The sequence below is a fragment of the Pseudomonas sp. Marseille-Q1929 genome (genome assembly GCF_017316265.1).
GTDB lineage: Bacteria > Pseudomonadota > Gammaproteobacteria > Pseudomonadales > Pseudomonadaceae > Aquipseudomonas.
Genome location: NZ_JAFLWU010000001.1, coordinates 396,796 through 454,466, shown reverse-complemented (window position 1 = coordinate 454,466; position 57,671 = coordinate 396,796). Strand labels below are relative to the sequence as shown.

General features: G+C 60.1%; 49 protein-coding genes (2 of these 49 only partly in view). 20 read left to right on the top strand and 29 right to left on the bottom strand.

Annotated features, from left to right (window positions below):
• Together J1G37_RS02065 and J1G37_RS02060 are read right to left on the bottom strand one after the other, a co-directional pair.
• Nucleotides 1-1,193: the 5' end (the start) of a multidrug efflux RND transporter permease subunit gene (locus J1G37_RS02065; RefSeq protein ID WP_207040020.1), read on the bottom strand. 1,903 nt of this gene lie to the left of the window's left edge; only the first 1,193 of its 3,096 coding nucleotides appear in the window; the start codon lies at nucleotides 1,191-1,193; the stop codon falls past the left edge of the window.
• Nucleotides 1,190-2,359, bottom strand: a complete 1,170-nt coding sequence (locus tag J1G37_RS02060; RefSeq protein WP_207040019.1) for an efflux RND transporter periplasmic adaptor subunit — start codon at nucleotides 2,357-2,359, stop codon at nucleotides 1,190-1,192. The genes J1G37_RS02065 and J1G37_RS02060 overlap by 4 nt, the downstream gene beginning before the upstream one ends.
• Nucleotides 2,360-2,573: 214 nt before the next feature.
• On the opposite strand from J1G37_RS02060, the gene J1G37_RS02055 reads away from it, so the two are divergent.
• The 3 genes from J1G37_RS02055 (at nucleotide 2,574) to J1G37_RS02045 (ending at nucleotide 5,451) form a co-directional block, all read left to right on the top strand.
• Nucleotides 2,574-2,807: a hypothetical protein gene (locus J1G37_RS02055; protein ID WP_207040018.1), complete on the top strand. Its 234-nt coding sequence runs from the start codon at nucleotides 2,574-2,576 to the stop codon at nucleotides 2,805-2,807.
• A 169-nt stretch (nucleotides 2,808-2,976) separates the two neighbouring features.
• Nucleotides 2,977-3,768: a transporter substrate-binding domain-containing protein gene (locus J1G37_RS02050; protein WP_207040017.1), complete on the top strand. Its 792-nt coding sequence runs from the start codon at nucleotides 2,977-2,979 to the stop codon at nucleotides 3,766-3,768.
• A gap of 108 nt (nucleotides 3,769-3,876) precedes the next feature.
• A complete protein-coding gene (locus J1G37_RS02045) occupies nucleotides 3,877-5,451 on the top strand; it encodes a PAS domain-containing methyl-accepting chemotaxis protein (RefSeq protein ID WP_207040016.1) in 1,575 nt (524 codons plus the stop codon).
• 109 nt (nucleotides 5,452-5,560) lie between these two features.
• Here the strand turns inward: J1G37_RS02045 and J1G37_RS02040 are convergent, their stop codons facing one another.
• The 6 genes from J1G37_RS02040 to J1G37_RS02015 form a co-directional block, all read right to left on the bottom strand.
• Nucleotides 5,561-6,304 carry a YkgJ family cysteine cluster protein gene (locus tag J1G37_RS02040; protein WP_207040015.1) on the bottom strand — a complete coding sequence of 248 codons (744 nt, stop codon included), beginning with the start codon at nucleotides 6,302-6,304 and terminating at the stop codon, nucleotides 5,561-5,563.
• A 107-nt stretch (nucleotides 6,305-6,411) separates the two neighbouring features.
• Entirely contained in the window at nucleotides 6,412-6,894 is a 483-nt protein-coding gene (locus tag J1G37_RS02035) for a GNAT family N-acetyltransferase (RefSeq protein ID WP_207040014.1), read from the bottom strand.
• Nucleotides 6,891-7,793, bottom strand: coding sequence for a chemotaxis protein (locus J1G37_RS02030; RefSeq protein WP_207040013.1), 903 nt, complete (start codon nucleotides 7,791-7,793; stop codon nucleotides 6,891-6,893). The genes J1G37_RS02035 and J1G37_RS02030 overlap by 4 nt, the downstream gene beginning before the upstream one ends.
• Nucleotides 7,794-8,016: 223 nt before the next feature.
• Nucleotides 8,017-8,991, bottom strand: coding sequence for a D-glycerate dehydrogenase (locus tag J1G37_RS02025; RefSeq protein ID WP_207040012.1), 975 nt, complete (start codon nucleotides 8,989-8,991; stop codon nucleotides 8,017-8,019).
• Between the two features lie 99 nt (nucleotides 8,992-9,090).
• Nucleotides 9,091-9,519 (bottom strand): hypothetical protein, encoded by a 429-nt coding sequence (locus J1G37_RS02020; RefSeq protein ID WP_207040011.1) that lies wholly within the window; start codon nucleotides 9,517-9,519, stop codon nucleotides 9,091-9,093.
• A gap of 145 nt (nucleotides 9,520-9,664) precedes the next feature.
• Nucleotides 9,665-10,633, bottom strand: coding sequence for a LysR family transcriptional regulator (locus tag J1G37_RS02015; protein ID WP_207040010.1), 969 nt, complete (start codon nucleotides 10,631-10,633; stop codon nucleotides 9,665-9,667).
• 182 nt (nucleotides 10,634-10,815) lie between these two features.
• Between J1G37_RS02015 and J1G37_RS02010 the strand changes: the two genes are divergently transcribed.
• The 4 genes from J1G37_RS02010 to J1G37_RS01995 are packed head-to-tail and all read left to right on the top strand — an operon-like array spanning nucleotide 10,816 to nucleotide 15,576.
• Nucleotides 10,816-12,327, top strand: coding sequence for an efflux transporter outer membrane subunit (locus J1G37_RS02010; RefSeq protein WP_207040009.1), 1,512 nt, complete (start codon nucleotides 10,816-10,818; stop codon nucleotides 12,325-12,327).
• 10 nt (nucleotides 12,328-12,337) lie between these two features.
• Complete coding sequence (locus J1G37_RS02005) at nucleotides 12,338-14,515, top strand: FUSC family protein (protein ID WP_207040008.1); 2,178 nt, start codon at nucleotides 12,338-12,340, stop codon at nucleotides 14,513-14,515.
• Nucleotides 14,505-14,705 carry a DUF1656 domain-containing protein gene (locus J1G37_RS02000; protein ID WP_017738673.1) on the top strand — a complete coding sequence of 67 codons (201 nt, stop codon included), beginning with the start codon at nucleotides 14,505-14,507 and terminating at the stop codon, nucleotides 14,703-14,705. The genes J1G37_RS02005 and J1G37_RS02000 overlap by 11 nt, the downstream gene beginning before the upstream one ends.
• A 10-nt stretch (nucleotides 14,706-14,715) precedes the next feature.
• Entirely contained in the window at nucleotides 14,716-15,576 is an 861-nt protein-coding gene (locus tag J1G37_RS01995) for an HlyD family secretion protein (RefSeq protein ID WP_124527408.1), read from the top strand.
• A 580-nt stretch (nucleotides 15,577-16,156) separates the two neighbouring features.
• On the opposite strand, the gene J1G37_RS01990 is transcribed toward J1G37_RS01995, so the two are convergent.
• From J1G37_RS01990 to yaaA, 17 genes are all read right to left on the bottom strand, one after another.
• The gene (locus J1G37_RS01990; protein ID WP_242551374.1) at nucleotides 16,157-16,381 is read right to left on the bottom strand and encodes a hypothetical protein; all 225 of its coding nucleotides are present in this window, start codon (nucleotides 16,379-16,381) and stop codon (nucleotides 16,157-16,159) included.
• A gap of 125 nt (nucleotides 16,382-16,506) precedes the next feature.
• Nucleotides 16,507-16,908: a hypothetical protein gene (locus J1G37_RS01985; protein WP_017738669.1), complete on the bottom strand. Its 402-nt coding sequence runs from the start codon at nucleotides 16,906-16,908 to the stop codon at nucleotides 16,507-16,509.
• Nucleotides 16,908-17,720: an SDR family oxidoreductase gene (locus tag J1G37_RS01980; protein WP_207040007.1), complete on the bottom strand. Its 813-nt coding sequence runs from the start codon at nucleotides 17,718-17,720 to the stop codon at nucleotides 16,908-16,910. The genes J1G37_RS01985 and J1G37_RS01980 overlap by 1 nt, the downstream gene beginning before the upstream one ends.
• Nucleotides 17,721-17,734: 14 nt before the next feature.
• Entirely contained in the window at nucleotides 17,735-18,199 is a 465-nt protein-coding gene (locus J1G37_RS01975) for a multidrug transporter (RefSeq protein ID WP_124527405.1), read from the bottom strand.
• A 272-nt stretch (nucleotides 18,200-18,471) separates the two neighbouring features.
• Nucleotides 18,472-19,923: a mannose-1-phosphate guanylyltransferase/mannose-6-phosphate isomerase gene (locus tag J1G37_RS01970; RefSeq protein WP_207040006.1), complete on the bottom strand. Its 1,452-nt coding sequence runs from the start codon at nucleotides 19,921-19,923 to the stop codon at nucleotides 18,472-18,474.
• Nucleotides 19,924-19,995: 72 nt separating this feature from the next.
• Nucleotides 19,996-20,649 (bottom strand): alginate O-acetyltransferase AlgF, encoded by a 654-nt coding sequence (locus J1G37_RS01965; RefSeq protein WP_207040005.1) that lies wholly within the window; start codon nucleotides 20,647-20,649, stop codon nucleotides 19,996-19,998.
• A 16-nt stretch (nucleotides 20,650-20,665) separates the two neighbouring features.
• Nucleotides 20,666-21,841: an alginate O-acetyltransferase gene (locus J1G37_RS01960; protein ID WP_207040004.1), complete on the bottom strand. Its 1,176-nt coding sequence runs from the start codon at nucleotides 21,839-21,841 to the stop codon at nucleotides 20,666-20,668.
• Between the two features lie 10 nt (nucleotides 21,842-21,851).
• Nucleotides 21,852-23,276 (bottom strand): MBOAT family protein, encoded by a 1,425-nt coding sequence (locus J1G37_RS01955; RefSeq protein ID WP_207040003.1) that lies wholly within the window; start codon nucleotides 23,274-23,276, stop codon nucleotides 21,852-21,854.
• A gap of 206 nt (nucleotides 23,277-23,482) precedes the next feature.
• Nucleotides 23,483-24,592 carry a mannuronate-specific alginate lyase gene (locus J1G37_RS01950; RefSeq protein WP_207040002.1) on the bottom strand — a complete coding sequence of 370 codons (1,110 nt, stop codon included), beginning with the start codon at nucleotides 24,590-24,592 and terminating at the stop codon, nucleotides 23,483-23,485.
• Nucleotides 24,593-24,600: 8 nt separating this feature from the next.
• Complete coding sequence (locus J1G37_RS01945) at nucleotides 24,601-26,043, bottom strand: alginate O-acetyltransferase (RefSeq protein ID WP_207040001.1); 1,443 nt, start codon at nucleotides 26,041-26,043, stop codon at nucleotides 24,601-24,603.
• Between the two features lie 11 nt (nucleotides 26,044-26,054).
• Complete coding sequence (algG, locus tag J1G37_RS01940) at nucleotides 26,055-27,629, bottom strand: mannuronan 5-epimerase AlgG (RefSeq protein WP_207040000.1); 1,575 nt, start codon at nucleotides 27,627-27,629, stop codon at nucleotides 26,055-26,057.
• The gene (locus tag J1G37_RS01935; RefSeq protein WP_207039999.1) at nucleotides 27,629-29,116 is read right to left on the bottom strand and encodes an alginate export family protein; all 1,488 of its coding nucleotides are present in this window, start codon (nucleotides 29,114-29,116) and stop codon (nucleotides 27,629-27,631) included. Before J1G37_RS01935 ends, algG begins: the two co-directional genes overlap by 1 nt.
• Nucleotides 29,113-30,540: an alginate biosynthesis TPR repeat lipoprotein AlgK gene (gene algK / locus J1G37_RS01930; RefSeq protein ID WP_207040203.1), complete on the bottom strand. Its 1,428-nt coding sequence runs from the start codon at nucleotides 30,538-30,540 to the stop codon at nucleotides 29,113-29,115. Before algK ends, J1G37_RS01935 begins: the two co-directional genes overlap by 4 nt.
• 105 nt (nucleotides 30,541-30,645) lie before the next feature.
• Nucleotides 30,646-31,812: an alginate biosynthesis protein Alg44 gene (locus J1G37_RS01925; protein ID WP_207039998.1), complete on the bottom strand. Its 1,167-nt coding sequence runs from the start codon at nucleotides 31,810-31,812 to the stop codon at nucleotides 30,646-30,648.
• A gap of 36 nt (nucleotides 31,813-31,848) precedes the next feature.
• Nucleotides 31,849-33,330 carry a mannuronan synthase gene (gene alg8, locus J1G37_RS01920; protein ID WP_207039997.1) on the bottom strand — a complete coding sequence of 494 codons (1,482 nt, stop codon included), beginning with the start codon at nucleotides 33,328-33,330 and terminating at the stop codon, nucleotides 31,849-31,851.
• Nucleotides 33,331-33,413: 83 nt separating this feature from the next.
• A complete protein-coding gene (locus tag J1G37_RS01915; RefSeq protein WP_207039996.1) occupies nucleotides 33,414-34,730 on the bottom strand; it encodes a nucleotide sugar dehydrogenase in 1,317 nt (438 codons plus the stop codon).
• A gap of 875 nt (nucleotides 34,731-35,605) precedes the next feature.
• Nucleotides 35,606-36,385 carry a peroxide stress protein YaaA gene (yaaA, locus tag J1G37_RS01910; protein WP_207039995.1) on the bottom strand — a complete coding sequence of 260 codons (780 nt, stop codon included), beginning with the start codon at nucleotides 36,383-36,385 and terminating at the stop codon, nucleotides 35,606-35,608.
• Between the two features lie 119 nt (nucleotides 36,386-36,504).
• Here yaaA and J1G37_RS01905 point away from each other — a divergent pair, with 119 nt between their 5' ends.
• The 8 genes from J1G37_RS01905 (at nucleotide 36,505) to J1G37_RS01870 (ending at nucleotide 48,768) form a co-directional block, all read left to right on the top strand.
• On the top strand, nucleotides 36,505-37,629 hold the full coding sequence (locus tag J1G37_RS01905; protein WP_207039994.1) for a polysaccharide deacetylase family protein: 1,125 nt from the start codon (nucleotides 36,505-36,507) through the stop codon (nucleotides 37,627-37,629).
• A gap of 339 nt (nucleotides 37,630-37,968) precedes the next feature.
• On the top strand, nucleotides 37,969-39,363 hold the full coding sequence (locus tag J1G37_RS01900; protein ID WP_207039993.1) for a PhoH family protein: 1,395 nt from the start codon (nucleotides 37,969-37,971) through the stop codon (nucleotides 39,361-39,363).
• A 174-nt stretch (nucleotides 39,364-39,537) separates the two neighbouring features.
• The gene (gene moaC, locus J1G37_RS01895; RefSeq protein WP_207039992.1) at nucleotides 39,538-40,011 is read left to right on the top strand and encodes a cyclic pyranopterin monophosphate synthase MoaC; all 474 of its coding nucleotides are present in this window, start codon (nucleotides 39,538-39,540) and stop codon (nucleotides 40,009-40,011) included.
• Nucleotides 40,008-40,250, top strand: a complete 243-nt coding sequence (gene moaD / locus J1G37_RS01890; protein ID WP_049709886.1) for a molybdopterin converting factor subunit 1 — start codon at nucleotides 40,008-40,010, stop codon at nucleotides 40,248-40,250. Before moaC ends, moaD begins: the two co-directional genes overlap by 4 nt.
• A 2-nt stretch (nucleotides 40,251-40,252) precedes the next feature.
• On the top strand, nucleotides 40,253-40,705 hold the full coding sequence (gene moaE / locus J1G37_RS01885; RefSeq protein ID WP_207039991.1) for a molybdopterin synthase catalytic subunit MoaE: 453 nt from the start codon (nucleotides 40,253-40,255) through the stop codon (nucleotides 40,703-40,705).
• A 205-nt stretch (nucleotides 40,706-40,910) separates the two neighbouring features.
• Nucleotides 40,911-42,869, top strand: coding sequence for a hypothetical protein (locus J1G37_RS01880; RefSeq protein ID WP_207039990.1), 1,959 nt, complete (start codon nucleotides 40,911-40,913; stop codon nucleotides 42,867-42,869).
• 23 nt (nucleotides 42,870-42,892) lie between these two features.
• On the top strand, nucleotides 42,893-43,891 hold the full coding sequence (locus tag J1G37_RS01875) for a hypothetical protein (RefSeq protein ID WP_207039989.1): 999 nt from the start codon (nucleotides 42,893-42,895) through the stop codon (nucleotides 43,889-43,891).
• 47 nt (nucleotides 43,892-43,938) lie between these two features.
• On the top strand, nucleotides 43,939-48,768 hold the full coding sequence (locus tag J1G37_RS01870; protein ID WP_207039988.1) for an RHS repeat-associated core domain-containing protein: 4,830 nt from the start codon (nucleotides 43,939-43,941) through the stop codon (nucleotides 48,766-48,768).
• 77 nt (nucleotides 48,769-48,845) lie between these two features.
• On the opposite strand, the gene rhlB is transcribed toward J1G37_RS01870, so the two are convergent.
• Both rhlB and J1G37_RS01860 read right to left on the bottom strand, forming a co-directional pair.
• Nucleotides 48,846-50,300, bottom strand: coding sequence for an ATP-dependent RNA helicase RhlB (rhlB, locus tag J1G37_RS01865; protein ID WP_207040202.1), 1,455 nt, complete (start codon nucleotides 50,298-50,300; stop codon nucleotides 48,846-48,848).
• Between the two features lie 95 nt (nucleotides 50,301-50,395).
• Entirely contained in the window at nucleotides 50,396-51,052 is a 657-nt protein-coding gene (locus J1G37_RS01860; RefSeq protein WP_207039987.1) for an alpha/beta hydrolase, read from the bottom strand.
• Between the two features lie 344 nt (nucleotides 51,053-51,396).
• Between J1G37_RS01860 and J1G37_RS01855 the strand changes: the two genes are divergently transcribed.
• From J1G37_RS01855 to J1G37_RS01840, 4 genes are all read left to right on the top strand, one after another.
• Nucleotides 51,397-52,428: an amino acid ABC transporter substrate-binding protein gene (locus tag J1G37_RS01855; RefSeq protein WP_017736735.1), complete on the top strand. Its 1,032-nt coding sequence runs from the start codon at nucleotides 51,397-51,399 to the stop codon at nucleotides 52,426-52,428.
• Between the two features lie 72 nt (nucleotides 52,429-52,500).
• On the top strand, nucleotides 52,501-53,682 hold the full coding sequence (locus tag J1G37_RS01850; RefSeq protein ID WP_124527387.1) for an amino acid ABC transporter permease: 1,182 nt from the start codon (nucleotides 52,501-52,503) through the stop codon (nucleotides 53,680-53,682).
• A gap of 10 nt (nucleotides 53,683-53,692) precedes the next feature.
• Nucleotides 53,693-54,790 (top strand): amino acid ABC transporter permease, encoded by a 1,098-nt coding sequence (locus J1G37_RS01845; RefSeq protein WP_207039986.1) that lies wholly within the window; start codon nucleotides 53,693-53,695, stop codon nucleotides 54,788-54,790.
• An 11-nt stretch (nucleotides 54,791-54,801) separates the two neighbouring features.
• Nucleotides 54,802-55,566: an amino acid ABC transporter ATP-binding protein gene (locus tag J1G37_RS01840; RefSeq protein ID WP_003171943.1), complete on the top strand. Its 765-nt coding sequence runs from the start codon at nucleotides 54,802-54,804 to the stop codon at nucleotides 55,564-55,566.
• A 61-nt stretch (nucleotides 55,567-55,627) separates the two neighbouring features.
• On the opposite strand, the gene J1G37_RS01835 is transcribed toward J1G37_RS01840, so the two are convergent.
• Together J1G37_RS01835 and J1G37_RS01830 are read right to left on the bottom strand one after the other, a co-directional pair.
• On the bottom strand, nucleotides 55,628-56,116 hold the full coding sequence (locus J1G37_RS01835; protein ID WP_207039985.1) for a type II toxin-antitoxin system MqsA family antitoxin: 489 nt from the start codon (nucleotides 56,114-56,116) through the stop codon (nucleotides 55,628-55,630).
• Nucleotides 56,113-56,424, bottom strand: a complete 312-nt coding sequence (locus J1G37_RS01830; RefSeq protein ID WP_207039984.1) for a type II toxin-antitoxin system MqsR family toxin — start codon at nucleotides 56,422-56,424, stop codon at nucleotides 56,113-56,115. The genes J1G37_RS01835 and J1G37_RS01830 overlap by 4 nt, the downstream gene beginning before the upstream one ends.
• A gap of 176 nt (nucleotides 56,425-56,600) precedes the next feature.
• On the opposite strand from J1G37_RS01830, the gene J1G37_RS01825 reads away from it, so the two are divergent.
• A protein-coding gene (locus tag J1G37_RS01825; protein WP_207039983.1) for a CynX/NimT family MFS transporter crosses the window boundary here: on the top strand, nucleotides 56,601-57,671 show its 5' portion. 183 nt of this gene lie beyond the right edge of the window; the window shows 1,071 of its 1,254 coding nt (coding positions 1-1,071); the start codon lies at nucleotides 56,601-56,603; the stop codon falls past the right edge of the window.

The window sequence follows — 57,671 nt, the reverse complement described above, 5'->3', positions numbered from 1 at the left end:
ATCACAATGGCCACCAGGGTGAGGTTGTTGAGGCTGAATCCCATCACGTACATCAGGGCGAAACTGGCGATCAGCGACACCCCGAGCACGCTCGATACAATCAGCGTCGCCGACCACTGGCGCAGGAAAATCGCCATGACCCCGACCACCAGCAGTACGGCGATCAGCAGGGTCAATTCAACTTCGTGCAGGGAGGCGCGGATGGTCGTGGTGCGGTCGATCAGGACGTTCAGCTCGACCGACGCCGGCAGCATCGCTTGCAGGCGCGGCAGTTCGGCCTGGATGCGTTCAACCGTCTCGACAATATTGGCGCCGGGTTGGCGGGTAATCACCAGGTTGACCCCAGGAACATCGCCCGCCCAGGCTTGCACGTAGGCGTTTTCCGAGGCTTCGACGACCTTGGCCACGTCACGCAATTGCACGGGGGCGCCATTTTTGTAGGAGATGATCAGGTCACCGTATTCCTCGGCGTGAAACAGCTGGTCATTGGTCGACAGGGTCGACACGCTGTTTTCTCCGTACAGCGCGCCTTTGGCCAGGTTCAGGCTCGACTGCTGGATCGCCAGGCGAATATCGGCCAGGGTCAGGCCGATGGCGGCCAGCCGGTCCGGCGAGGCCTGTACACGAATCGCCGGGCGTTGCTGGCCGGTGATGTTGATCTGGCCAACCCCGTCAATCTGGCTGATTTGCCGGGCCAGCAGGGTTTCCACCAGGTCGCTCAACTGGGTGCCCGGCAAGTCATGGGAGTTGATGCTGATCACCAGCACCGGGCTGTCGGCCGGGTTGACCTTTCTCCAGGTCGGCAGGCTTGGCATGTCACTGGGTAATTTGCCGGAGGCGGTATTGATCGCCGCCTGTACTTCCTGCGCGGCGGTGTCGATGCTTTTGTCGAGGGTGAATTGCAGGGTCAGCACACTCGTGCCAAGGGCGCTGCTGGACGTCATCTGGGACATGCCGGGGATCGCGCTGAATTGCACCTCCAGCGGGGTGGCCACCGATGATGCCATGGTGTCTGGGCTGGCGCCGGGCAATTGCGCGGAGACCTGGATCGTAGGGAATTCCGCTTGCGGCAGTGGGGCGATGGGCAACTTCGGGAAGGCGATCAACCCGAGCAGCACCATGGCGAAGGTCAGCAACAGGGTGGCGACCGGACGATCGATGCACCACGCGGAGATAGAGCCCCTCGACGTCATGGCAGCACCTTGGCGTCAGCGGTCTGGATCACCTGGGGCGGGTCCTTGAGAACCTCGACCTGGACACCGGCCTTGAGCCGCGACTGGCCATCGCTGACCAGCACATCACCGACCTGGATACCCTTGAGAATGTTGCGGTCGCTATCCTGGTACACCACCTGCACCGGCACGATTTCTGCCTTGTCGCCGTTGATGCGGTACACGAAGTGCGAGTTCAGGCCGCGTTGCACCACACTTGGCGGGACGGCGAGGGCGTTGCGGTCGAGGGCGGTCTGGATCTTCACGGTCACCAATTGGCCTGGCCAGAGTTTTTGCGCGCTGTTGCCGAACTCTGCCTTGGCGCGGATGGTGCCGGTCGTGCTGTTGATCTGGTTGTCGATCAGGCTCAGGCGGCCTTGGCCGAGCAGGTCACTGTTTTCGCCATCAGTATTGGCGCCGAGGTAGGCGCCGACGATGGCGGGGTAGCTGGCGGCGATCAGGCCTTGAAGCGTTGGCAGCATTTGCTGCGGTAATGAAAACTCGATGGCTATCGGATCAATCTGGGTGACCGAGAACAGCCCCTGGGCATCGCTCATCCGCAGAAAGTTGCCTTCATCCACGGTGCGGATGCCGACCCGGCCTGTGACCGGCGAGCGTACTTGGGTGTAGGAGAGTTGCACCTGGGCCGCGTCGATAGCGGCCTGGTTGCCTTGCACCGTTGCCTTCAACTGGTTGACCAAGGCTTGTTGCTGGTCGTAGGTCTGCTTCGACACACCGTCGTCGACGCTCAGCTCCTTGTAACGCTTGAGATTGACCAGTGCCACTTGCAGTTGCGCCTGGCTTTGCCCCAGTTGCGCCCTGGCCTGGTCGAGGCTGGCGCGGATCGAGCGGTCGTCGATGGTTGCCAGCAGGTCGCCGGTCTTCACCAACTGACCTTCCTTGACCAACAATTGCGTGAGAACGCCGTCGATCTGCGGGCGGATCACCACGCTGTGCAGTGACAGCACCGAACCGATTCCCGTGACATAGCGTGGCAAGTCTTGCTCCACGACTTTCATTACCCGCACCGGCACCGCTGTGGACGCTACCAACTTGGTCTTGGCGGGCCGGGTCAACGCCCATGCCGCGACAACCAGTACCAGTAGGACTCCCACGATCAATGCAGCTTTTCTTTTGGTGATGTGCATGCTGTAAGGCGCCAGGACAGGGAATGGAGGGATGGGGGAGTATTTATAGCGCGCAGATCCGGTCAGTAAAGTGACCGCTATCTGACAGCCACGACAGTTAGCTCCTGACCATTCGTACGACGTTGGTCAAAGATCTGAGGTGCGCAGGTATACTTCCTACCATCGTGGCTCGCAACGCGGGTCCGCATCATTTTCTGCACGCTCCGGAGCGCCCATGACTTCCCCGACACAACCCCCTATCGAAGCGGTCGATCTCGTCGATCCGGCCAATGCCGACGGCGTTGAAAAAGCCGAGATTCCGGCCTTCAAGTTTCCGTTTAAACCCGGTGAACTGTCTGGCGCCAAAAGTGCGGCCCAGCCTTGGTACAAAAACGGCGCGAAGAACGGCCATACCAAGTCTCCAGGCATGGCGCCACCGGGTACCCGCCGTTCCATGGGTAAACGTTAAGAGTAATGACCACGTGTTGTAGTGGTTGAAGCCTACAGCGAGAGCTGATTTTTCTGATTGTAGGCTCGCGTCCTTTTTTTGAAAGCTTTCACGCCACCTGCTTCTTCCCGGGTTTTTTCGCCGGGGCTGGACGAGGCGGACGCTGGCTTTTCTGGAAAAGGACGTTCCGATGGTGCTTGTTTACCGATGTATTTCCCTCGCCTTGCTGTTCTCTGCCGTGGCTTCCTGCGCCATGGCCGAAGAGCAGGTGCGCCGCGAAATCCGCTTCGCCGTCGCTGCGCCGTTTCCGCCGTTCCACAGCCGTGATCCGCAAGGGCAGATGGTGGGGTTGAACATTGACCTGGGCAATGCGTTGTGCCAGCAACTCAATGTGCGTTGCATCTGGGTCGATCAGGTCCTGGTGGAGAGTTTTTCAGCGCTTGAAGCCCGCAAGTTCGACGCGATCATGGGGATGGCTCCTACGCCCAGGCGCCGCCGGTTGGTGAGCTTCACCAATGAGCTCTATCCCTTCACCACGCGCCTGGTGGCACGCAAGACCTCCGGTTTGCTGCCCACCAAGCAGTCCCTAAAAGGCAAGCGTCTCGGCGTGTTGCTGAGGAGCAACCGCGAGGCTTTCGCCCTGGCGAAGTGGGCGCCTGCGGGCGTCATCGTCAAGAGTTTCTGGCTCAACGAGGAACTGGTCCGCAGCCTGGTGGCCGGCGACATCGATGCGACATTGCAAGGCACCGTAGAGATTCGCGAGGCCCTGCTCGATACCGCCGATGGCCAGGATTTCGACTTCCTCGGGCCGGCCGTCTCGGCGCAACTGTTGGGTAACGGCGTGGCGATCGCGGTGCGCAAGCCCGATACGGCGTTGCGCAGCGACCTCAACCGCGCCCTTGAGCAACTGATGCATAACGGCGAGTACCAGCGGATCGTCCAGCCCTATCGCCTGGATGCCAGCCCTTCCTCCACGCAATGATGGCGAACTAATTGCGCAGAACATGCGCTGGATCAGTATTTGCCCCCTCCGTGCGCTTAGAGTCGGTCGCCCTGCCGACTCCTTCAATAATCACGAGCGCGCTTATCCATGAAAATCAATCTGCCGGTCACCGGTCGAAGTGTGGACTTTGCCCCTGACGCCAATATCCTCTCGACCACCGACCTGACCAGCGCGATTACCTACGCCAACGAGGACTTTATCAACGTCTGCGGCTACCGCCGTGAGGAGTTGATCGGCGCGTCGCATAACCTCCTGCGGCACCCCGACATGCCGGCTGCAGCATTCGCGCACATGTGGAAAACCTTGAAAAGCGGGCGCTCGTGGATGGGCATGGTGAAAAACCGTTGCAAGAACGGCGACCACTATTGGGTCAGCGCCTACGCCACGCCGGTGACCCGCGATGGCGTGACGGTGGAGTATCAATCGGTGCGTACCAAGCCCGATGCGCGCAGGGTGGCAGCGGCCGAGCGTGCCTACGCGCAATTGCGGGCGGGCAAGCGACGGCGGTTGCCAAGGCTTGGCCTGGGGGTGAAATTAACGGCCTGGGTGGCCGCTACCAGCAGCGTGACCTGGGCCTTGGGGCTGGGTTTGGCGACCTACTCGTTGGCCTGGCAACTGCTGGCGTTGGTGGCGGGCTGCGCGGTCGGTGCGGTAGGGGTCAAAGGCATCCTGCGGCCCTTGGCACAATTGAATCAACGCGCGCGCGCCATCGCCGACAACCCCTTGAGCCAGGCGATCTACACCGGACGCGCGGATGAATGCGGGCAAATCGAATTCGCCCTGCATATGCTCGAAGCCCAAGTGGGCGCAGTAGTCGGGCGGATCGGCGACGCGTCCCTGCGCCTGTCTGGGCATGCAGCGCAACTGGTCGAGCAGTTGGGTAGCAGTCACACCAGCAGCCTGGGCCAGCAAACCCAGACCGATCAGGTCGCGGCGGCGATCCACCAGATGGCGGCGAGCGTGGCCGAGGTGGCCAACCATGCCGTCGAGGCTTCAAAGGCGGCGGACCAGGCGGGTAATGAAACCCGTGAAGGCCATTTGCGGGTGGATGAAAGTCGCGATGCGGTATTGCGCCTGTCCCGGGAACTGGCCCGCGCCACCGAGGTGATTCACCAGCTGGAAAGCCACAGCGGTGAAATCAGCGGTGTGCTGGAGGTGATCCGCACCATTGCCGAACAAACCAACCTGCTGGCCCTCAATGCCGCCATCGAAGCGGCGCGGGCGGGTGAGCAGGGCCGTGGTTTTGCCGTGGTCGCCGATGAAGTGCGCGGCCTGGCGCAACGCACCCAGCAATCGACCAACGAAATCCAGCGCATGATCAGCACCCTGCAAGGCGGCGCGCGGGATGCGGTGCAGGCCATGGCGCAAAGCAGCGAACATGTCGATGCCAGCGTCGAGCAGGCGCAACGGGCGGCAGCGGCCCTGGACGGGATCAGCCAGCGTGTTGGCCAGATCACCGCCATGAGCCAGCAGATTGCGGCGGCGGTGGAGGAGCAAAGCGCGGTGAGTGAAGACATCAATCGCAATATTGTCGGTATTCGCAATGCCGGGGAGGCTACGGTCAGTGCGGGGCAGCAGAGCCAGCTCAGTTCTGGGGACGTGGCGGCGTTGGCGGAGGATTTGCGGCAGTTGGCGCAGGAGTTTTGGGGGAAGCGGCACTAGCGGGAATTTGTAGTGAATGGGCGGGCCTCATCGCGGGCAAGCCCGCTCCCACATTTTGGAATGCGATTCCCTGTGGGAGCGGGCTTGCTCGCGAAGAGGCCGGTGATGCCTACGCTGCCCTCAACGAAATAAACGCATAATTCGCCGGCACCTCAGTCGCCACCTGCGCCCCCGCATCCAGCAGTTGCCCGGCAATATCCACCCCGGACACATGAAACACCCACTCATTGGCCACCAATGGCTGCTCGCCCGCCAATTCAATCGCCTGGGCAAACGCGCCCATGTCCGGCAGGTACGCGGTAAACCCATCGCCCTTGAGCGCCGTGGTACGGATACCCAGCAAGGCACACACGGCTTCCTTGGTCTGCACGTCGTCGCGATCGGCCTGGCGTGAGCGTTGGATCAACGCAGCCAACTGCGGGTCCGCCAGCTCGCCGCCGACGATCAACGCCGGGCCTTGCTCCCACGATTCGGGCGGGCAGTCCTTGGCGCCTGGGTTCAAGGGAATGTGCGGATTGATCTCCATCGGATAGATCCGGCACACCAACGGCCGCCGCTCATAGATGCGACACAGGTTGTCTTCGTCAAGATTCCGGCAGCGTCCGGCGTTGTAGGCGGCAAAGGTGATTGCCACAAACGCCTCGGTGTTGCCGCTGGGCACCACCACCGAACGGCGCTCGGCGTGTTCGCGCTGTTGCACGGGCAGGCCCAGGCCGTTGGCCAGGAAACCTTCTACCAAAACGATGACATTGCCGCCGTCCGCCGCCCACATGCGGGCTTCGTCGAGGGTCAGGGGGACGTGGTGGTCGGTGCAGCACTTGCCGCAACCGACGCAGGAAAAGTGGGTGTTCATGGCGGATCTGTCACCAGGCTAGGTCAGAGGGCTCGCTTGAACGGTGACGGGTTTTTACCTCTGTTCACCGTATTGCCACTCTGGAAGCAAGTTGTGCGCCAGTGCCTTCAGTCCGCTGCCACTACGTCGCGTAGGACAAGTCGCATTTCTGCGCTGGCGTAGAGCTTGCGTGCGCGCAGGTTGCTCTCCAGCACCTTGAGGTCCACATAGGGTTCACCGCGCTGCTTGAACACCTGAAAGCTGTGCAGCAACAACGCGCGGCCCAGCCCTTGGCCTTGGGCGCACGGGTGGACGGCAAGATTCTTGATAAAGGCGCTGGTCCAGCATTGCGCGACGCCAAGGATGCCCTCGGCGTTACTGGCGACCAGGCACAGCGTAGGGTCGAACTCGGCATCGCTGACGAACTGCTGGCGCCATTCCTCCAGGCTTGGCACGCGGCCGCCGCCCTGGTCCTGGGTCATGCGCAATACCGCATGAATGGCCGGGGCCAGCTCGTCGCGATAATGATCCAATTGCGTGCCCGCCGGCCATTGCGGCGCGGGCAGGCTGGCGATGAGATCGCGGCGCAGCAGTTGGAAATATTCGCTCACAGGCCTTTTTGCGCCACTGTTTGCGCGGCCACCACCAGGCACTTGGTCAACTCGGGCGACGAGAATTTGGTCAGCACCGAGTCGGCACCGGCCAGGCGGGCTTTTTCGCTGTTCATCGCGCTGTCCAGGGAGGTATGCAGCAGCACGTAGAGGTCCTTGAAATCCGGGGTTTCGCGCAGGGTACGGGTGAGCGCATAGCCGTCCATCTCGGACATCTCGATATCCGACACCACCACGTTGATCTGCTCGGCCGTGCCTTGCAGCTCCAGCAGCACATCGATGGCTTCCTTGGCACTGCGCGCGGTGTGGCAGGTCAGGCCGAGGTTGCGCAAGGTATGCACGGATTGCTGCAACGCCACCTGGCTGTCATCCACCACCAGAATGCGTGCATTGCCCAGCACTTCGGCTTCTTCCATGGTCAGGTCGGTCGGCGCGGCTTCGATCGGCGCCGGGGCGATGCCGTGGATGACTTTCTCGATATCCAGCACCTGCACCAGGGCGCCTTCCACTTCGGTCACGCCGGTGATAAACGCGCGGTTGCCGCCAGAGCCATAGGGTGGCGGGCGGATGTCGGTGGTCAGGCAATGCACGATCTTGCTCACTGCCTGCACATGCAGGCCCTGCTTGGAGCGGCTCACATCGGTGACGATCAGGCAGCCACCGTCCGGGTCCTGCAGGGGCATTTCGCCCAGGGCACGGCTGAGGTCGATCACCGACAGCGAGGCGCCGCGCAGAATGGCGATGCCTTTGACGTGGGGGTGGGACTCCGGCAGCTTGGTCAGCGGCGGGCACGGGATGATTTCGCTGACTTTCAGCAGGTTGATCGCCATCAGCTTGCCACTGCGCAAGGTAAAGAGCAGAAGCGAGAGTGAATCTGCGCGGGCTTTGGTGGTGGACATAAAAACCTTCTGTGGATCAGGGATGACATCTATGGAAGGTTATCGACTTGAGGACGCCAGGCTTTAACCGGGTTTTGTGTCGGACTCGGTCTAATGTGGGAGCTGGCTTGTCGGATCGCCGCACCGCTGCGATAACATCACCTCGGTGCAACTGTAAGACCGAGTCGCCTGCATCGCAGGCAAGCCAGCTCCCACAGAAGCACCAGCCCACCGTGGTGAGATGTCAGCCCTTCCACACTTGCGGGTTCACCAGATCCTGCGGACGCTGGCCCAGTAGGGCACTGCGCAGGTTCTCCAGGGCACGATTGGCCATGGCCTCACGGGTTTCATGGGTCGCCGAGCCGATATGCGGCAAGGTCACCGCATTGCTCAGTTGGAACAACGGCGATTCCGCCAACGGCTCCTGCTCATACACATCCAGCCCCGCCCCGCGAATCCGCTGGGTTTGCAGCGCTTCGATCAGCGCCGGCTCATCCACCACCGGGCCACGGGAGATGTTGATCAGGATCGCGCTGGATTTCATCAGGCCCAGCTCGCGGGTGCTGATCAGGTGGCGGGTCTTGTCGCTCAATGGCACCACCAGGCACACAAAGTCCGCTTCGGCGAGCAACTGGTCGAGGCTGCGGAACTGAGCGCCCAGCTCCTGTTCCAGGGCCGTCTTGCGGCTGTTGCCGCTATAGAGGATCGGCATGTTGAACCCCAGGCGCCCGCGGCGGGCCACGGCCGCGCCGATATTGCCCATGCCGACGATGCCCAGGGTCTTGCCGTGCACATCGCAGCCAAACAGCGGCGCGCCGACGCTGGCTTTCCACTGGCCGGCCTTGGTCCAGGCATCCAGCTCGGCGACGCGGCGTGCGCTGCTCATCAGCAGGGCGAACGCCAGGTCGGCGGTGCTTTCGGTGAGCACGTCAGGGGTGTTGGTGAGCATGATCCCGCGTTCAGTGAAGTAGGGCACGTCGTAGTTGTCGTAGCCCACCGACACGCTGGACACCACCTCCAGTTTGCTCGCGCCCTCAAGTTGCGCGCGGCCCAGCTTGCGGCCCACGCCGATCAGGCCGTGGGCGTGGGGCAGGGCTTCGTTGAACTGCGCATTGATGTCACCCAGCTTGGGGTTGGGCGCGATCACCTCGAAATCCTCTTGCAGGCGTTCGATCATGGGCGGGGTGATGCGGCTGAAGGCGAGGACAGTCTTTTTCATTGCAGGCGGGCTCATCGACTACGGAAGAATGCCAAGCAAGCTAACATTCCTCGTGGCGATTGGGCAGCCCGCGCCGCAGAAACTGCTGTGGGTACGGCCTTAATTCGGGTCGTAGTTGATCAACGCGTCCACTGACAATGGCGGCTCGTTACCCTTTTGCACCGAAAGCTTGAAGGTGGCATGCACTGCGTTGTTGGAAGGATCAGAACGGATGACGGTTACCCCACCGGAATGATCAACGCCGCTGTAAGTGATCGTCGTACTGGAACCTGATTGGTGGGTGGTCTCCGAGTAGGCGAAGTGCGCGAAGTGTTCGCTGCCTTGTTCGTAAGGGGTGTCGCCGAGGGGGATATAGACGCCCAACGTTATTGCGATTGACCTGGATAGGTTCGCGTCAACGTCTTCGTCGGCCTTGATAATGGTGAAGAAAGGATTCACTGAGTACGAGATTTGCGTCGCGGTAAACCGAGGTTTTGTCGCTATCGTGGCGGTGCATTCGCGAACGGCGGAGGGAGAGGAAGACGACATGGCGGAACTCCACAGTGAGATTCCGCTTTATTGTCAGAAGTTGAGCCATTCGCTTCTACTGTCATAAATAACAGTTATCGGCATTTTTTCAGATCTTTCTACGATAAGGGTAATTGCCGGCGCTGTTTACGAACACGGCTGCGACTCAAGTGGTCAACCGCACGGCCCCCAACCCCCCACTCAACTCATACGCCGCCAACTCGGCCTGATGCGCCGCGAGAATCTCCGGCAACGACCCGCGCAGGTATTCCACCCACGTCTTGATCTTCGCATCCAGGTATTGGCGCGACGGGTAGATGGCGTACAGGTTCAGCTCCTGGGAGCGGTACGTCGGCATCACCCGCACCAGGGTGCCGTTGCGCAGGCCTTCAATGGCCGCATACACCGGCAACAGGCCCACACCCATGCCGCTGGTGATCGCAGTTTTCATCGCGTCGGCCGAGTTGACCAGGAACGGCGAGCTGTTGATGGCCACGCTTTCCTGGCCTTCGGGGCCGTTGAAGGTCCACTTGTCCAGCTGGATCACCGGGCTGACCAGGCGCAGGCAGGCGTGGTTGAGTAGGTCAGTGGGGCGTTGCGCGCAGCCCTTGGCCTTGACGTAATCCGGCGAGGCGCAGGCGATGCTGTAGGTGATGCCCAGGCGTTGGGAGACGAAACCCGAATCCGGCAGCTCGCTGGCCAGCACGATGGACACGTCGTAGCCTTCGTCGAGCAGGTCCGGCACGCGGTTGGCCAGGGTCAGGTCGAAGGTCACGTCCGGGTGGGTTCGGCGGTAACGGGCGATGGCGTCGATCACGAAGTGCTGGCCGATGCCGGTCATGGTGTGCACTTTCAACTGCCCGGCGGGGCGCGCGTGGGCGTCGCTGGCTTCGGCTTCGGCCTCTTCGACGTAGGCCAGGATCTGTTCGCAGCGCAGCAAATAGCGTTTACCGGCTTCGGTCAGCGCGATGCGGCGGGTGGTGCGGTTGAGCAAGCGGGTTTGCAGGTGGGCCTCAAGGTTGGAGACCGCGCGCGAGACGTTGGCTGTGGTGGTGTCCAGTTGCACGGCGGCGGCGGTGAAGCTGCCGGCTTCGGCCACGCAACTGAAAGCGCGCATGTTTTGCAAAGTGTCCATGGGGTGTTCTCAAGGGAGATAGCAAATTGTGACAGAAAGTTACGTCGTCCAGTGATCCCTACCAACGGATTATCGCTTGAACGGTAACAAAGATTCACAGGAATGCCAGCTTATCGTCCTCAGTGCCGCCGCCTAGAATTGCGCCACCTACCCCGCAATACCACCTCAGGAATTCGTTCGCCGTGCCGCGTCGCATCAGCAGAGAGCTCAAGACTCTCAGTGTTTGGGCCTTATCGTTAGCAATCAGCGGCTGCATCGGAACCGGAGGAATCGCCCCCCAAGGCCAGGCCCTCAGCGCCAATACCCTGGCCACCGACGAAGCGATCCAGAGCGCCGCCCGGGATGCCCATTGGCCCACCGCCCAATGGTGGCAAGCCTACGGCGACCCGCAACTCAACCGTTGGGTGGCCCTCGCCACGCACGACAGCCCGAGCATGGCCATGGCCGCCGCGCGCGTTCGCGAAGCACGGGCCATGGCCGGGATTGCCGAGTCGGCCGAGTCGTTGCAGATCAACAGCAACACCACCCTCAAGCGCCACAACTGGCCGAAGGATCAGTTCTACGGCCCCGGCGAGTTGAGCGGTGCCAACACCTGGGACAACAATTCGTCCCTGGGCCTGAGCTATGCCCTCGACCTGTGGGGCCGCGAAAGCAACACCAGCGAACGAGCCGTGGACCTGGCCCATATGAGCGCTGCCGAAGCCCGCCAGGCCCAGCTCGAATTGCAAAACAACGTGGTGCGCGCCTATATCCAGCTGTCGTTGCACTACGCCAACCGCGACATTGTTGCGGCCACCCTGGCCCAGCAACAGCAGATCCTCGACTTGGCCAACAAACGCCTGGATGCCGGGATCGGCACGCACTTCGACGTCAGCCAGGCCGAAACGCCGTTGCCGGAAACCCATCGCCAACTGGACGCCCTCGACGAAGAAATCGCCCTGAGCCGCAACCAACTCGCGGCCTTGGCCGGCAAAGGCCCGGGGGAGGGCGCGCAGTTGCAACGGCCGAGCCTGGCCCTGGCCGCGCCGCTGAAATTGCCGTCGAGCCTGCCCGCCCAATTGCTCGGCCAGCGCCCGGACGTGGTCGCCAGCCGCTGGCAGGTTGCGGCTCAGGCCCGTGGCATCGATGTGGCCCACGCCGGCTTCTATCCCAACGTCGACCTGGTCGGCAGCCTCGGCTACATGGCCACGGGCGGTGGCATGCTGGAGTTTCTCGCCGGCAAGAAATTCAACTACAACGTGGGCCCGGCGATTACCTTGCCGATCTTCGATGGCGGGCGTTTGCGTGCCGAACTGGGCGAAGCCAGCGCGGGCTACGACATCGCCGTGGCCAAGTACAACCAGACCCTGGTCAATGCACTCAAGGGCATCAGCGACCAATTGATCCGCCGCGAGTCCATGGACAAGCAACAAGGCTTCGCCGCGCAATCGGTGGCCTCGGCGCAGAAAACCTACGACATCGCGATGATCGCCTACCAGCGCGGCCTCACCGATTACCTCAATGTGCTCAACGCGCAGACCTTGCTGTTTCACCAGCAGCAGATCGAGCAACAGGTCCAGGCCGCACGCCTGACGGCCCATGCCGAACTGGTCACGGCCCTGGGCGGTGGCCTCCAGGCCGGCGATGACGTGCCGCAAGACGCCAAGACCCTCCCGAGCAAGACCCCGGCGGCCCTCGCCGTGTTTGATCACTGAGTAGGATTGAATGACTCCCTTGCCTGCACCGCTGCGCTGGCTGCACGCCCTTGAGTGGCGTCGCGGTTTCTTCGACTGGGCACGCAGCGACGGCGTGACCTGGGTGTATATCTTCAAGGTGCTGATCGCCGCGTTCCTTACGCTGTGGCTGGCCATGCGCCTGGAACTGCCGCAGCCGCGCACCGCGATGATCACCGTGTTTATCGTGATGCAACCGCAGAGCGGCCAGGTGTTTGCCAAGAGCTTTTATCGCTTCCTCGGCACCTTGGCGGGGTCGGCGGTGATGGTGTTGTTGATTGCGTTGTTTGCGCAGAACACTGAGTTGTTCCTCGGCGCATTGGCGATCTGGGTGGGCGTCTGCACGGCGGGCGCGACCCGCAACCGCAACTTTCGCGCCTATGGTTTTGTGTTGGCCGGCTACACCGCAGCGATGGTGGGATTGCCCGCACTGGCACACCCGGACGGCGCCTTCATGGCGGCGGTGTGGCGCGTACTGGAAATTTCCTTGGGTATTCTGTGCTCCACCCTGGTCAGCGCCGCGATCCTGCCGCAAACCTCCAGCGCCGCCATGCGCAACGCCCTGTACCAACGCTTCGGCGTGTTTGCGCTGTTCGTCACCGACGGTTTGCGTGGGCGCAGCCAGCGTGAAGGGTTCGAGGCCAGCAACGTGCGGTTTATCGCCGAAGCCGTGGGCCTGGAAGGGCTGCGCAGCCTCACCGTGTTTGAAGACCCGCACATGCGTCGGCGCAACGGTCGGCTCAGTCGCCTCAACAGCGAATTCATGAGCATCACCACACGCTTCAACGCCTTGCACCAGTTGCTTGAACGCTTGCGCACCGATGCGGCCGATCACGTTGTCGCGGCGATCAAGCCGGGCCTGCACGACCTTGCCGAAGTGCTCGACGGGTTCTCTGGTCGCGCCCTGACCAGCCCGGACGCCGCCCGGCTGGTGGCGCAACTCGCCGCCTACAAGGACAACCTGCCCGCCAAGGTGCGCAGCCTGCGTGCGGCATTCCAGGAAGGCGAGCCCACCGAGGCTGAGCAACTGGATTTCCACACCGCCTACGAGCTGCTCTACCGCTTCGTCGACGACCTGCACAACTACGCGCTCACCCACGCGTCCCTGGCCGACCACAGCCACGCGCGCGAAGACTGGGACGAGCCCTACACGCCGAAAACCAACTGGCTGGCCTGCGCCGCCTCGGGGATTCGTGCGTCGTTCATCCTCATCGTGCTCGGCAGTTATTGGGTCGCCACCGCCTGGCCCAGCGGCGCGACCATGACCCTGATCGCTGCGGCCACTGTCGGCCTGTCGGCGGCCACGCCCAACCCCAAGCGCATGGCCTTCCAGATGGCCTGCGGCACCTTGATCGGGGCGCTGGTGGGCTTTGTCGAGATGTTCTTCGTGTTCCCGTGGATCGACGGCTTTCCGCTGCTGTGCGTGATGCTCGCACCGGTGATCATCCTCGGCGCCTTCCTCGCGTCACGCCCGCAATACGCCGGGGTAGGCGTCGGCCTGCTGATCTTCTTCAGCACCGGCTCGGTGCCGGACAACCTCACGGTCTACAACCCCTACACCTTTATCAACGACTACATCGCGATGATTATCGGCATGCTCGTCTGCGCGGCGGCGGGGGCGATCATCCTGCCACCCAACAGCCGCTGGTTGTGGCGCCGCCTGGAGCAGGACCTGCGCGAGCAAGTGGTGTATGCCATCAGCGGCAAGCTCAAGGGCCTGGCGTCGAGCTTCGAAAGCCGCACCCGCGACTTGCTGCACCAGGCCTATGGCCTCGCCGTCGGCCAGCCGCAGGTGCAGCGCGACCTGCTGCGCTGGATGTTTGTGGTGCTGGAAGTCGGCCACGCGATCATCGAGTTGCGCAAGGAACAGGCGATTTTGCCGATCCACCCGGCGTACGCCGAATCCCAGCCGTGGCGCCAGGCGATCCGCGTGATGGGCCGCTCGCTGGTACGGCTGTTCCTGCAACCCAGCGCGAGCAACCTGGAGCGCGGCCTGATCGCCGTGGACCATGCGATCAGCCGCGTGCAGGCCACCGACGAACCCTTCGCGCCGCACTTCGACACCTCGGCCCTGCGCCGGGTGAAAAGCTACCTGCACTTTATCCGCACTTCGCTGCTGGACCCGCAATCGCCACTCGCTGCCTTGAAAGGAGCCGCGCATGCCGCGTGAAATCGCGTTCCACGGCATCTACATGCCGACCATGACCCTGATGTTCCTGATCGCGGCCGTCCTGGCCTGGGCCCTGGACCGCTTCCTGGCCGGGTTCGACCTGTACCGTTTTTTCTGGCACCCGGCGTTGCTGCGCCTGAGCCTGTTCGTTTGCTTGTTCGGCGCCTTGGCGCTGACCGTCTACCGTTGAGAATGCCCTGATGAAAAAGTTTTTCAGCCTGCTTGCGACCTTGCTGGTACTGGCTTTGGCGATGTGGATTGGCCGCACATTGTGGGTGCACTACATGCAAACCCCGTGGACCCGCGACGGCCGCGTGCGCGCCGACATCATCAACGTCGCCGCCGACGTCACCGGTGAAGTGGTCGATGTGCCGGTGCGCGACAACCAGTTGGTGAAGAAGGGCGACCTGCTGATGCAGATCGACCCCGAGCACTACCGCATCGCCGTCAAACAGGCGCAATCGCTGGTGGCGTCACGCAAAGCCACCTGGGAAATGCGCAAGGTCAACGCCCACCGCCGCGCAGACCTCGACGCCCTGGTGATCTCCAAGGAAAACCGCGACGACGCCAGCAACATCGCCGACTCCGCCCTGGCCGATTACCAGCACGCGCTGGCGCAACTGGAAGCGGCTGAGCTGAATCTCAAACGCACCCAAGTGCTGGCGGCGGTCGACGGTTACGTCACCAATCTCAATGTGCACCGCGGCGACTACGCGCGCATCGGCGAGGCGAAGATGGCCGTGGTGGATATGAATTCCTTCTGGGTCTATGGCTTCTTTGAAGAAACCAAGCTGCCCCATGTGAAGGTCGGCGATAAAGCTGACATGCAGCTCATGAGCGGCGAGACCTTGAAGGGTCATGTGGAAAGCATCTCGCGGGGCATCTACGACCGTGACAACCCCGAGAGCCGCGAGTTGGTGGCGGATGTGAACCCGACGTTCAACTGGGTGCGGTTGGCGCAACGGGTGCCGGTGCGGATTCATATTGATGAAGTGCCAGAAGGCGTACTGCTGGCTGCCGGTATTACCTGCACCGTTATCGTTAACCAAACACACAACTAAATGTGGGAGCGGGCTTGCTCGCGAAGGCAGTGGGTCAGCCAATAAAGTAGGTGACTGTCACACCGCTTTCGCGAGCAAGCCCGCTCCCACAGTTGGTCTTTGTTGGTAGTGCGATCTGAGTCAGTCATTTCAGTGAATGAGCGACTCGGCGGCTCTGGTTTTGCGTCGACGCTTGACCCGCAGCATGCTGACGAAACGGCGGTGGTTTCTTGTCTGGAGCATCACTAGGCAGGCCAGGGATTGGAACAGAGGGAATACTGCAAACATCGTCACGGGGTGGTTCCCCAGATAGTCGGCCGAAAGCATAGCGTTCAAGACGGCGACGCATACGAGTAATGGCGGCCCTAGTCGAAATCCTGCCGCTACCAAGGCTAGCCCAATGCACATTGCGAGTAGCAATACCAAACTGGCCACAATCGCGTATTCGCTGGGGAGATGATTTATTCGCGCGTAATACGTCAGGCTATGTGAAAGGTTTCCTGAAATGGCGACCATATTCATGGATACCGCAGTCCCCACTGTGAAAGCAAAACGTTGAGTGTAATGGCGCAACGTTCGTGGCACTCGTACGGGATCGATGTTATTGCTCATGGCTGCCGAATTCCTCGTAAATGCACAAAGGCACAAACTCCCGGAGCACCGTCACCTGATAATCGCCGCCAATATGCACCACCCCAGCCCCGACGATGGCCGGGTCGGCGTCAATGGTTCGATAGAGTTTTGGCAGGTCCAGCAGGCTGGTCAGTCGCTGGCGCGTGGTGGTGTGCGCGGTTGGCACGCCGCTTTGCAGGAAATCCCTTGGCATCCTTTCACCTGTGGGTAGACAGAGGTGAAAGAGCCTGAGGATTGGTTCCTTGAAATGATGTCAGGCCGTTCGCTGTTTCTTGTAGTACCTGGCCCGACTAGCCAGTTCCCACAGTTTTAACCGCATCAGGCCTTGATGAAGGTCTCGTGCAGATGGCGCCACAGCAGCGCGCCGCTGGCTTGTTTCTCGAACACCACCGTGGCGCGTCGGTCGGTCTGCGTGCCGCTGTCATCCACCTGATGCTCGCGATAAGTCACCGTCGCCCCGCGCGCATGGCGGTCAATCCCGGCCATTTCACTCAAGGTGATCTTCAACCCCGGCCGCATCCCGCCCAGGCGCGTGAACAACGCGTTGACCCCGGCCGCATTCACCCGTGTGCCGGTGGCTGGGGCGACCATGCTGAACTCCGGGGAGAAGCGCGCGAGCAGGCTTTGCAAGGTGCCTTCCGGCGCAACACCGGCGAACCATTGCTCGATCTCGACGTGGGTCTGGATCACTTCTTCAAAAAAATCGCTGTAGTCGATCATTACAAACTCCGCTCCAAGCCAAAGCGCTTCTTCAAGACACTCTCCAATAAACCTTTGGGCAACAAGGCCGCCATCAACGGCAGTGCCCGGCTGCCATTCCCCGCGCGCAGCAGGCGCGGTGGCGTCGGTTGTTGTACGCCCTTGAGCACTTGCGCGGCAAACCGGGTGGCCGGCGTCGGGTTGTCCTGCGAAGCCTGGGAGCGTGCGCGGATACCTTCGCGCAATGGCCACCAAGGGGATTTTTCGTTGATCAACAGCTCGGCCTGGGCGCCGGCGTTTTTCGCGAAGCTTGTGTCGATGGCCCCCGGCTGTACTTCCATCACGCGAATGCCAAACGGTGCCAGTTCCATGCGCAGGGCATCGCTCAGGGCATGCACGGCGGCTTTCGACGCGCAGTAGGCACCGGCAAATGGCGTGACCAATACGCCAGAAACACTGCCGATGTTCACCACCAGGCCTTTGCTGCGGCGCAGGGCCGGGAACAGCGCCTGGGTCACGCCGACGATGGAAAACACATTGGTCTCGAACTGGCGCTGCATGGCCTCGGTGCCGCCATCGAGCAACGGGCCCATGGCGCCGTAACCGGCGTTGTTGACCAGCACATCCAGCTCGCCCAGCTGTTCAGCCAGGTGCTGCAGGGCGGTGCTGTCGTTGACGTCCAGCTCGACCGCATTGAAGCCCGCAGCGGCAAGGGCGGCGACATCCTCCGGGCGGCGGGCGCTGGCCCACACGCTGTAGCCGGCGGCCTTGAAGGCGTCAGCCAGGGCGCGGCCGATGCCGCTGGAGCAGCCGGTGATAAGTACGTTGGGCATGGATCAGTCCTTTGTCAGTCCGAGAAACTGCCTTGCAGGTGCTCGGCACGAAATTCCAGGGTTTGCGGGCGGTAGCCGGGGCGCAGCGGTGGGGCGGGCAGGCAATCGTCCCAGGTGGCGCCGGCCTGCAATTCGCCTGGGCCGCGGTAGCGCGGGGCGGCGTAGACGTTGTCGGCCAGGTTGACGGTGTCGCCCGGGGCATAGGCGGCGACGCGCCAGCGCAGTTCGGTGAGGGGTACGTCGTTGCCGTTGTTGAGGACCAGTTTCAGTGGGCGGTCAGCGGGGCATTCCTCGGGCGCGTAGGTGATGCGCAGTTCCAGGCGTGCCAGTTGCGAGGCTTCGCGGTTGTCCAGCCAGACCACCCAGATGGCGACGAAACCCAGGCCGACGGCAGCGGCCAGGGATACCGGCAGGGCCTTGGCGGGGTAGCGCAGCAGCAGGATCAGCCAGGTGATGATCAGGAGAACGCCGAAGAACATGGAGACCACCTCGAATGGGGAACGAGCATCCTAACTTAAGCGTAGGTGGGATTGGGCGGCTTGAGACAAGTGTTGATTGGGCGGGCGCCATCGCAGGCAAGCCAGCTCGCACATTCGACTGCATTCCAAAGGATGTACGCGGTTAACTGTGGGAGCTGGCTTGCTTGCGATGAGGCCTTCAGCCTCACTGCAACACCCAAAGAAAAAGCCCCGTCCAACCCACTGCGGATAGGGGACGCAGTAGGCTGGGCGGGGCTTTTTTTACGGCGGTATTACTGCGCGATGGTTTTCACCGACACGCCACGCTCCACCGGCGTCGAACGCCCGTAGATATCTTCAAAGCGCTCGATATCGTCCTCGCCCAGATAGCTGCCCGATTGCACTTCGATGATCTCCAACGGGATCTTGCCCGGGTTGCGCAGGCGGTGCACCGAAGCGATCGGGATGTAGGTGGACTGGTTCTCGCACAGCAGGAACACATTCTCGTCGCAGGTCACTTCGGCCGTGCCGCTGACCACGATCCAGTGCTCGGCGCGGTGGTGGTGCATTTGCAGCGACAGGCACGCCCCCGGCTTGACCGAGATGTGCTTGACCTGGAACCGCCCGCCCATGTCCACCGAGTCGTAGGAGCCCCACGGACGATAGACTTCGCAGTGGTTCTGGGTCTCGCTGCGCCCCTGTTCGTTGAGGGTGTTGACCATCTGCTTGACGCCTTGGACCTTGTCCTTGTGGGCAATCATCATCGCGTCCTTGGTTTCCACCACCACGATGTTTTCCAGGCCGATCACCGACACCAGCTTGCCGTTGCCGTGGATCATGCAGTTCTTGCTGTCCTGGATCACCACGTCGCCCTTGGTCACGTTGCCGTTGGCGTCTTTGTCGTTGACCGCCCACAGCGAGGCCCAGCAACCCACGTCGCTCCAGCCGGCGCTCAGCGGTACGACGCAGGCGCGTTGGGTTTTTTCCATCACGGCGTAGTCGATGGAATTGTCCGGGCAGCAGGCGAAGGTCGCTTCGTCGAACGACACGGTGTCGGCGCCCTGTTCGCTGCGCTCAAGGGTCAGCAGGCAGGTGTCGTAGATGTCCGGATCGTGCTTTTTCAGCTCTTCGAGGAAGCGGCTGGCGCGGAACAGGAACATACCGCTGTTCCAGAAATAGCCGCCGCTTTTGACGAACTCGACCGCGCGTTTTTCATTGGGTTTTTCCACGAACTGCTCGACGCGGCTCACGCCCTCGGGCAGCAGCGAATCGGCGGTGGACTTGATATAGCCGTAGCCGGTTTCCGGGCGAGTCGCCGGTACACCGAACAGCACCATCTCGCCCCGCTCAGCCGCCACGGTGGCCAGGGCCAGCGCACGTTGCAGGGCTTTCTGGTCGTCGATCACGTGGTCGGCGGGCAGCACCAGCATCAGCTCGTCGCGGCCTTCGTTGACCAGCATCATCGCGGTCAGGGCCACGGCTGGCGCGGTGTTGCGGCCGAACGGTTCCATCAGGATGCGCTGGCAGTCGAGTTTACGGGTGCTCAGTTGCTCGTTGACGATGAAGCGGTGGTCCTTGTTGCAGACCACAATCGGCGCGTCCATGCCTTCGAACACCAGGCGTTCCAGGGTTTGCTGGAACAGTGTGTGCTCGCCGGTCAGCGCCAGGAACTGTTTAGGAAACTGTTTGCGGGAAAGCGGCCAAAGACGTGAGCCGCTACCACCGGAAAGGATTACTGGGATCATGGGTGTTTCTCCTTGAATCGATTGGGGTCAGAGCCCACCCCCACAGGGGCGGGCCTCAAGTTGAAAAGCTAATCAGCGGGTCGACACCGGGCGTTTCACCCAGACTGGCGACAGGCTCGAACCGGAGCCCGTCACGTACAGCACCGCCGCTTCACCACGTTCCAACGCAACCGGCTTCACATCACCGACTTTCTTGTCACCGTCATACAACGCCAGGGTCACTTTCACCGGGTTGATTTCACGCTCGCCACGGCCCTTGGCGGCCACCGACTTGACCACATCGGTCTTGCCATCGGCGGTCTTCAAGGTCAGGGCCTTGTCACTCAGGTTTTGCACACGCACCAGGGATTTCTGCTTGTTCTTGAAAGGCGGCTCTTCGATCAGTTGCGGCTGGCCGCTGCCGCTGTTGACCAGGGTGTAGTAGTGGTCGGATGCGAGTTTGACCGGCACGGTCTGGCTGCCGATCTTGGCGCTGTAGTCACCGCCGGGCATGAAGCTGAAGTCGCTGCTCGCCAGCGGTGCGACTTCGCTCAGGTTGGTGCTGCCAACCGTCGCGCTGACTTCCTGGTTCGACGCGTTGTAGACCCGCACGAAGCTGGAACCTTTTGGTGCGACAGGACCGTACAAGGCCGCATCACCGGCGAAGGCCGACAGGGAAACCACGCTCAGGCCGGCTGCGAGCGCCAGGGTTTTAGCGAGACGACGATGAGTTGTAGTGAAAGTCATGTGAGTTACCTCTCTTTCAGTTTTGCGCCCGGTCGGGCGTCTCGGATTTTTTAAGGGTGTTCAAAGCCATGTTCTGTTGGCGCGAACCGGCTTGTTTAAGCTGCGCAACCCACGACGGGTCGGCATCACCGATTTCGTTGTTCACAGGCAGATAACGTTCAGGAAATTCCCAGATCAGCACTTGCGGTGGGTTGTTCTTGAAGTCATCGCTTTTCAGGTAGCTGAGCATCGGCAGGATCGGGCCGTGGCCGTCTTCCGAATAGTTGATGACGTCGCTGTGCAGGGCTTGCTTGAGCGCACCGACGAAGTTCCAGTTGGGGTTGGCGCTGTAGCTGGTGCCCACCAGCGCCACCGGGGTGTCGCTGTTGCTGAACAACGCGTCGTCGCCACCGGTTTCGGCCAGGTGGGTGACGCGTTTTTGCAGCGGTTCTTTGGGTGGCATCAGGTTTTCGAACAGCGGGTCCAGGGGCAGGAATAGACGCAGGTCGCCTTTGTGCGGCGCGGTGTTCTCGGCCTCGGTGACAAAGCGCTGCGGCTCGCCGCTCAACGGGGTTTTCTCAGCAATGCCCTTGGCCAACTGCTTGGCCGCGATCTCGGCACCGTCCGGCGTCCAGTGGGTGTCGGTGCGCAGGAACACTTGCGTGCCGTCCAGCTTGGCCTGTTGCAGCGGGCCCAGCAGGTCGGGTGCCGGGATCTTGTCGGCGGCGACACGGGCGTGGAAGTCCTGGTACAGGTTGGCGTGGATGCTCGCCGGCTTCACGTCACCGACGTGTTCCGGGTACAGACGCACCTTGGCCGGCACAATCGCCATGACCAACTGGATGCCTTGGGCCTTGAGTTTTTGGCGCACGCCTTCGACCAGCGCGTAGTTGCCTTGCAGGTTCTGGTCTTCGTTGACGATGGGGTTGAACTCCTCGTCGCTGTACAACCAGTGATCGCGACCCAGCACCACGCCAGGGCGGCCTTCGTTGAACAGCTTGTAGTCCAGCGCTGCCCAGAGGTTGGTGCCGATGCGCTTGATCGGGAACTCGTCGTCGTAGTGAGTCTCGACGGCTTTGGTCCAGCGACCGTTAAGCACGGTCGCGTCGGCGTTGGTGCTGAAGCCCAGGAAGCTGCGCGTCGACCACAGCCCCAGTGCCAACAGCATGGCCAGGAACAGGGCGATGTAGAGCACGCGGAATGAACGGGTCATGTCGGCTCCCTCAGAATTGGAAGTAAAGGAACGGCGAGAAACTCTGCGCCGACAGTTTCAGGATCGACGCCGCGAACAGCAGCAGCACACAGGCGCGCATCGCATAACCAGGAACGGTACGCACCGGGTTCGGCGTGGCCGGATGGTCGCGGTAGAAATCGCGCAGGCCGAAGAACGCCAGCGTTGCGTACGCCACCACCAGGGTTGCCACTTGCAGGCCGGTGAGGCTGGCGCGGTTGAGTTCCGACAGCGACCACTCGTTGAAGCTGAACATCGCGCCATACATGCGGCCGGCGACGTGCAGGTTCTCGGCGCGGAAGATCACCCAGCCGACCACCACCAGCAGGAAGGTGAAGGCCCAACGCACCGGGTTGAAGCTGCGCGGCGAGGTGTTCAGGCCAATGGCTTTTTCAATCGCCAGCCACATGCCGTGCCACGCACCCCACAGGATGTAAGTGATGTTCGCACCGTGCCACAGGCCACCGAGGAGCATGGTCAGGAACAGGTTGCGGTAGGTGGTCAGCGTGCCTTTTCGGTTGCCGCCCAGCGTGATGTACAGGTAGTCACGCAGCCAGGTGGACAGGCTGATGTGCCAGCGCCGCCAGAACTCGGTGATCGACTGGCTGATGTACGGCTGCTTGAAGTTTTCCATGAAGCGGAAACCCATCATCAAGCCCAGGCCGATGGCCATGTCGCTGTAGCCGGAGAAGTCGAAGTACAGCTGCGCGGTGTAGGCCAGCGCGCCGAGCCAGGCATCGCCCGTGGTCGGGTTTTGCAGGGCGAAGCAATGGTCGGCCACCACCGCCAGGGTGTCGGCAATGAAGACCTTCTTGATGAAGCCCTGCATGAACCGCGTGCAGCCCTCGGAGAACTTGTCGAGGGTGTGGGTGCGGTTGTTGAACTGGTCTGCCAGGTCGCGAAAACGCAGCACTGGGCCGGCAATCAGGTGCGGGAAGATCGCCACGAACGCCGCAAAGTCGATGAGGTTGCGCGTGGCCGGGGTGTCGCCGCGATACACGTCGATGATGTAGCTGATGGACTCGAAGATGTAGAACGAGATCCCGATCGGCAACAGCACGTGGGTGAGGATAAACGGCTCCAGGCCCGCCGACTTCATCATCAGGTTGATGCTGTCGACGCCGAAGTTGGCGTACTTGAAGTAGCCGAGGATGCACAGGTCGACGGCCACGCCGAGCAGCAGCCAGCGCTGGGCCGGCTTGGTGCGCACACCCGCTGCACCGACTTTGAGGCCGATCCAGTAGTTCCACAGCGTGACGGCGGCGAACAGCGCCAGGAAGTCCACTCGCCACCAGGCGTAGAACACATAGCTGGCAATCAGCAGCAGCAGGTTGCGATAGCGTTGCCCGCTCAAGTAGTACAAGCCGAGGAAGATCGGCAAGAACAGAAACAGGAACACATTGGACGAGAAAACCATCCCGATCTCTCCATGTTTAACCAACAGTCAAGGGCCGCAGCCCCCCCAAACCCCCCCGGCGAATCTGGAGGGGTGTACGCATTCAGTGTGGGAGCTGGCTTGCCTGCGATGGCTGTGTGTCAGTCGACATCAATGCTGAATGTCAGACCGCTATCGCAGGCAAGCCAGCTCCCACATTGGACCGAGTCCAACCGGAAGCTGTGTAATCAGCTACCTTTGTTGCCTTTTTCATGCGCCGGGTCGTAGACCTTGGTCAGGTCACCCCCCAGGCGGAACGTCTTGAACGGCTGCATGCCGTGCTTGCGCTCAATCACCTCCGGGGCGCAGGTGTAGAGGTTGCAGAAGGGTTCAAGCCAGGCATATTTCATGTCTTCCTTGAGGTCCTTCATGTCCTGTTCCTTGCCATTCTTCTGCTCGAAGATGTCCGGGTCTTTCACCCCGGCCAGGACTTTTTCACCCAGGCGCTTGAGCGCGCTGTTGTTTTCCTGGCGCAGATCCACACCATTGACCAAGGCAAAACTGGCGATCATCGACAGCGGCGGCAGGGCGTAGTTGTGGTACGACAGGGCGCGTTGCTGGCGCTTCAATTCATTCGGCAAAAAGCCCTGGTCATCGACCTGATTCACGCCGACCTTGTATTCCTTCACCGCCCAATCAAACAGGTCGCGACGGTTTGTGGCGATGGACGTCGCCATCACCGACCACGCGGCCCAGTAGGAATGGTTGTTGGTTTTTTCCAGCGGCAGGTTGTCCCAGTCGCTGACCACTTGATCGGCGAGTTTGTTGAACCACGCCTCGATCAACTGGGATTCCTGCTGGTGGTTGGCCAGCGGGTGCGAGTCGGAAAACTTCAAGCGCACATAGGCCGAGGCCATGCTGCCCAGCGCCCATTTGCGCATGGACTTGCCGGTGTGGTTGAAGTCCTTGGACATCAACGCATCGGCCTTGGCCCAGCTGGTAAGCCAGTTCAAGGTGCATTCCAGCTGCTCCGGGCGCCCGTCGCGCATGAACTGCATCACACGTTTGCTGGTGTCTTTTTCCAGCTTGGTGATATCGGCGGTGCTGTCGCGGAAGGCTTTTTCCGACTGGGTGTTCAGGGTGGCGCGAGCCTTGTCCGAACCTTCGTACTTGCTGCGAAATTGCAGCGAGCCGGTGTACGGCGCCGGCATGGCGTCGCAGTCATTCTTGAAGTCGCCGGTCTTGAATGCTTCCACCGGGGCGAAATAACCCTGGGGCGGACGCAGTGGCGCGGCGGCGTTGACTGAGCCTGCGAACATCGCCAAGCCCAGCAACGTGGGGATCAATAACTTCTGCATAGGTAACCTCATTGCCCGGCTGAGGCGGTCTGTTGACCACCGGCAGGGAATACGTTGTGTGTGCAAATTTTCGCTTCAACCTTCTGCGCGCCCTTTTCTGGACCCTGTACTTCCACGGCGAGCAAGTTCTGCGCGGCCCAGTCTTCATCGGTGCGCAGTTCAAAGGCGAAACGCCCGTCTGTATCGGATGTCTCGGGTTTGTCGATCTTGATGTCCTCGTGGCGCCCGTTCATGTACCAGAGGGTGGCTTGCAGGGTTTTCACCGACGGGTCGGCGAAGCGGATATCAACCTGGTGATTGGCGTTACGCAGGTCTTTGTTCGAACTGTTGACCATCAATTCGTTCTTGCCCGGCTTCAAAGAAGTGCTGGCGCTCATCTGTGCCGGCTTGCCTTCGCAGCCGTTGTCCAGCAGCGACATCATCTGGCGGTAGATGGTCTCCTGGTCCAGGCGGTACAGCGGCGAGAATTCCCAGATCAGAATCTTTGGCGGGCTCTTCTGGAATTCATCGCTGCCCAGGTACTGGATCATCGAGCCTTCCAGGCCACCGCCGGGGAAGGCGACGTTGAGGATGTCGGCACCGATTTCCTGTTCCAGGAAGCCGGCAAAGTTGTAGTTCTTGCCGCTGTGGCTCGTGCCCACCAGGGTGATCTGCGGGTTGCCCGAATCGCCGAACAGGTCGCCGTCGCCCGCTTCGCCCTTGGGCTCGGTGGTGAACTGGTCCATGTACTGGATCGCGTAGCTGGTGCCGCACAGTTGCCCGGCCATGTTGTGCAGGGTGCCGGTCTTGCCCATGCGCCCGGAGCGCGTGGTCTCGAATTCGCGCTTGGGAATATCGGCGAACTCGGGCATGGCCCGCACTTTGGCGCCGACGATTTTTGCCGTGCGCTGGGCGCCGTATGGCGTCCAGTGCTGGTCGCCACGGAAGTAGAAATCGTGGGCCGGCAGCTCATCCGGCAATTGCTCATTGGTCAACGGCGACAGGTCCGGCACCACGTAGCCCATCTTGGCGAAACGGCCGAGCATGGTCTTGTAGTTGCCCAGGGCCTTGTCGAAATCGAACTTGGCTTTCTCTTCAGGGTTGAGCTTGTTGCGGTTCACCAGGCCACGGGTCGGCTGGTAGACCACCACCAGTTCCACGCCCTTGGCCTTGAACGCATCGTGCAGTTGCTGCATGCGTTTGTAGCCGGCGGGGGTGGTGTCGAATTCGGTGCGCAGGTCTTCCTGGGTACGGAACAGCCAGTCGCCCTGGGCTTGCACCAGGGTGGTGAAGTTCTGCTGGTAGCGCGTGGTGTAGTTCTTCGCGTCGTGGGCGGCGGGGCACAGGCTGCAGCACGGTTCGGCGCTGAAGCTTGGCGCCTGTACTTCATCGGCGCGTACGCCTTGGCTGGCCGCGAGCAGGCCGAGGGTCAGACCCGAGAGGCTCAGCAGTTTGATCATGTGTGGGTGCATAAGGGTCATCCTCAGTCCTGCATTTCGGTCTGGCGTTCGACAGGGTCGATCAGCACGGCTTTCTGCTGGCGCACCAGCAGGTCGAGAATCTCTTCCTGGCGATCACCCAGCACACCGTTGAAGCTGATGCCGCTGGATTTGGTCGGCGCCAGCATCGACACGCGGTACAACTCCACGCTCAATGGTGAGTCGATGGACAGCGGCCCGCTGCCGTTGCCCGCGAGTTCACCGCCGACCACGATCAGCGAGACTTTCGCGTCAAACGGGTCGAGGGCGATGTCGCGGTCGGTGTCGGTCAGGTCCTTGATGTGGCCGTAGAGGCCGGTCAGGCCGTTGGCCATCGAGGTGTTTTCGTACAGCTTGATGTTCACGCTGTTGCGCACGCGGATACCGTGGCGACGGTTGGCGATCACCTTGTTGCCCCACAGCAGGTTGTCACCGCTCTCATAGAGGGTGATGCCGTCGGTGTGGTTACGGTAGAACTCGTTGTCGGCCACGATGTTGTTGACGCTGTTACGGTCGAGCACCAGGCCCGAGAGTTTGTTGTCGTAGCTGCGGTTGTTGAAGATGAAGCTGTCGTTCACTTCCCGGGAAATGATGATGCCGTGCTTCTTCTTCGTCCCGTAGACCGTGTTGTCGGCGATGATCAGGCCGTGGGAACGATCGTGGGGGTCGATGCCGTAGACGATGTTGTCTTTGTAGGTGTTGCCCTTGATCACAAAGCCTTCGGTCTCGTAGCAGTAGAAGCCGTACCACATGTCCGAGAACTCGGAGTCGATGATCCAGCCGGTCGGCTCGGAACGCTTGAGCACCTTGGCCATGTTCGGCGTGTACTGGGAAATACTCACCCCGTACGACTTACTGTTGGCGTAGCCAAAGCTGGCCATCTTGGTCTTGGAGATATAGGTCTCGGTGCCGCCCCAGGCCAGCAGGAACGGGCGGAACTCCTTGGGCGACTTGAACAGCGCCGGGCCGTTGGCCTTTTCGCTCCAGCCGGTGACCTTCGTATCACGCACAAACAGTTGGCCGTCGTTGATCAGGAACGAACCGGCTTCCTGGGACAGGCGCAACTCCTGGGTCTTGCCGTCGATGTCGAGGATGCCCTTGCGCCCGACCACAATCGGCAGCTTGACCAGGAACACACCGGGCGACGTTTCGCTGAAGTACTGCTTGGGCACTTTGCCCAGCAAGTCCTTGAGGTTCATGTAGCCGTCGTCGACAAAGATCGCCTGGGGAATGCCGTGTTGGCGCACCACCCATTCGGCCATCTTGTTGTCACCGCCGATAAAGTCCTTGAGGGCGTCTTCCTGCATCATGCGGCGAATGCTGGCCTTGCCCTGTTTGCTGCGCACGATCTTCTTTTCCATCGCCGCCGCGGTGTAGCCCGACAGGTCAGGCAAGGCCGGCTTGGCCATTTCCAGCGGCGCCGTCGGCGGGCTGGAAATGGTGTAGGTCTTGGCCTGTTGCAGCCCTTTGGCGATGGTCGGCGCCTTGACCGGCTGCGAGGTGTCGGCGAAGGCTGTGGCGTTGGCCATCAGCATCGCGGCGACCAGCAACGTATGAGGTTTCATCGCGCAGGCTCCCATCAGAATTTCCACACCACATCAACAAACGCGCGGTGCATGTAGGAATCGACTTGGCTGCCATAGGCGTCGCCCGGCTTGAACACGCCGGCGCGGAAGCGCACCAGGGCCGACGGTTCGTCGATGGACTGGCTGAGGGCGGCTGGCAACAGGCCTTTCTTGAAGTACTTGGTGACCACCAGGTCCATCTCTTGGCCGAGGTCTTTCTTGCCGTCTGCCAGCGGCAGGGACGTGCTGGAGACAATCGCGCCGGTCACGTCGTCGGTGTTGTTCTGCACCGCATCGATACCGTTGCTGCCTACCGGTTTGTTGCCGTCCACGCGCCAGAACTTGTGGTAGACGAGGCTTGCGTCGTAGTCCTCACGCAACTGCCACGAACCAAACAGGCTCATGGACTGCATATTGTTCATCTCGCCGCGAAACGCTTCGCCGAAGCGGTGTACGCGGGATTGGGTGCCGGTCCAGTTCGAGCGGTTGCTTTGCAGGCCGTTCTGCTCGTACTCGGCGCTTGCGCGGGAGTAGGCGGCGCCGACTTGCCACTGCGGGTCGAGGCGCAGGCGGATACCGATGTCGGTGGCCCAGCCGCTCAAGTCGTCGCTGCGCTTGGCTTGGGCGGGGCTGGAACCGTCGGCCTGCAAGGCGTTGACCTTGTCGCGGTCGCCGCGCATGCCGGTGATGCTGGCCCAGTAGTTGACGGTGTTGGTGTTGCGCCAGTTATAGGCGTCGCTGTTGGCTTCGATGCCGAGCCAGGTCAGGTCGCCGTTCTCGCGCTTGTCCAGCGAGTCGGTGGCCACGCCCGGTTGTGGGTAGTCGAGCTTGCCATTGTCATGGGTGTGGTGACCGCGCAGGCCGATCCACTGGCCCGGCGTCCACTGGTAGGCGGCGTCGGCGTAGAGGTGCTGGCGGTCTTTGTCGACGGGCGCCAGTTCTTTGAGGTCGGTGCGGTATTCGCTGAAGCGTTCGGCGACGCCCATATTGGCCTTGAGCAAGGTGGTGTCGAAGGTCCAGTTCAGCGCTTCGATATTGGTGTCGCGCCACTGGCCGTCGTCATTGCGCAGGCGTTGGCGACCGAGCTTGAGGATCTCGCCAGGGTAGGGCGTGAAGCCGCTGTAGCCGACCCAGAACTCGCGCAGGGCCAAGTAGTTTTTCTTGGTCTTGCGGTCGTTGTTGCTGGTCTGCTGGTTCTCGTCATCGGCCGACTGTTGCAGGGTGTCGGTCTCGATGATGTCGCTGGAGGCCACCGCCTGGCCCATGGCGTAGGCGCTCCACGCACCGTTTTCGCCGTAGACCCACGGGCGCACGTCGAGGCCGATACCGTTGACGTCGCCGCCTTTCTGCGTGCCGAGGTCGCGGTCGTCTTCGGACTGGCCGGTGATTTTCACTTCGAGGCCGAAGTTCTTCGCTTCGGTGAGTGCGGCCAGGGTCGGGCACGACCACAGCAGGGCGAAGGTCAGGCCGATGCCAGCCTTGACGAATGGGTTGAGCTTCATAGGGATTCCTCGCCGTCGTCTTCTTCCAGGGCGTGCAGTTGCAACGTGCTCTGGGCCAGGGTGCCGCGGGTGGCCAGCTCTTGTTGCACCAGGCGTTGGCCTTGGGCGCGTTGCTCCGCTGTCAGCGGGGCTTCAAGTTGCGTGGCCAGGTCGTTGGCTTCCGGTGTGTCCTGGGCTTTGGCCAACTGGCTGAAGACATAGGCGTTCAATGGGTCGGGCTTGGTGCCCTTGCCTTGGGAAAACAATTGGGCGATGGCGAAGTCGGCACTGTTCTGGCCGTTGCGCGCAGCGGTCAGCAGGTGGTCCAGGGCCTTTTGCGAGTAGACCTGGCCGAGGTAGCCACGGCGGTAGATCTGGCCGAGGTAGTAATCGGCGGCGACTTCCTTGCCCTGGGCTTTCTGGAAATGCGCTTCGGCAGCCTTGGCGTCGGCCGGCACCCACTTGCCTTCGTAGTAGAGCTTGCCCAGCAACAGCTCGGCGCGCGGCTGGTCGGCGGCGCGGCCGTTTTCCAGGTACTTCATCATCTGCTCCACATCGCCCAGTTCAGGGAAGTCGTAGAGCAGTTGCGCCAGGCTGACCCAGGACGCCGGGTAGCCGGGGGCGATTTTTTCAAGCAAAGCCTGGGCGGTTTTTTCGTCCGGGGTGCCGAGGCTGGCATCGCCGAGTACACGGGCGACGCTGTCGACACGCTGGGCGGTGACGCTGCCACGGCTGTAGCCGGCTTCCATCTGCTTGAGCAGCTCGGCCTGTTTCTCGGGCGCGGCTTGTTTCTGGTAGACCGTGGCCAGCTCGACGTAGCAGATGTCGGTGGTGTTCAGCGCGGCTTTGCAGATGCGCTCTACATCATCGAGATGCTGGTCGTAGGTGCCTTGGGTGCGATACAGCAGCACCTGGGCCAGGCCGGCTTCCGGGTAACCGGAGGCTTGCCATTTACTGATCTGTTGCTGGGCATTTACGTCCGGGAAACTGTGGGGGTATTGCAGGTACAGCATCGCCAGCGGGATCAGGGTGTTGCCTTCGCCATTGGCAAAGGCTTTTTTCAACAGGCCTTCAGCTTCGCGGTGTTCGGCTTCGGTGCTGCCGGGCTTGGCCACCAGCAGGCGACCGAGACGGGCCTGGGCGCGCGGCGAGGTATCGGCGGCTGCGCGGTAGGTGGCTTCGGCCTGTTTGATCTGCGCCGGGTCGCGGGTGCCCACCTGGATATCCGCCAGGCCGACTTGGGCCTCGCTGTAACCCAGGTCGGCCAGTTGCTGGTAGTTCTGCTGGGCGGTGACGGTGTCGCCGCGTTTCAGGGCTTCGTTGGCCAGGCGTTGGTCGGGCAGGCCGGCGCAACCGGTCAAAGAGATTGCCAGTGCCAGCGCGCAGTAGGCCGAAGCGAGGTGCGCTCTGCTCTGTGTGGGAGCTGGCTTGTCGGGTCGCCGCATCGCTGCGATGGCGGTGTTGAACTCACCACCGCCATCGCGGGCAAGCCCGGCTCCCACATTGGCCGGTGTTGTTGTTGAAATAGGGTTCACAGGCATGTCCTCTGCTTACAGACCGTGGGCCATGGCTTTGTCGATCAGCCAGTTCAGCGACGGGCCGCGGTCGCTGGTCACTTCCACCGGGCGGCCGGCGTAGGTGCTGTCCAGCGGCGCATCAGGCTTGATCTGCACGCGGATGTCGGAGGACAGGTCGGCGCTGTTCAGGCTGGTGCTGCTGACGATGGTGCCGGTGCGGGTCTGTTCTTCGTCGGCGACCTGGAAGCTCACCTGGGTGCCTGGACGCACGTCGGCGAACTGGCGATAGGTGAAGCGCGCTTCCACATTGGCCTGGCTGCCGCGCGGCACCAGTTGGAAGATCACGTCGCCTTTGTTGGCGTACTGGCCGTCGGCGACCATTTGCTGGGCGACCACGCAATCGCAGGGCGAGGTCAGGGTGCCGGTCATTTGCTTGCCGAACAGCTCTTCAACCTTGGCCGGTTGCAGTTGGTCTTCGTCCAGGTGGCCCTTGAGCACATCCAGCATGCTGGTGCTGAAGGTCGCCAGCGGCGCGCCTTTGGCGGCAACCCCGTCGCCTTTGAGCAGGCTCTGCACGGTGCCGTCGCGGGGCATGGTCACGTTCATGCCGGGCACGCTAACCAAGCCGGCCTGGGCGTGGCTGACGAAGTACATGCCGTACACCGACTTGAAGACGAAACCAAACGCGGCGAGGCCGACGATGAAGATGCCGGCGCTGAACACCACGGCACGCAGGCGACCGAATGCAGTCATGCCGCTGCCGCTGTCCTTGACCTTGCGCGCCTTGGTGAAGTTGTCGCGTTGCAGGGTCGCCAATACTTCGCCCATGGACACGATGTCACCGGACAAGTGCGAAGTGATCAGGTGGCGCAGGGTGGAAATATCCTGCTGCTCCAGGTTCTGGAACTGGCAACCGGTGCGGCCGCTCTGGCGGTCGTGGGAGCGGATTTGCAGCTCCACGTCCATCGCCAGGCCAAGGTTATCGATCACGAATTGCAGGCGGCCCTTGTGCACTTCGCCGACATTCAGCGGCTGGGTGGCGGTGAACGCCAGGCCGCCGGCAGACAGGTCGATCACCCGCGCTTCGGTGGGTTTGCCGTCATTGCCGAAGAAGCGCAGCTTGGCCGGGATTTTGACCCGCGCATGTTGGCGCTGGGCTTCGGATTCGTGGACAACGTTGACGTTTGCTTGGCTATTCATGGTGTGTAGTTCCTAGTTAATTCAGGCTTGGCTGGGTCAGACCATCATCAGCAACACGGCGACGAAAATGCTGCCGGCGGAGAAGGTCATGGTCCGAGACGACCAGGTGTTGAACCAACGTTGAAAGCTGGCCAAATCGCGGGTCAGTTTGGTGTCCTGGCGGGTCCAGGACTGTTGATCAAGGCGGAAGAACACGTAGATCTTCACCAGCGCGCCCATGATCTGGTTGTAATAGAGAATCACCGGGTACGCCGGGCCGATCTTGTGGCCGGAGCACGACAGCAACAGGGTCAGGATCAGGCGGGTGATGCCGATCCACAGCAGGTACGCGAGGATGAAGGCGCCGCCGTATTTGAAGGTGGCGATGATCGCCACGGTCAGGCCGAGCAGGGAGGTCCACATCGACACGCGCTGGTCGAACAGCACCACGCTGGTGAACAGGCCCAGGCGGCGTACACCCAGGCCGAGGGCGCGGGAGTTCTGGCGCAGGTTGTTGCCGTACCAGCGGAACATCAGCTTGCGGCTGGCCTTGATAAAGCTCTTTTCCGGCGGGTGTTCCACGGTGTTGATCGCGGCATCCGGCACGTAGAAGGTGTCGTAGCCCAGGCGCATCAGGCTGAACCAGCTGGACTTGTCGTCGCCGGTCAGGAACTTGAAGCGGCCCAGGCGCCAGTGTTGCAGCGAGTCGCTTTCCACGTCGGCGATGAAGTCCGGGTTGGTGACCACGCTGGCGCGGAATACCGACATGCGCCCGGTCATGGTCAGCACGCGCTTGGACAGGGCCATGGAGCACATGTTGATGTGGCGTTGGGCGAAGCGCAGTTTGTGCCACTCGCTCATGATGTAGCCGCCGCGTACTTCACAGAATTCGTTGGTGGTCAGGCCACCGACATTGCCGAACAGCTGGAACCACGGCACGGTCTTGCGCACCACGCCTTCGGCGAGCACGGTGTCACCATCGATCACCGCAACCACGGCGCGGTCATCCGGCAAGTGGCGGGAAATCGCACGGAAGCCGAAGGCCAGGCCGTCGCGCTTGCCGGTACCGGCGATGCGCACGAAGTCGAGCTTCACATGCTCTGGCGGGTTCATGCGTTCCCAGAGGCTTTTCACCAGCAGCTCATCGGACATTTCCACCAGCGAGCAGACCACGGTGGTGGGGAAGCCGCATTCGATGGCTTCGCGGATCACCGAGCTGTAGACCTGCGCGGTGGTCAGCGCATCGATACGGAAACTGGTGACCATCAGGAACACATGGGACGGGTCGGCGGCCTTGCCCAGCTTGCGCACTTTACGGCGCAGGTGCGGGTAGACCACGTACAGGAACAGCATGCCGCGAAAGAAATGCGTAGCACCCATCGAGTAGCGCCAGATGCCGACGGCGCCAATCAGGAAAATAAAATTCTTCGACTCCGAGTCGAACGTACTCGCCGGCAACAGCAGGGCGAGTCCCATCAGCAGGCTGAGAAAGAACAGCCAGCCGGCAGATTGCAGCAGTACATGTTTTAACTTGGACATAAGCGTCATCCGAAGGTGATGAAGGCTCCAGGCGGCGCACGCTGGGGATGGAAACGCGCGCCGCCGGGAACTTGCCGTTGCTGTTACCAGCAAATGCCTTCGGTGCGACCGGTGGTGCAGGTGGCCTTGGACATGAAGCCCACCAGGTCGATCACTTGCTTGCCGTGCGGGGCGTTCTGCGCCAGAGCGCGGAATTTCTCGTCACGGTTGCCGAGGATGATCACGTCGGAGTTGTTGATCACCTCATCGAAGTCCGAGTTGAGCAGGGACGACACATGGGGGATCTTGCCTTCGATGTAGTCCTTGTTCGCGCCGTGGACACGGGCGTACTCGACGTTGCTGTCGTAGATGCTCAGGTCGAAACCCTTGCCGATCAGCATTTCGGCCAGCTCGACCAGCGGGCTTTCACGCAGGTCGTCGGTGCCGGCCTTGAAGCTCAGGCCCAGCAAGGCGACTTTGCGCTTGTCGTGGCTGTTGACGATGTCAAAGGCGTTTTGCACCTGGGACTCGTTACTGCGCATCAGCGAGTTGAGCAGCGGCGCTTCCACGTCCAGGGAACTGGCGCGGTAGGTGAGGGCGCGCACGTCTTTGGGCAGGCACGAACCGCCGAAGGCGAAGCCTGGGCGCATGTAGTACTGGGACAGGTTGAGGGTCTTGTCCTGGCACACCACTTCCATCACTTCACGGCCATCGACGCCGACGGCCTTGGCAATGTTGCCGATTTCGTTGGCGAAGGTGACCTTGGTGGCGTGCCACACGTTGCAGGTGTACTTGATCATTTCGGCGACGGCGATGTCCTTGCGGATGATCGGCGCGTCGAGTTCTTCGTACAGCGACTGCAGGACATCGCCGGAGGCTTTGTCGAATTCACCGATGACCGTCATCGGTGGCAGGTCGTAGTCGGCGATGGCGGTGGATTCACGCAGGAATTCCGGGTTGACCGCGACGCCGAAGTCGACGCCGGCTTTCTTGCCGGAGCAGTCTTCGAGGATCGGGATCACCACGTTGGCCACGGTGCCGGGCAGCACGGTGCTGCGCACCACGACAGTGTGGCGGGTGGACTTGTCACGCAGGACAAAACCGATCTCGCGGCACACGGCTTCGATGTAGTCGAGTTCCAGGTCGCCGTTTTTCTTGCTCGGCGTACCGACGCAGATCATCGACAGGTCGGTATCGCGAATGGCGTCGGCGAAGTTGGTGGTGCCGCGCAGTCGGCCGGTTGCAATACCCTGGCTCAACAGTTCACCCAGACCTGGTTCAACGATCGGCGATTTGCCTGCATTGATCAGGTCGATCTTGTCCTTGGAGATGTCTACGCCGACCACTTCGTGGCCACGGGCAGACAGGCAGCCGGCACAGACTGCGCCAACGTAACCGAGACCAAATATGCTGATGCGCATCGCATTTACCTCTTTAATATTCATGCCAATAATTGGCCGGAGTTCATGTTTGCAAGCGTCACTGATGCCACGAAAGTTGGGCGAATAGACGCCGACTTACCGCGTACAGGCATGTTGAATAACGAGTGACTAACTATTGCACTCAAGTTGTGCGCAACTTGGCCTTGTTATTGGGGCTTGCCCTCAAATGCAGCCGGCCTTCCTGGGGGAAGGGCCCGGCGCCAGTGCCGCAGGGTCTTGATAGAGGCGTTAAGCCCTTAAATATCAATACCTTGGGTGTCATCACTGACACATTTGGGTAAGCGCTGCCTTGGCCTATAGGGGTGAGCAATTAATCCTTATCGCTGCCCTCAACTCATATCAGTTGATGATGTGACCCATGAGTCAAAGTTGATGGGGCAACTTTGCTACTTCCTTGGATCGCTGTGTAAGTTATCTCCTACAGAAACAGAGAATTTCGTTACCGGTGGTATGAGCCGCCCATTTTGACGAAGTTCCAGCCCGCTCATCCTGTTTCCGGAAATTTCTTGAAATATTAGTAAAGATGGCACTGGTACTATATTGATAGCACTTGCGATTTGGGCCAGTAGTTATGGGGAGTTGGTACGCGGGGATAGTTTTGTGCCACTAGTGTTTGAAAAAAGTGGTGCCACTACGAAAAAAAATGACGAATGTCGAGTGAAAGAATTGTTAGGAGTACGTCAAAATGTTTTTTGACGTCAAATAAATGGCGATTCTGGTAGTGGAATGCAATAAAAAATGTGGGAGCTGGCTTGCCTGCGATAGCGGTGGGTCAGTCAGCACTTCTACTACTGATACACCGCTATCGCAGGCAAGCCAGCTCCCACATTTGAACATCTGTGTTCTGGAGAGCTTTATTCCGGTGCGTGATCGCGCAAAAACACCAGCTTGTCCGGCTTGGACTGCTCCGCATTGAAGCGATAACCCTGCACATCGAATTCTTTCAGCCTGGCCGGGTCGTTGATGCGCTCTTCAATCACAAAACGGCTCATCATGCCCCGGGCCTTCTTGGCGTAGAAGCTGATGATCTTGTACTGGCCGTTCTTCAGGTCCTTGAACTCGGTGTTGATGATCCGCGCATTCAGGGCCGTGCGCTTGACCGCCGAGAAGTACTCGTTGGACGCCAGGTTCAGCAGCACGTCGTCACCTTGCTCGGCCAGGGCCTCGTTCAGCCATTCGCTGATGCGCGTGCCCCAGAAGGCGTAGAGGTCCTTGCCACGGGCGTTGGCCAGCTTGGTGCCCATCTCCAGGCGGTACGGCATCATCAGGTCCAGGGGGCGCAGCAGGCCGTAGAGGCCCGAGAGCATGCGCAGGTGGTCCTGGGCGTAGCTGAAGTCGGCGTCGCTGAAGGTCTGGGCATTCAGGCCGGTGTATACGTCGCCCTTGAACGCCAGCAGCGCCTGCTTGGCGTTGACCGGGGTGAACGCCGGGGTCCAGCTGCCGAAGCGCGCAGCGTTGAGGCCGCCGATCTTGTCGGAGACGTGCATCAGCTCGCTGATCTGCGCCGGGCTGAGTTCGCGCAGTTGCTCGATCAGTACCTGGGAATGGTCCAGGTACTGCGGCTGGGTAAAGCGCTCGGTGGCAGGCGCGGTCTCGAAATCGAGGGTCTTGGCGGGGGAAATCACCGTCAGCATGAAGTCGTCTCCTTAAATCGTGCGGGGATTCTAGGGGGTTGGGCGGTTTGACTCCACCTATGATGGCGATAGGCACGATCCGTTATGATGGCCGGTAACTCTGGAGAGGAAGACCCTGCGTGCGAATAGCGCTTTTATTATCGGCATGCCTGCTATGCCTGAATGTCCAGGCCGCCCCGGCAGATGTGGCCAGCCTGGACCGTGGCACCTGGCCCGAAAAACTCAGCAGCCCAGCGCTGTTCGACGTGGCCTCGCGCGCAGAAATCCTCATGTTCGCCCACAGTCTGCTGGCCAGCGAAGCCCAGGATGAAACCGCCCTCAAGCAGCGCCTGGGGTTGAAGATCGTCAACCTGGCAGCCATCGATGACCTGCGCCGGCAACTCTGGCAGCGCATGCTGGAGAACTACACCTTCGCCCAGCAGAGCTGCGAGGAGGACGCCTCGTTCTGCTACCTGGTGGAAAACATGGACGACTTGCGCGAGCAGGCCGGCAAGTTCGAGGTCAGCGAAAATTCTTTCTATATAGGTTGGGCGGCCCCCAGCCATGCCTTTCACGAGCGCTATCTGGATGAACTGCTGCGCAAGGCTGCGCTGTTCCCGCAGATCAGCAGCGAAATCGCGCGTTTCGGCGACCATGAGCGCAATGGCGATGAATTCAACGACCGCCTGTTCCTGCTGACATTTGACGGTGGCCCAGCGCCGGTCAGTGGTAATACCGACTGGCTCGCCGACTACCTGCGCAAGCAAAAGATGAACGCGACCTTCTTTGTCCTCGGCAGCAGCCTGCAAACACGGGTGGAGCGCAGCTCCGCCGCCGATGTGCAGGCGTTGTACCAAGGCCAGTGCGTGGGCACCCAGGGTTGGCAGTACCGCTCCCATAGCCACTGGGTCGATTGGCAAAGCTCGATCACCCGCAGCGCTTCGCTGGCGCAGAACCTGATGCCGGAGAACTATGTACCGCTGTTCCGCCCACCGTACGGCCAGCGTCGCGCCGACAGCCAGGGTTTCTTCCAGTCCCAGGGCTTGCAGGTGGCGTTGTGGGACATCGATTCCCAGGACGAACCGGGCAAGCTCAAGGCCGATGAGTCGGCGCAGCGGGTGCTGACGCTGATGTTGCTGTGGCGCAAAGGCGTGATTGTGTTTCACGACACCCAGGACAAGGCGCGGGTCGCATTGCCGCAGTTGCTGCAGGCGACGGCACAGAGTGGCTTGGGTTGGCAGGACTGCCGCGAGGCATTTCGTTGAAGTGCCCGGCCCTGTTGGGTTCGGGGCATTTTTGCGGTGATTTTGTGCGACAAATCGATGCAGGCGGACTTCCGACTTTAACGGGGTGCATGGCACTCGGCTAGTGCTATTCGTCATCCTGAAAAATAAACTTCAAAAAAGCGTCAAAGTGCTTTTTCCTGTCACACGTTTTGCGGTATTACGAAATCAGATCGCCGAAACCTGCAACACAGGTGGCGTCTTTCCAGACTCCTCATGTGGGCATGCACTTGACGTCCCTCAGGTGCATTCGGTGGTCGAATCGAGGCGCAGCACCGCCCAGGTATTGCGTCGACTGGCTCCCACAAAAGGTGACCGAGTATGGATGATCATGGACGCACCCCTTCTTCCGACCAGCCAATCCTTTATGTGCTTGATACCAACGTATTGATCCACGATCCAAACGCACTGCTCAACTTCGAAGAACACCACGTCGCCATCCCGATGATCGTGCTTGAGGAACTCGACAAACTCAAAAGCGGGCACCACAGCGTTGCCGCCGAATGCCGCCAGGCGATCCGCCTGATCGACAAGACCCTGGGCGAAGCGTCGCCGGAGGACGTTGAAGTCGGCGTACCGATCCAGCGTGGCAAAAGCGGGCCCAAGGGTTTGCTGTCGATCCTGATGAGCAAGCGCAGCGAGCCCAACAGCCTGCTGCCGGAAAATCTCAACGACAACAAGATCATCAACCAATTGATCGACCTGCACGCGCGTGACAAGGACCTGCGCGTGGTGCTGGTGACCAAAGACATCAATATGCGCCTCAAGGCCCGTGCGTGTGGGATCGCGGCCGAGGACTACAGCACCGACCAACTGGTCGATGACGTGTCGATGCTGTCCCGTGGCTATCACATGATCACGGGGTCGTTCTGGGACCGCGTCAGCAAGGTCGAAACCCGCCAGGACCATGGCCGCACCTGGCACCAGGTGCAACTGATCGAAAACCTGCCGGCTGTGCATATCAATGAATTCATCGTCGATGAACAGGGCTTCGTGGGCTGGATCAAAGAGATCCAGGTCGACAAGCTGCTGATCCTCGACCTGCATCAGGAACCCCTGTTGCACCAGGAAGCCTGGGGCCTGAAACCGCGTGACATCTACCAGAGCCTGGCGCTGTACGCACTGCTCGACCCGGACATCCACCTGGTCAACCTGACGGGCGCCGCCGGTTCCGGCAAGACCATCCTCGCCCTGGCTGCCGCCATCGAGCAGACCATGGTGACCAAGCGCTATCGCCGCATCATCGCCACCCGCAGCGTGCAGGGCCTGGACCAGGAAATCGGCTTCCTGCCCGGCACCGAGGCGGAAAAAATGGAGCCGTGGCTGGGGGCGATCACCGACAACCTCGAAGCCTTGCACATGGATGACGAAAACACCCATGGCAGCGTCGACTACATCCTCAGCAAAGTGCCGTTGCAGTTCAAATCCCTCAACTACATCCGGGGCCGCAGCTTCCAGCAAAGCCTGATCTTGATCGATGAATGCCAGAACCTTACGCCGCACCAGATGAAAACCATCATCACCCGTGCCGGCGCCGGTTCCAAAGTGGTGTGCCTGGGCAACCTGGCGCAGATCGACACCCCTTACCTGTCCGCGACCAGCTCCGGGCTGACGTACCTGACGGAACGCTTCAAGGACTTCCCGAACGGCGTGCATATTGCGCTGCAAGGGGTGCCACGCTCGATTCTGGCTGAATACGCAGAATCTCACCTGTAATCAATGTGGGAGCTGGCTTTTTGTGGGAGCTGGCTTGCCTGCGATAGCATCACCTCGGTTTCCCTGATCCACCGAGGTGCCTGCATCGCAGGCAAGCCAGCTCCCACACAAGGCAGTGCCCACATTTATTGTGTGTAAGGTTTACAATCGATGCTCCTGATCAGGAGTATCCCTGTGCTGACTCATCTCGATTCCCAAGGTCGCGCCCACATGGTCGACGTCACCGACAAGTCCGTGACGTTCCGTGAAGCCGTAGCCGAAGCCCGGGTGCGCATGCTGCCCGAGACCCTGCAAATGATTGTCGACGGTGCCCACCCCAAAGGTGACGTGTTTGCCGTGGCCCGCATCGCCGGGATCCAGGCGGCGAAAAAAACCAGCGACTTAATCCCCCTGTGCCACCCGTTGATGTTGACGGGCGTCAAGATCGAACTGAGCGCCGATGGCGCAGACTCGGTGCACATCCTGGCGCGCTGCAAACTCTCCGGCCAGACCGGCGTGGAGATGGAAGCCCTCACCGCCGCCAGTGTCGCGGCATTGACCATCTACGACATGTGCAAGGCCGTGGACCGCGGCATGACCATCGAAAGTATTCGCCTGCTGGAAAAGCTGGGCGGCAAGAGCGGGCATTTCAAGGCGGACCAGGCATGAGCATCAACGTATTGTTTTTCGCACGCTACGCCGAAGCGGTGGGTTTTGACTCGCTGGAGGTGGAAGGTGATTTCGCCACCGTCGATGCCGTGCGTCTCGCGCTGGCCAGTGACCCGGAGTTTGCCGTACTCAACGAAACCAGCCTGATGTGCGCGCGCAACGAAGAGTTGTGCGGCCTCGATGAGCCGGTGCAGGCGGGTGATGAAGTGGCGTTCTTCCCACCCGTGACCGGAGGCTGATCATGGCCATTCGTGTGCAGGCCCAGGCGTTTGATCCGGGTGCAGAAGTGAATGCGATGCATGCGGCCAATGTGGGCGTGGGCGCGGTGGTGAGTTTTGTCGGCTACGTGCGCGACTTCAATGACGGCCGCGACGTGTCGGGCATGTTCCTGGAACACTACCCCGGCATGACCGAAAAAGCCCTGGCCAAGATCGCCGTGGAAGCTGAGCAGCGTTGGCCGTTGCTCAAGCTGGAAGTGCTGCACCGCATCGGCGCCTTGGAGCCGGGAGAGCCGATTGTGTTTGTCGCGGCGGCCAGTGCCCATCGCCAGGCGGCGTTTGACGCCTGTGCCTTTGTGATGGACTACTTGAAGACGCGGGCGCCGTTCTGGAAGAAAGAGCACACCAGTGAAGGCTCGCGTTGGGTGGAAGGGCGGGACAGTGATCATGCAGCCGCAAACAGGTGGAAGGTATGACATCAGTGGTCAGACTGTGCGTATTTGTTGGACTAAGTGACGGTGGGGCCATAGCAGATCGTTCTTAAGACCTGTCAACTTTCACAGTTGTTGCTCTCTTGTCTCGACAGTAGGGTTATCACCTAAGGCTTTCTGAATCGTGCGGATGGTGGATTGTGCCGAGACAAGTAAGTCATTTGTGGGTAATGACGACCGGGAGAGTGATATGGCCAGTCCACGGAAGCGAGTCAGGCTTGCTCATTTAAGAATACGGCAGGTGGACGACGGACTACGTCCCATTGGTCTCTATAACAACAATGCGCATCAGTTCCCCATTGTAATTGACGTGCTCAAGGAAGTTGCAGATGACGCGGGTGTTTGGCGTCATGAACCCTTGACCGCTCGTGAGCGTGCCAGCGTTTCGGTAATGGCCCTCACCGCAGAAGACGGTTCGGGATTACCACCTGGGTGGAGTTGCGATACCCAAAAAAACAAATTCACTGTTGGGTTATACCTCCCCGGTCAACCATTGGGCAAGAAGAAGAAAACGTCGGAAGTTTTTGATAACGATGGTCGAGTGTCGAGTATCAAACGTTATTTACGGGTTGATGCCAGTGCATCGATGGACACGGTTGTGTTTTTTGCCAAGGTCATTATCGAGGGGGAAACACTGACAACGCATCACGTTGGTGAGGGGGTGGCGTCCTCGATATCTGTGACCCCCTCACCCGCATGGCAAATCCCTGTTGCGCATCTAAGAGTCCAAGTAACGCGCAACGTCTTCAATAAAGATGCGGTGGTTATTGATCGGTATGTTTGGATACCCACGGGGCTCAGCACAATTTTTTTTGTGGCTAACCATGGATTTGAAAACCCTGTAAAGGTGTTCAATGAAGGCGATTATTTCAATACTTCATTTTTGCATACAGTGCCGGGCATGCCCTTGCAGCGAATCAAAGGCGGGACAGTTGTAAAGGCACTTGCAAGTCCACTGTACATGAACGATATCCAAAAAGGTTTCCAGTTAGGCGAGCCGAATCCTGTCTTGCCGATTGATAGGGCGGGAATGACGGCCTTTAAAGTGTCGGGTGTAATAGCATCTGCTGCTGCGGATACGAACAGTGCATGGAGAGTTCAGGACAATTTTGGAACGATAAATATTTATCATTTGTATGCGTCGGGTGATACGTTGAAGGTCAGGGATCAGGCAGAACCCGAAAGGGAAATTCGTTTGGTGAGCTTCGAAGTCAAGCTTGCAGCGGGTCAGGACTCAATGGCGGCGGTATTCGCAAGTGGAAATAGCCAGTGCAAGGTTTTAATTGAGGTTGTTGCCGAAGTGCGTTTGGATGGTGGCTCTTGGCAACTGGGTAAGTTGACCGAGAGTGAACGTGCCAGTGCGACCTTAACGGCGCACTCACTAGATCCTCTGGCAAAATTACCCGCCGGGTGGTTCTGTGATACAGACAAAAATAAATACGATATCGGTGTTCGACATACACTGGCGCCTGAGGTCGTGGATGAACACCGCCATGGTCATGCTTCTACGCAACTTGAAGTAATAGATCGATTTCTGCGCGTCAACCCGGGTGTTATTGAAACGCAGAGGTTTATGGCATGCATTACCCTGGGTGGCAAGACTTACACCACCAACTTTGCGGAGGGTAGCAAGATATTTGATTCTTCAATTACGCTGCGCCCGGTGCGAGCTTATGCACTTCGCATTTTTGATCTGGTAGCGCATTATGACAATGCGGCTTATAAGGATGACAGTATTAAGTTGCTTGCGATGGTGACTTACTGGACGCCACCTGTGTCGATCAAGCTGGTTGAGACAATAGGTTTAAGCAACCCTGTAGCCATCGCGAATGAAGGTCTCCACTTTCAAACTGCGACGATAGGTTTTGATGTCATTAAAATTAAAACAGGTGGGATAGTCGGCAAGGACCAGTTGGGCGCCACGCTGACAATGAATGATGTTCATCGCGGCGTGTACGCCTCACAGAATCCAACGATCAAGTTTAACGAGCGTCAAACTATTTTGCGTGCGGTGTATTTTCAATACCCGGGTATGCCCAACACCTCCTCCAGCCCTCGTAATTATCTGATCTATAGAGATAACTATGGACGTGAACATCGTTTTCGTTTGAGCCACACGCCTTACGACCCGGTTCGGTTGACCAGTTGAAGGACAATGGGAGGACATTTGACATGAACACATCGCGCATACGCCTGGCTGAATTCAAGGTTCAGACAGTTCAAGGCCAAGTAAGTACCAACGAGTTATACGCGAACGGTCGTCATCAATGCGAAGTTTATATTGTGGTGGCCAAGGAGGTGGAGGATCCGTTCGGTGGTATTAAGCGAATCACGCCCCTGACAGCGACTGAGAAGGCGAGTGTTACGCTGGTTGAGTATTCAACGAATATCGGTGCAACCCTTCCCGCGGGGTGGACCTGCGACACAGTCAAGAACGCGTATGACTGTGGCCTGCGCAAGCATTTTCGCGATGGCGTATTGGAAGAGTCTTCAACTGTTGAAGCGCACGTTCCACGAGCCAGTGTCGCTCCTATTGAAGTGTTGAAACGGTATTTACGACTGAATGAAGCTCAACCCCTTCAAACCAGGCGTTTTATGGCGCGTATTACCGTCGGGGGAAAAATATATACCACCAATTTTTCAGGCGACGACAGTTTATTTAACTCATATGTTGAGATTGTGCCTCAGTTGCCCTACCGTTTAAGCGTGCGCGAACTGGGTGCGTACAGGGATATTTTCGCCTATGAGGATAAGACTATTCCTCTCTCTATACACGTCTATTACTGGCACCCACCTGCGGGTCTGGTGATGCTGGAAAGTTTGGGGCTGACCGCGCCGTTAAATGTAGAGAATGAAGGCGCGAATTTTCATACCTCCTTCTATGGATTTTTAGGTTACTTTAGAGGAGGCGTGCCCATTGGGAAAAATACACCCGAGGCGTCATTGCAGATGTCGGACGTTCAACGGAATCTCTATTTTGATAAAAACCCCGCTATAGAGTTTACGCTGCTGCCTACCGTGATGCGCGCAGTCGTGGTTGAGTGGCTCGATCTTTATAAGTATGGGCAAAGTCAGGGCTACTGGAGATTGATTGATAACCTGGGGTGTATGCACCAGTTTCGAATCGTTGAAGGCGATAACCACACCTTGCCTTTGAAATTGACAGACTAAGGCGGTTAGAACGTGCTGATGTCACTCTTTCATTGAAGGGTTTGGATATGAATGTTTATTCGAATGCTTTTAATTATGAAACGTACTTTTCCGGCAAGGTAGATACGCGTACGGGGCAATTCGGCTGCCAGGTTCAACTGGCGACGCTCTATCCCTCTGGGCCGTTGGAGGTGAGCCGAACGGTGACCCTGTCGTTCGCGATGCTGGGAGCCGTGGGTGGGACTTATGGCGCTCACTGGAGGCTAAGCAACACCGAATTTGACGTCAGCCTTTTAACGCTCACCTTGCTCACGGGGGATAAGTATCAGACCCAAAGCCTGCCCTCCGTAGGGGGCACGCTGGTGATCAAGGATCGCAAACTAAAAGATCTTGTGGTCAAGCGTATAGATACCAACACACTTCACGTCATCTACAAGGATGGCTGTGTCGAAGTCCTGCGCCGCAACGGCAGCACCGGCCCCTACCAGATCGTTTCGCTCCTGTTCGAGAACGGTGAGCAATACACCTGGCACTACGACGCCGGTGGTGCGCTTGAACGTATCCTCAACGCCCAGCAGCAAGAGCTGTTGGTGCTGAACTACGTGGGCGGACGTCTCGTTGCCGCTGACGCACGCGTGGAGGGTGGCCGCTTTGCGCGCATGTTGTTTACCTACACCAGTGGGCGTCTAACGCGGGTCAGCGTCCCATTCGATCGCAATGATGGGCCCGCCAGCGCGGGCTACACGTTTGGTTACACGCCCACTTTCAGCAATGGCTTGATTGCAATCAACCGGCTGACGTCACCCATGGGGGGCGATCAGGTGATTCGTTATGCTGAAAACGGGCATGCCTATGGTAACGGTCAATACATTCCCCGAGTAATCGCTTGGGAACATACCCTCGCCGCCAACCAACCCGCAATGGCCCGAACCTACACCTACAGTACGGACCGCAACTTCACCGGCTATCCGTTTTCAGGTGGGTTCCGCGAGGGCGTGGACAACCTGTTGAATGTGAGCGGCGACTACTTCTACTGGGTTAGAGAAACCCGTATTGATCCGGCCTCGGGTAATGGCCGAGAGCTGACGGCCACCCAGGTGACGTTCAACAAATATCATTTGCAGACAGAGGAATCGGTCCTGCGCGAAGGCACCGTGACGACCACCTTGACGGCCTACAACATGGTTGCAGGCCAGTTTGACGACCAGCCCGCCAATTTCCAACTGCCGAAAACGATTACCAAGCGCTATGAGCGGGCGGGCACGCCGACGAGGAACGTGATCGAGCATATCGTCACCGATGATTACGGCAATGAGGTGGGCCGTACTGAAGCTTCTGGCATTCGCATCGAGCGCAGCTTTTATCCCATCGCTGGTGTGACCGGCCAATGCCCGGGAGACCCTCACGCGTTATTTGTACGTTATGTGAGCCAAGAACGTCTCATCCCCACGGGGGCCGCATCGCCCGAGCGAATCACCGATTACACCCATACCCGTATTCCGCCGACGGGCGGCAGTTACTTTGTCTTGCAACTGTCGTGCAGTCAGATCGGCGCGTTCAGCCAGGGGTACACCTACTACGACACCCCAGTCGAGCTGGCGGGGCGGTTGAAAACCACCTCGTGCACCCTTGACGGGCTGTCGTTGACCAGTGATTTCAGCTATGTCGTCACGGCTGAAAACCTGGTTGAAACCCGTGCTTTAAGGGGGCGCGAGGGGCATGTTCTTGAGTCCAAGCGCATGCTCTCACTGGTCAGTCGACGGTTGATGTCAATGACGCAGGACGGTGGTTCTACCTTGTTCTTGGAATACGATGTCAGTGGCAAGCTGACAGCAGAAAAAGTGTCGTCAGGCCAAACGTGGGTGGGTCGCACCTATGCCTACGCTTTTCCCGCCGACGGCAGAGGTGCGCATATGATCACCACGGATGCCCAAGGCACCCAAGTCATCACCTATTTTGATGGCCTGGGCCGTGAGGTCTCTGAAGCCCAGCTGATCACGGGCGGGCAGGAGCGGGCTCTCGGCACATGGACATATGACGCGCTTGGGCAATGCAGTGAACGGGTCAATTTTGATTATGTGACCGACGGGGTGCGTTCGCTGAAAAGCACTTACGCCTACAGTCCCTGGGGCAACAGCAGCAGCGTCCACAATGCTGATGGTCGTGTGTTGATCGACGAGTACGACCCACAGCTCAACGCCAGGACCGAGGGCGTTGAGGGCGGTCAGCGTCTGAAAACCTCCTTCAATGAATACAATCAGCCGGTAAAGGTGGAGCGCCTCGACGCCAACAACGTCAGTGTGGAACTGGAGTCGCGCACCTACGACAGCCTGGGTCGATGCCGGACGGTGCTGGACGTCAATAAGACCCTGACTGATTTGACCTACGATCACTTCAACCGAGTGCTGACCGTTCTCCAAACGCCCATAGATGGCACCCCGCAACGATTGCGTAGCCTTGAATACGCGCTGGGCACCAGTGATGAAAGGGTCAGCGCACTATTGATTGGCGACAAACAGTTGTGCGCGCGTACCTATGACAGCCTGGGCCGTATGACCCAGCAGCTGCGTGGGACGGGGCAAGCGTCGACGTGGGAATACGAGTCAGGGTGGATGTCCCCTATCGCGATGGTGTCTCCCCGTGGCGCTCGCCAGCAAGTGACCTATGACAAGGCGCTGGACGTGCAATCCAAGGTCGAGATGACAGGGCTTGGGGTGAGCACCTATCAGCATGATCCGATTGCCGGGGCATTGACGCGCTCGGAGGCCAACGGCCTGATTCACGAATATCTGCACGATGTGAACGGTTATCTTGCGAAAGAAACGCAAACCGCCAACGGCACATCGTTGACAGCCCTCTATACCTATTCCCCGGGTGGGCGTCTGCTGAGCCAGACAGCCGCCGATAATCAGGTCAGCGCAATCGAATACGATGCCAGCGGCCGATTCTTGAGGATGACCACCGGCGTCATGGTGGTTGAACAGACCTACGACACGCGTGGCCGCCCGCAGAACCTGACGACGGCGTATGACACTACCCGAGTCGTTACCCGGCTCTCTTATGACGCACTCGGGCGAGAGGCCGAACGCCGGTTTGAGCACAACGGTGTGTTGTTACAAGTGATCACGCAAACCTATGACGCCAACAGTCTTTTGCAGACCCGGATTCTTCGGGACGCCAGCGCACAGGTGGTGACCGGTGAAACATTTACCTACGATGCCTACCATCGGCTCAAGACTTATCGTTGTGATGGTGCTGAACACCCTCAGGACCGGTTGGGCCGTGGCATCGCCGGGCAAGACTTCAGCTTTGACAACCTCAATAACATTACGCGGGTGCTCACGACCTTTGTCAGTGGTGAACAAGATACCTGCGATCGTTTTTTCACCGGGACAGACCCTACGCAACTGACCCGACTCACCCACACCCTTCCGGCGCAGGATGTCACGCTGACTTACGACGCATCGGGCAACTTGCAGGTCGGTACCGCTGGACAGGCCTATATTTACAATGATTTTGAACAACTGACCGAAGTTCGCACCAGCACCCACCAATACCGTTATCAGTACGATGCCGAGTCGCGCCAGGCGCTCGCCTTCCGGGGCAATGAGCCACCCGTGAAGCTGATGTACATGAACGACCGCCTCGATTGTTTGGTTGAAGGGGATAAAAAGATCCGCTTTACCGATGGAGGGGATCAGGTCTTGGCCCGCAGCGGTGGAGTGGACGGGCCACAACTGCATACCAATGATGCATCGGGAAGCGTGCGCGGTATTTCGGCGCTAGGCCAAACCCAGGTGCGGCGCCACTACACGCCTTATGGCGATGCCCAGGTGGTACCCCATGACGGTAAGGCCCGCACCATGGCGGACCTGCAAGTGCCCGCGTTCAATGGCCTGCGACTGGATGCGGCGAGCAACCTCTATTTCCTGGGCAATGGCCAGCGGGCCTTCGATGCAGACTTGCTGGTGTTTTTACAGGTTGACCCGTTGGGCCCGATTGACGAGGGGGGCATCAATAGCTACGCCTACGGCGCGTGTAATCCGGTCAACATGACGGATCCAAGCGGCTTGTGGCCGAGTTGGCTCAGGTGGGTTTTGACAGGCACGGCGCTGGTGTTGGCAATCGTGACGGCGGGGTTGGCGGCTCCAGGGTTGGTGGCGGCTGCTGCTGCCTACACGACCGCCGCGACTGCGGCAGCCCTGGCTACTGCATCGGGTGGCGCCGCCGCAACGGCGACCGCCGCCGCCACGACGGCGGCGATGGTAGTGGCCTCAAAGGCGGCGCTCTTTACCGCCTCGGCATTGGGGGTTGTCGGAGGCACGTTGAGTACCGCAGCGTTGGGCATTGGCGCCGTCGACCAAATGATGGGATGGGACCGTTCGCACCATATCCGCAACCTGGGGTGGGCGTCCTTGGGGTTCTCGATTGCTTCGTGGACGGTCAGCTTTGTGGGTGCCTATACGTCGGCAAGCCTGGCCTACACTGCCGCCATCAAGGCCGGGGCCACCAAGGGGTTTGAACGGTACGCCGGTTTTTTTGACACGCCGATCGGCAGCGGTCTGCAAGCCGCCGGCAAGCGTATGGTGGGCTTGAGCTATAAGTTCACGGATAAACAGGGCATTACGACGTTCAGCAAAGCCTGGGGTGTCAGCCGATTTGCATTGAGAACGACCAATTTCGGGCGTGCAATAGAGGCAAGAGCCAAAGCGGCATCGCCAGGTTCGGATACCGAGTCTGTGCCGCCAAGTCCCGCTCCTTCGGCGCAGCCGCAATCACAGGCGACTGGCAGCCGATTGCTTGATATGACGGCCAGCACTACCGGCTACTATCAGGCATTCAGGGACGAGGTGACGCGTATTCGCCAGCCAATCCTGAGGGAGTTGATGCAAGCATGAGGCAAGTGGGCTGCCGGGGTTGATTCAACTCCTGTGGGAGCAAGCACGCTCCCACATCCTGGATTGCATTCCCGGCTTTAAGGACGCTTACGTTCCACGGCGCGCAACAGATGCGTCGGCGGCGTCTCACAACTGATCTTGCGCCCCAGCAACGTCTCGATCGACGGCAACTGATACGAATCATCTTCCCCGGCAAAACTGATCGACACACCCGCAGCCCCCGCGCGACCGGTACGACCAATGCGGTGCACATAGTCATCCGGCACTTCCGGCAGGGTGAAGTTGATCACGTGGCTGATGCCATCAATGTGAATCCCACGGCCCGCCACATCGGTCGCCACCAACACGCGGATCTTGCCTTCGCGGAAGCCTTCCAACGTCTTGATGCGCTTGTGCTGTGGCACGTCACCCGACAACTGCGCAGCGTTCACCCCATCCCGCACCAGGCGCTCTTCGATGCGGCGCACTTCGTCCTTGCGGTTGGCGAACACCATCACGCGCTCCCAACCGTTGTCGTTGACCAGGTTGTAGAGCAGCTTGTACTTGTCGGCACCGGCCACGGCGTAGATGTGTTGCTCGACGTTTTCGCTGGCAACGTTTTCCGCTTCGATCTCGACGATGGACGGGTCGGTGGTCCACTGCTTGGCGAGGTTCATCACGTCTTCGGTGAAGGTCGCGGAGAACAGCAGGGTCTGGCGTTCGTTTTTCGGCGGGGTCTGGCGAATGATCTGGCGCACTTGTGGGATAAAACCCATGTCGAGCATGCGGTCGGCTTCGTCCAGCACCATCACTTCGACCATGTCCAGGTGCACGTCGCCGCGCTGGTTGAAGTCCAGCAGTCGGCCAGGCGTTGCCACCAGGATGTCGCAGTGGCGGGCTTCGAGGTGTTTGAGCTGCTTGTCGAAGTCCATGCCGCCGACGAACGTCATGACGTTGAGGCCGGTGTACTTGGTCAGGTCGGCGGCGTCCTTGGCGATCTGCACCACCAGCTCGCGGGTCGGCGCGATGATCAGCGCGCGGGGCTCACCCATGTAGCGCTCTTTCGGCGGCGGCGTTTGCAGCAGCTGGGTGATGATCGAGATCAGGAACGCGGCGGTCTTGCCGGTGCCGGTCTGGGCGCGGCCAATGGCGTCTTTGCCGGCCAGGGTGAAACCCAGCACCTGCGCCTGGATCGGCGTGCAGTACGGGAAACCCAGGTCCTGGATGGCGTGCATCAGTTCCGGGGCGAGTTTGAAATCGTGGAAGCGGGTCTTGCCTTCCTGGGGCTCGACGACGAAGTCTTCGAGTTTCCATGGGATCACCGGCGGTTTTGGCGCACGTTCGCGGCGTGGCTTGGGGGCCGGTGCAGCTTCTTTTGCCGGTTCAGGCGCGGTCACCGTAGGCGTCGTCGGCTGGGCAACAGGCGCAGTCCGCGCGGGCTGTTGGCCGTCATGGCGGCTGCCGGCAGTCGGGGCAGGAGCACTGGGAACAGGCGCGAGCGGCTCGGCCTCGCTTTTGCCGAACATCTTCTTGAGTGCTTCGAGCACGGTGATCTCATTAATTGGTTAAGGAATGTACGCCGGCCAGTGTAATGCAAGAAACGGGCGCGGCGTAGTGCGTCTGTCATACGGCTACATAAACTTAGGGTTCAGCCCAGGCGTGCGCTCAACCAAGTGCCGATATCGCGGATTTCCTCGGGTAACACTTCGTGGCCCATTGGGTATTCCTGCCATGTCACGGTGACACCACGGCTCTGCAAATGCTCGTAGGCGCTACGGCCCATGGCGTTTTGCACCACGTCGTCGTACTGGCCGTGCAGGCACAGGGCGGGAATGCGCTGTTGGCTGGCGGATAATTCAAGTTCATCGCTGAAGGTCGGCGCATAGGTGGAGAGCGCAATCACGCCACCCAAGGCACCCTGCCATTTGGTAAACGCCGTGTGGAAAACCACCGCGCCACCCTGGGAAAAACCGGCGAGAAAAATCCGCGACGCGTCTATCCCGCTGCTTTTTTGTTCCTTGATCAAATCGGTGACCATCCGGGCCGATTCTTCCAACTCTTCCAGGCTGATGGAACGGGCCGGGCTCATGGCCTTGATGTCGTACCAACTGGGCATCTCGTAGCCGCCATTAATGGTCACCGGACGGGTCGGCGCCTGGGGCAAAACGAAACGGGTGGTCAGCAAGCTTTCTTGCAGGGCTTCAGCCACCGGCAGGAAGTCGTAGCGATCGGCACCCAGGCCATGCAACCAGATTACGCAGGCGTCTGCGGGCTTGGCGGGCTGAAGAATCAAGGGTTCGGTCATGTCTGCTCCATATATGTGCGTGCGCTCCGATTAAGTGCGACGGAACGGTGCGCGACAGGTTGATCTGTTAAGAGAATGTCGCAAGGTTGAATCTTTTGCTCTTGATAGTGGGCTGAAACGACTCAGCCATCACTCTGGTACGCGCCTTGCTATGTGTAGGTCGATGTCAGAACTATCCCAGGCCGGTAACACTATCAGTGACTGCCGTTGTGGGATAGCCGCTGGAATTACCGCGAAAGCCTCATGCTGCTTGACCCTAAAAAAAGCCAACACGGGTCGATATCGCCTCATAAGGGTGCGCAGAGGTTTTAGCTCCGACACAACAAGAGCAACTGGAGGTTTGAATGAAGGTATTGAAGTCCACCCTGGCCATCGTGACTGCGGCGGCCGTATTGGGTGTCAGCGGTTTCGCCCAAGCCGGCGCCACCCTGGATGCCGTGCAGAAGAAAGGCTTTGTGCAATGTGGCGTGAGTGACGGCCTGCCGGGTTTCTCGGTACCGGATGCCAGCGGCAAGATCCTCGGGATCGACGCTGACGTGTGCCGTGCTGTTGCCGCTGCCGTATTCGGCGACGCGACCAAGGTCAAATTCAGCCAGTTGAACGCCAAGGAGCGTTTCACCGCGCTTCAGTCGGGCGAAGTCGACATCCTGTCCCGCAACACCACCATGACCAGCTCCCGCGATGCCGGCATGGGCCTGAAATTCCCAGGCTTCATTACCTACTACGACGGTATCGGCTTCCTGGTTAACAACAAGCTGGGCGTGAAAAGTGCCAAGGAACTGGACGGTGCAACCATCTGCATCCAGGCCGGTACCACCACCGAGCTGAACGTTTCCGACTACTTCCGCGGCAACAACCTGAAGTACACCCCGATCACCTTCGACACTTCCGATGAAAGCGCCAAGTCGCTGGAATCCGGGCGTTGCGACGTGCTGACCTCCGACAAGTCCCAACTGTTCGCCCAGCGCAGCAAGCTGGCGTCGCCGAAGGACTACGTGGTTCTGCCGGAAACCATTTCCAAGGAGCCGCTGGGCCCGGTCGTGCGTAACGGCGACGACGAGTGGCTGGCCATCGTGCGCTGGGTTGGCTACGCCATGCTCAACGCGGAAGAAGCCGGTATCACGTCGAAAAACGTTGAAGCTGAAGCCAAGTCCACCAAGAACCCGGACGTTGCTCGTCTGCTCGGTGCTGATGGCGAATACGGCAAAGACCTGAAAGTGAAGAAAGACTGGGTCGTACAGATCGTCAAGCAAGTCGGTAACTACGGCGAAGTGTTCGAGCGCAACCTCGGCAAGAGCACCCCGCTGGAAATCGACCGTGGCCTGAACGCGCTGTGGAACGCCGGCGGCATTCAATACGCACCACCTGTGCGCTGATCGCTGATGGTTCTATCACCCGGTGGGCCAACCGCCGGGTGATGTTCTGTTCCATTATTTCCGGGGCACTTCATGCAAAATCAAATCGGCGCACCCAAGCAGAAGCTCAGCTTCAGCGATCCCAAAGTGCGTGCGTGGCTCTTCCAGATCATCACGATTGTGGCGGTGGTCTCGCTGGGCTGGTACCTCTTCAACAATACCCAGACCAACCTTCAGCACCGGGGCATTACCTCGGGTTTCGACTTTCTTGAACGCAGTGCCGGCTTCGGCATCGCGCAGCATTTGATCGACTACACCGAATCGGACAGCTATGCCCGGGTCTTTGTCATCGGTCTGCTCAACACCTTGCTGGTTACCGTGATCGGCGTGATCCTTGCGACCCTGCTGGGATTCATCATCGGCGTGGCGCGGCTGTCGCCGAACTGGATGATCAACAAGCTGGCAACGGTGTATGTGGAAGTGTTCCGCAACATTCCGCCGCTGCTGCAAATCCTGTTCTGGTATTTCGCGGTGTTCCTGACGATGCCGGGGCCGCGTAACAGCCATAACTTCGGCGATACCTTCTTTGTCAGCAGCCGTGGCCTGAACATGCCCGCCGCGCTGGCTGCGGATGGGTTCTGGCCGTTTGTGGTCAGCGTCGTGGTGGCCATCGTGGCAATCGTGCTGATGGCGCGGTGGGCCAACAAGCGTTTTGAGGCGACCGGCGTACCGTTCCACAAGTTCTGGGCCGGCCTGGCACTGTTCATCGTGATCCCGGCGTTGTGCGCCTTGATCTTCGGTGCACCGCTGCACTGGGAAATGCCCAAGCTGCAAGGCTTCAACTTTGTCGGCGGCTGGGTACTCATCCCCGAACTGCTGGCACTGACCCTGGCACTGACCGTCTACACCGCCGCGTTTATCGCCGAGATCGTGCGGTCGGGCATCAAGTCCGTCAGCCACGGCCAGACCGAAGCCGCGCGCTCCCTGGGCCTGCGCCCTGGGCCGACGCTGCGCAAGGTCATCATCCCGCAGGCCCTGCGGGTGATCATTCCGCCGCTGACCAGCCAATACCTGAACCTGGCGAAGAACTCGTCGCTGGCCGCCGGTATCGGTTACCCGGAAATGGTTTCGCTGTTTGCCGGCACGGTGCTCAACCAGACCGGCCAGGCCATCGAGGTTATTGCAATCACCATGAGCGTGTACCTGGCGATCAGCATCAGCATTTCCCTGCTGATGAACTGGTACAACAAGCGCATTGCGCTGATCGAGCGGTGAGGAAACCTGCATGAGTACGCATACTTTCAAACCTGATATGCCGCCGCCGAGCAAAGTGTTCGGCCCGGTGGCATGGATGCGCGCCAACCTGTTTTCCAGTTGGCTCAACACCCTGCTGACGTTGCTGGCGTTCTACCTGGTCTACCTGGTGGTGCCGCCGATCCTGCATTGGGCGATCCTGGATGCCAACTGGGTCGGCACCACACGCGCCGATTGCACCAAGGAAGGCGCCTGCTGGGTGTTTATCCAACAGCGCTTCGGGCAATTCATGTACGGCTACTACCCCGGCGACCTGCGCTGGCGCGTGGACCTGACCGTGTGGCTGGCCATCGTTGGCGTGGCGCCGTTGTTCATCTCGCGCTTCCCGCGCAAGGCGATCTACGGCCTGGGCTTCCTGGTGCTGTACCCGATCATCGCGTTCTTCCTGTTGCACGGCGGCATCTTCGGCCTGAGCAACGTGGCGACCAGCCAATGGGGCGGCCTGATGCTGACCCTGGTGATCGCCACCGTCGGTATCGCTGGCGCGTTGCCGCTGGGCATTGTGCTGGCGTTGGGGCGGCGTTCGAACATGCCGGCGATTCGTGTGGTCTGCGTGACCTTCATCGAATTCTGGCGCGGCGTGCCGTTGATCACCGTGCTGTTCATGTCCTCGGTGATGCTGCCGTTGTTCCTGCCCGAAGGCATGGGCATCGACAAATTGCTGCGGGCACTGATCGGCGTGATCCTGTTCCAGTCGGCCTATGTCGCTGAAGTGGTACGCGGTGGCTTGCAGGCGATTCCCAAAGGTCAGTACGAAGCGGCCGCAGCGATGGGCCTGGGTTACTGGCGTTCGATGGGCCTGGTGATCCTGCCGCAAGCCCTGAAGATGGTAATCCCCGGCATCGTCAACACGTTTATCGCGTTGTTCAAGGACACCAGCCTGGTGATCATCATCGGCCTGTTCGACCTGCTCAACAGCGTCAAGCAAGCCGCCGCCGACCCGAAATGGTTGGGCATGGCCACCGAAGGCTACGTGTTCGCCGCCCTGGTGTTCTGGATTTTCTGTTTTGGTATGTCGCGCTATTCCATTCATTTGGAACACAAGCTCGACACAGGCCACAAGCGTTAGGAGTTGTTGTTATGAGCGAAGCGATCAAACAGCCTGTGAGCCCTGAAGGCATTATCCAGATGCAGGGCGTCAACAAGTGGTACGGCCAGTTCCACGTGTTGAAAGACATCAACCTCAACGTCAAGCAGGGCGAGCGTATCGTGCTGTGCGGGCCGTCGGGTTCGGGCAAGTCCACCACCATCCGCTGCCTCAACCGCCTGGAAGAACACCAGCAGGGCCGCATCGTGGTGGATGGCGTGGAACTGACCAACGACCTCAAGCAGATCGAAGCGATCCGCCGCGAAGTCGGCATGGTGTTCCAGCACTTCAACCTGTTCCCGCACCTGACCATCCTGCAGAACTGCACGCTGGCGCCGATGTGGGTACGCAAGATGCCCAAGCGCAAGGCCGAAGAAATCGCCATGCACTACCTGGAGCGCGTGCGTATCCCGGAGCAGGCGCACAAGTTCCCGGGGCAACTGTCCGGCGGCCAGCAGCAGCGTGTGGCGATTGCCCGCGCACTGTGCATGAAGCCGAAAATCATGCTGTTCGACGAGCCGACCTCGGCACTCGATCCGGAGATGGTGAAAGAGGTTCTCGACACCATGATCGGCCTGGCCGAAGACGGCATGACCATGTTGTGCGTTACCCACGAAATGGGCTTTGCCCGGACTGTGGCCAACCGCGTGATATTCATGGACAAGGGCGAGATCGTGGAACAGGCAGCACCGAATGACTTCTTCGACAACCCGCAGAATGATCGGACCAAGTTGTTCTTGAGCCAGATTTTGCATTGATTGATGCTTGTGTGAATAAACCCGGCCTGGTGCCGGGTTTATTTTTGCCTGCTGCATTGTGTCAGGAGGCTTGAGCCGCCAGCAGCTGTGCATCTTTTGCGATGAGCAGTCGGTTCAGGTCTTCCCCGACATTGAGGGCCTCTATCTCGGCCAGCAGGTGAGGGTGTTTATCGAGCAGGCGCATCAAGGTGAGCAACGGTTCCGGCGGGAAAATCTCCGCCCGTTCGTAGCGAGAAAATGCATTGTGCCCGCGGACGGTCAAGAGCCGCACCGCGTCTTTTTGTGTGAGGTGCAGCTTGCGGCGGATGCGCTTCATTTCGGCGGCGATGATTTTGCGCGCGTCGATCAACAACAGGTCCGATGCCTTGCAATAACGCTCGGCACTGTCGTCATCGTGATCGAATTCAACTTCATGACAGACCTGGCATTCCCAGCCTGCAATGTCGGGAATATCCCGAATCATTCCCCGTGTGTTGATCGTGAAGGTACGACCTTCGAAATGCTGCATTGCGTCATGGGTTCCGCAGCTCATGCATTGCTGGGTTCTCATTGGGTTTTCTCCTTGAAAGAGATTACAGGAGGACCTCCGCCAGGGCGGTAAGTTACTTTGATGTAAATCTCCGTGCCGTAGATCTTGATCAGGTAGACGTCCTGCCATACCCGATGGTCTGCATAGGTCGTCATTGATTTGTACAACATTCGCTGCTCAAGCGCGCAGACCACGTGTTGCATCTGGTCCGGGCTCAGCTCCATTTCCCGGGCATCCTGCAGCGCGCTCGCGGTGAATGCCGTGTAACCCATGCGGATGACCTCTTTTTTCACCAAGGCCAAATCGTAGTGAGGTGTGTACTTTTCCATAAGACACCTGAGTCCAATAATTACCCTCTAAGGGTGATTTTACCAATCGAAAATACTGCTCCTTTTCCTGCCTAAAAAACCTAGTGCGTTGCTCTTGTAGGCGCGTCCGAATAGGCTGTGGGACTTTTCAACCAGCGATCAGGGCAAACGCCCATCCTTCTGCCGGCAGTTGATCCATGACCTCTGAAACCAAGCTTGAAGAACTGTTGATCGACGCCGAAGCCGACGACGAGGTGGTGCAACACCGCCCTCCGGTGGTGAGCCGCCCGTGGTTGTTGATCTTGGGGCTGGTCCTGGTGGCAATGAACCTGCGTCCGGCGCTGTCGAGTCTTTCGCCGTTGCTGAGCAAAGTGTCCGACAGCCTGGGACTGTCGGCAGCCAAGGCCGGTTTGCTGACCACCTTGCCAGTGCTGTGCCTGGGGCTGTTCGCGCCGCTGGCGCCGATCCTCGCGCGGCGTTTTGGCGCCGAGCGGGTGGTGCTGGGGATTTTGCTGACGCTGGCCGGCGGCATCATCCTGCGCAGTTCGTTCGGCGAGGCCGGATTGTTCGCCGGCGGCCTGATCGCCGGAGCAAGCATCGGCATCATCGGCGTGTTGCTGCCGGGCATCGTCAAGCGTGACTTCGCCAAACAGGCCGGCGCCATGACCGGCGTCTACACCATGGCGCTGTGCCTGGGCGCGGCGTTGGCGGCAGGGGCCACGGTACCGCTGAGCCATTATTTTGGTGACAGCTGGACCATCGGCCTGGGCTTCTGGATTGTCCCTGCCTTGGCGGCGGCGCTGTTCTGGTTGCCGCAAGTCGGGCAGAAACACGGGGCGCATCAGGTTGCTTATAGGGTGAAAGGCTTGCTGCGCGATCCCCTGGCCTGGCAAGTCACCTTGTACATGGGCCTGCAATCGTCCCTGGCCTACATCGTGTTCGGCTGGGTGCCGTCGATCCTGATCAGCCGCGGCCTGAGTGCCACCGACGCCGGGTTGGCGCTGTCGGGTTCGATCATCGTGCAACTGCTCAGCGCCTTGACCGCGCCTTGGCTGGCAACCCGTGGCAAAGACCAACGGCTGGCCATCGTGGTGGTGATGCTGCTGACCCTGGGCGGGCTGTTTGGCTGCCTGTTCGCGCCGCTTGAGGGGTTATGGGGCTGGGCGATCCTGTTGGGGCTGGGCCAGGGCGGCACGTTCAGCCTGGCGCTGACCTTGATCGTGCTGCGCTCGCGGGACTCCCACGTGGCGGCCAACCTGTCGGGCATG

Coding starts and splice junctions, on each gene's coding strand:
- J1G37_RS01990 (WP_242551374.1), bottom strand. CDS start 16,381: ATGCCAAGGGATTTCCTGCAAAGCGGCGTGCCAACCGCGCACACCACC.
- moaE (WP_207039991.1), top strand. CDS start 40,253: ATGGCCATTCGTGTGCAGGCCCAGGCGTTTGATCCGGGTGCAGAAGTG.
- J1G37_RS01835 (WP_207039985.1), bottom strand. CDS start 56,116: ATGAGAACCCAGCAATGCATGAGCTGCGGAACCCATGACGCAATGCAG.
- J1G37_RS02020 (WP_207040011.1), bottom strand. CDS start 9,519: ATGTCGTCTTCCTCTCCCTCCGCCGTTCGCGAATGCACCGCCACGATA.
- J1G37_RS02000 (WP_017738673.1), top strand. CDS start 14,505: ATGCCGCGTGAAATCGCGTTCCACGGCATCTACATGCCGACCATGACC.
- J1G37_RS01955 (WP_207040003.1), bottom strand. CDS start 23,276: ATGGTTTTCTCGTCCAATGTGTTCCTGTTTCTGTTCTTGCCGATCTTC.
- J1G37_RS02005 (WP_207040008.1), top strand. CDS start 12,338: ATGACTCCCTTGCCTGCACCGCTGCGCTGGCTGCACGCCCTTGAGTGG.
- J1G37_RS01870 (WP_207039988.1), top strand. CDS start 43,939: ATGAATGTTTATTCGAATGCTTTTAATTATGAAACGTACTTTTCCGGC.
- J1G37_RS01960 (WP_207040004.1), bottom strand. CDS start 21,841: ATGACCCGTTCATTCCGCGTGCTCTACATCGCCCTGTTCCTGGCCATG.
- J1G37_RS01995 (WP_124527408.1), top strand. CDS start 14,716: ATGAAAAAGTTTTTCAGCCTGCTTGCGACCTTGCTGGTACTGGCTTTG.
- J1G37_RS01855 (WP_017736735.1), top strand. CDS start 51,397: ATGAAGGTATTGAAGTCCACCCTGGCCATCGTGACTGCGGCGGCCGTA.
- J1G37_RS01945 (WP_207040001.1), bottom strand. CDS start 26,043: ATGCACCCACACATGATCAAACTGCTGAGCCTCTCGGGTCTGACCCTC.
- algG (WP_207040000.1), bottom strand. CDS start 27,629: ATGGGAGCCTGCGCGATGAAACCTCATACGTTGCTGGTCGCCGCGATG.
- J1G37_RS01900 (WP_207039993.1), top strand. CDS start 37,969: ATGGATGATCATGGACGCACCCCTTCTTCCGACCAGCCAATCCTTTAT.
- J1G37_RS01860 (WP_207039987.1), bottom strand. CDS start 51,052: ATGACCGAACCCTTGATTCTTCAGCCCGCCAAGCCCGCAGACGCCTGC.
- moaD (WP_049709886.1), top strand. CDS start 40,008: ATGAGCATCAACGTATTGTTTTTCGCACGCTACGCCGAAGCGGTGGGT.
- J1G37_RS02025 (WP_207040012.1), bottom strand. CDS start 8,991: ATGAAAAAGACTGTCCTCGCCTTCAGCCGCATCACCCCGCCCATGATC.
- J1G37_RS01915 (WP_207039996.1), bottom strand. CDS start 34,730: ATGCGCATCAGCATATTTGGTCTCGGTTACGTTGGCGCAGTCTGTGCC.
- J1G37_RS01925 (WP_207039998.1), bottom strand. CDS start 31,812: ATGAATAGCCAAGCAAACGTCAACGTTGTCCACGAATCCGAAGCCCAG.
- J1G37_RS01840 (WP_003171943.1), top strand. CDS start 54,802: ATGAGCGAAGCGATCAAACAGCCTGTGAGCCCTGAAGGCATTATCCAG.
- alg8 (WP_207039997.1), bottom strand. CDS start 33,330: ATGTCCAAGTTAAAACATGTACTGCTGCAATCTGCCGGCTGGCTGTTC.
- J1G37_RS02060 (WP_207040019.1), bottom strand. CDS start 2,359: ATGCACATCACCAAAAGAAAAGCTGCATTGATCGTGGGAGTCCTACTG.
- J1G37_RS01845 (WP_207039986.1), top strand. CDS start 53,693: ATGAGTACGCATACTTTCAAACCTGATATGCCGCCGCCGAGCAAAGTG.
- J1G37_RS02050 (WP_207040017.1), top strand. CDS start 2,977: ATGGTGCTTGTTTACCGATGTATTTCCCTCGCCTTGCTGTTCTCTGCC.
- J1G37_RS02045 (WP_207040016.1), top strand. CDS start 3,877: ATGAAAATCAATCTGCCGGTCACCGGTCGAAGTGTGGACTTTGCCCCT.
- J1G37_RS01975 (WP_124527405.1), bottom strand. CDS start 18,199: ATGTTCTTCGGCGTTCTCCTGATCATCACCTGGCTGATCCTGCTGCTG.
- J1G37_RS01985 (WP_017738669.1), bottom strand. CDS start 16,908: ATGATCGACTACAGCGATTTTTTTGAAGAAGTGATCCAGACCCACGTC.
- J1G37_RS01875 (WP_207039989.1), top strand. CDS start 42,893: ATGAACACATCGCGCATACGCCTGGCTGAATTCAAGGTTCAGACAGTT.
- J1G37_RS01850 (WP_124527387.1), top strand. CDS start 52,501: ATGCAAAATCAAATCGGCGCACCCAAGCAGAAGCTCAGCTTCAGCGAT.
- J1G37_RS02030 (WP_207040013.1), bottom strand. CDS start 7,793: ATGTCCACCACCAAAGCCCGCGCAGATTCACTCTCGCTTCTGCTCTTT.
- algK (WP_207040203.1), bottom strand. CDS start 30,540: ATGCGGCGACCCGACAAGCCAGCTCCCACACAGAGCAGAGCGCACCTC.
- yaaA (WP_207039995.1), bottom strand. CDS start 36,385: ATGCTGACGGTGATTTCCCCCGCCAAGACCCTCGATTTCGAGACCGCG.
- J1G37_RS01970 (WP_207040006.1), bottom strand. CDS start 19,923: ATGATCCCAGTAATCCTTTCCGGTGGTAGCGGCTCACGTCTTTGGCCG.
- J1G37_RS02040 (WP_207040015.1), bottom strand. CDS start 6,304: ATGAACACCCACTTTTCCTGCGTCGGTTGCGGCAAGTGCTGCACCGAC.
- J1G37_RS01965 (WP_207040005.1), bottom strand. CDS start 20,649: ATGACTTTCACTACAACTCATCGTCGTCTCGCTAAAACCCTGGCGCTC.
- J1G37_RS01880 (WP_207039990.1), top strand. CDS start 40,911: ATGGCCAGTCCACGGAAGCGAGTCAGGCTTGCTCATTTAAGAATACGG.
- J1G37_RS01950 (WP_207040002.1), bottom strand. CDS start 24,592: ATGCAGAAGTTATTGATCCCCACGTTGCTGGGCTTGGCGATGTTCGCA.
- J1G37_RS02015 (WP_207040010.1), bottom strand. CDS start 10,633: ATGGACACTTTGCAAAACATGCGCGCTTTCAGTTGCGTGGCCGAAGCC.
- J1G37_RS02055 (WP_207040018.1), top strand. CDS start 2,574: ATGACTTCCCCGACACAACCCCCTATCGAAGCGGTCGATCTCGTCGAT.
- J1G37_RS01830 (WP_207039984.1), bottom strand. CDS start 56,424: ATGGAAAAGTACACACCTCACTACGATTTGGCCTTGGTGAAAAAAGAG.
- J1G37_RS01935 (WP_207039999.1), bottom strand. CDS start 29,116: ATGAAGCTCAACCCATTCGTCAAGGCTGGCATCGGCCTGACCTTCGCC.
- J1G37_RS01980 (WP_207040007.1), bottom strand. CDS start 17,720: ATGCCCAACGTACTTATCACCGGCTGCTCCAGCGGCATCGGCCGCGCC.